At 66.9% G+C, this 57,671-nt stretch carries 55 protein-coding genes (2 of these 55 running past the window's edge); 36 read left to right on the forward strand and 19 right to left on the reverse strand.

The window, feature by feature from the left end; all coding sequences use genetic code 11:
* The 3 genes in view from AWC31_RS01445 to AWC31_RS01455 are tightly spaced (at most 3 nt apart) and all read right to left on the reverse strand, a layout consistent with a single transcriptional unit that may run on beyond the window.
* A protein-coding gene (locus tag AWC31_RS01445; RefSeq protein WP_085142085.1) for a dipeptide ABC transporter ATP-binding protein crosses the window boundary here: on the reverse strand, nt 1-422 show its start. The gene continues 1,180 nt to the left of window position 1, outside the view; only the first 422 of its 1,602 coding nucleotides appear in the window; the start codon lies at nt 420-422; the stop codon falls past the left edge of the window.
* 3 nt (nt 423-425) lie between these two features.
* On the reverse strand, nt 426-1,271 hold the full coding sequence (locus AWC31_RS01450) for an ABC transporter permease (RefSeq protein WP_085142086.1): 846 nt from the start codon (nt 1,269-1,271) through the stop codon (nt 426-428).
* The gene (locus AWC31_RS01455; RefSeq protein ID WP_234816677.1) at nt 1,268-2,263 is read right to left on the reverse strand and encodes an ABC transporter permease; all 996 of its coding nucleotides are present in this window, start codon (nt 2,261-2,263) and stop codon (nt 1,268-1,270) included. The genes AWC31_RS01450 and AWC31_RS01455 overlap by 4 nt, the downstream gene beginning before the upstream one ends.
* 121 nt (nt 2,264-2,384) lie before the next feature.
* On the opposite strand from AWC31_RS01455, the gene AWC31_RS01460 reads away from it, so the two are divergent.
* The 7 genes from AWC31_RS01460 to AWC31_RS01490 all read left to right on the forward strand — a co-directional run bounded on the left by AWC31_RS01460 (nt 2,385) and on the right by AWC31_RS01490 (nt 9,339).
* The gene (locus tag AWC31_RS01460; RefSeq protein WP_085142088.1) at nt 2,385-3,344 is read left to right on the forward strand and encodes an LLM class oxidoreductase; all 960 of its coding nucleotides are present in this window, start codon (nt 2,385-2,387) and stop codon (nt 3,342-3,344) included.
* A 35-nt stretch (nt 3,345-3,379) separates the two neighbouring features.
* The gene (locus tag AWC31_RS01465; protein WP_085142230.1) at nt 3,380-4,654 is read left to right on the forward strand and encodes an NtaA/DmoA family FMN-dependent monooxygenase; all 1,275 of its coding nucleotides are present in this window, start codon (nt 3,380-3,382) and stop codon (nt 4,652-4,654) included.
* Nucleotides 4,655-4,710: 56 nt separating this feature from the next.
* Nucleotides 4,711-5,508 carry an SDR family NAD(P)-dependent oxidoreductase gene (locus AWC31_RS01470; protein WP_085142090.1) on the forward strand — a complete coding sequence of 266 codons (798 nt, stop codon included), beginning with the start codon at nt 4,711-4,713 and terminating at the stop codon, nt 5,506-5,508.
* Nucleotides 5,509-5,514: 6 nt separating this feature from the next.
* The gene (locus AWC31_RS01475; protein WP_085142092.1) at nt 5,515-5,991 is read left to right on the forward strand and encodes a DUF309 domain-containing protein; all 477 of its coding nucleotides are present in this window, start codon (nt 5,515-5,517) and stop codon (nt 5,989-5,991) included.
* Nucleotides 5,992-6,168: 177 nt separating this feature from the next.
* A complete protein-coding gene (locus tag AWC31_RS01480; protein ID WP_165765878.1) occupies nt 6,169-6,927 on the forward strand; it encodes an alpha/beta hydrolase in 759 nt (252 codons plus the stop codon).
* Nucleotides 6,924-7,994, forward strand: coding sequence for a hypothetical protein (locus tag AWC31_RS01485; protein WP_085142096.1), 1,071 nt, complete (start codon nt 6,924-6,926; stop codon nt 7,992-7,994). Before AWC31_RS01480 ends, AWC31_RS01485 begins: the two co-directional genes overlap by 4 nt.
* Nucleotides 7,995-8,115: 121 nt before the next feature.
* On the forward strand, nt 8,116-9,339 hold the full coding sequence (locus tag AWC31_RS01490) for a serine/threonine-protein kinase (protein WP_085142098.1): 1,224 nt from the start codon (nt 8,116-8,118) through the stop codon (nt 9,337-9,339).
* Nucleotides 9,340-9,674: 335 nt separating this feature from the next.
* Here AWC31_RS01490 and AWC31_RS01495 read toward each other — a convergent pair whose 3' ends face one another.
* Complete coding sequence (locus AWC31_RS01495) at nt 9,675-12,161, reverse strand: glycogen/starch/alpha-glucan phosphorylase (protein ID WP_085142100.1); 2,487 nt, start codon at nt 12,159-12,161, stop codon at nt 9,675-9,677.
* Nucleotides 12,162-12,227: 66 nt separating this feature from the next.
* Entirely contained in the window at nt 12,228-12,737 is a 510-nt protein-coding gene (locus AWC31_RS01500) for a DUF1990 domain-containing protein (protein ID WP_085142231.1), read from the reverse strand.
* A gap of 54 nt (nt 12,738-12,791) precedes the next feature.
* Between AWC31_RS01500 and AWC31_RS01505 the strand changes: the two genes are divergently transcribed.
* From AWC31_RS01505 to AWC31_RS01565, 13 genes are all read left to right on the forward strand, one after another.
* Nucleotides 12,792-13,424 carry a PaaI family thioesterase gene (locus AWC31_RS01505; RefSeq protein ID WP_085142233.1) on the forward strand — a complete coding sequence of 211 codons (633 nt, stop codon included), beginning with the start codon at nt 12,792-12,794 and terminating at the stop codon, nt 13,422-13,424.
* A gap of 61 nt (nt 13,425-13,485) precedes the next feature.
* A complete protein-coding gene (locus AWC31_RS01510; RefSeq protein WP_067859938.1) occupies nt 13,486-13,905 on the forward strand; it encodes a TIGR02611 family protein in 420 nt (139 codons plus the stop codon).
* A gap of 96 nt (nt 13,906-14,001) precedes the next feature.
* The gene (gene thrS / locus AWC31_RS01515) at nt 14,002-16,056 is read left to right on the forward strand and encodes a threonine--tRNA ligase (protein ID WP_085142102.1); all 2,055 of its coding nucleotides are present in this window, start codon (nt 14,002-14,004) and stop codon (nt 16,054-16,056) included.
* Entirely contained in the window at nt 15,990-16,622 is a 633-nt protein-coding gene (locus AWC31_RS01520; protein ID WP_275083103.1) for an ATP adenylyltransferase, read from the forward strand. Before thrS ends, AWC31_RS01520 begins: the two co-directional genes overlap by 67 nt.
* Nucleotides 16,619-17,296 (forward strand): phosphatidylinositol phosphate synthase, encoded by a 678-nt coding sequence (gene pgsA / locus AWC31_RS01525; protein WP_085142235.1) that lies wholly within the window; start codon nt 16,619-16,621, stop codon nt 17,294-17,296. The genes AWC31_RS01520 and pgsA overlap by 4 nt, the downstream gene beginning before the upstream one ends.
* Nucleotides 17,297-17,310: 14 nt before the next feature.
* Nucleotides 17,311-18,207 carry a phosphatidylinositol mannoside acyltransferase gene (locus AWC31_RS01530; protein WP_067859941.1) on the forward strand — a complete coding sequence of 299 codons (897 nt, stop codon included), beginning with the start codon at nt 17,311-17,313 and terminating at the stop codon, nt 18,205-18,207.
* A gap of 3 nt (nt 18,208-18,210) precedes the next feature.
* A complete protein-coding gene (locus AWC31_RS01535) occupies nt 18,211-19,335 on the forward strand; it encodes a glycosyltransferase family 4 protein (RefSeq protein ID WP_085142106.1) in 1,125 nt (374 codons plus the stop codon).
* Nucleotides 19,336-20,379, forward strand: a complete 1,044-nt coding sequence (locus AWC31_RS01540) for an NUDIX hydrolase (RefSeq protein ID WP_085142108.1) — start codon at nt 19,336-19,338, stop codon at nt 20,377-20,379.
* Between the two features lie 65 nt (nt 20,380-20,444).
* Nucleotides 20,445-21,356 carry a pyridoxal 5'-phosphate synthase lyase subunit PdxS gene (gene pdxS / locus AWC31_RS01545; protein WP_085142110.1) on the forward strand — a complete coding sequence of 304 codons (912 nt, stop codon included), beginning with the start codon at nt 20,445-20,447 and terminating at the stop codon, nt 21,354-21,356.
* A gap of 9 nt (nt 21,357-21,365) precedes the next feature.
* Nucleotides 21,366-22,211, forward strand: coding sequence for an acyl-CoA thioesterase II (tesB, locus tag AWC31_RS01550; protein WP_067844959.1), 846 nt, complete (start codon nt 21,366-21,368; stop codon nt 22,209-22,211).
* Nucleotides 22,208-22,789, forward strand: coding sequence for a pyridoxal 5'-phosphate synthase glutaminase subunit PdxT (gene pdxT, locus AWC31_RS01555; RefSeq protein ID WP_085142112.1), 582 nt, complete (start codon nt 22,208-22,210; stop codon nt 22,787-22,789). The genes tesB and pdxT overlap by 4 nt, the downstream gene beginning before the upstream one ends.
* Before the next feature lie 32 nt (nt 22,790-22,821).
* The gene (locus AWC31_RS01560; RefSeq protein WP_133060061.1) at nt 22,822-23,319 is read left to right on the forward strand and encodes a hypothetical protein; all 498 of its coding nucleotides are present in this window, start codon (nt 22,822-22,824) and stop codon (nt 23,317-23,319) included.
* 141 nt (nt 23,320-23,460) lie between these two features.
* Entirely contained in the window at nt 23,461-24,216 is a 756-nt protein-coding gene (locus AWC31_RS01565; protein ID WP_067844965.1) for a YebC/PmpR family DNA-binding transcriptional regulator, read from the forward strand.
* A 4-nt stretch (nt 24,217-24,220) separates the two neighbouring features.
* Here the strand turns inward: AWC31_RS01565 and AWC31_RS01570 are convergent, their stop codons facing one another.
* Nucleotides 24,221-24,871 carry an SDR family oxidoreductase gene (locus AWC31_RS01570; protein WP_085142116.1) on the reverse strand — a complete coding sequence of 217 codons (651 nt, stop codon included), beginning with the start codon at nt 24,869-24,871 and terminating at the stop codon, nt 24,221-24,223.
* A 116-nt stretch (nt 24,872-24,987) separates the two neighbouring features.
* Here AWC31_RS01570 and AWC31_RS01575 point away from each other — a divergent pair, with 116 nt between their 5' ends.
* From AWC31_RS01575 to AWC31_RS01595, 5 genes are all read left to right on the forward strand, one after another.
* The gene (locus AWC31_RS01575; protein ID WP_085142236.1) at nt 24,988-25,305 is read left to right on the forward strand and encodes a hypothetical protein; all 318 of its coding nucleotides are present in this window, start codon (nt 24,988-24,990) and stop codon (nt 25,303-25,305) included.
* Nucleotides 25,306-25,377: 72 nt separating this feature from the next.
* Nucleotides 25,378-25,932, forward strand: coding sequence for a crossover junction endodeoxyribonuclease RuvC (gene ruvC / locus AWC31_RS01580; protein ID WP_085142118.1), 555 nt, complete (start codon nt 25,378-25,380; stop codon nt 25,930-25,932).
* Nucleotides 25,929-26,516: a Holliday junction branch migration protein RuvA gene (ruvA, locus tag AWC31_RS01585; protein ID WP_085142120.1), complete on the forward strand. Its 588-nt coding sequence runs from the start codon at nt 25,929-25,931 to the stop codon at nt 26,514-26,516. Before ruvC ends, ruvA begins: the two co-directional genes overlap by 4 nt.
* Before the next feature lie 3 nt (nt 26,517-26,519).
* On the forward strand, nt 26,520-27,578 hold the full coding sequence (gene ruvB, locus AWC31_RS01590; protein ID WP_067844971.1) for a Holliday junction branch migration DNA helicase RuvB: 1,059 nt from the start codon (nt 26,520-26,522) through the stop codon (nt 27,576-27,578).
* Between the two features lie 5 nt (nt 27,579-27,583).
* Entirely contained in the window at nt 27,584-27,970 is a 387-nt protein-coding gene (locus AWC31_RS01595) for a DUF1304 domain-containing protein (protein WP_085142238.1), read from the forward strand.
* Nucleotides 27,971-28,084: 114 nt separating this feature from the next.
* Here the strand turns inward: AWC31_RS01595 and car (AWC31_RS01600) are convergent, their stop codons facing one another.
* From car (AWC31_RS01600) to AWC31_RS01610, 3 genes are all read right to left on the reverse strand, one after another.
* Entirely contained in the window at nt 28,085-31,555 is a 3,471-nt protein-coding gene (car, locus tag AWC31_RS01600) for a carboxylic acid reductase (protein WP_085142122.1), read from the reverse strand.
* Nucleotides 31,556-31,763: 208 nt separating this feature from the next.
* Nucleotides 31,764-35,285 (reverse strand): carboxylic acid reductase, encoded by a 3,522-nt coding sequence (gene car / locus AWC31_RS01605; RefSeq protein WP_085142124.1) that lies wholly within the window; start codon nt 35,283-35,285, stop codon nt 31,764-31,766.
* 192 nt (nt 35,286-35,477) lie between these two features.
* Nucleotides 35,478-36,113, reverse strand: coding sequence for a maleylpyruvate isomerase N-terminal domain-containing protein (locus AWC31_RS01610; protein ID WP_085142126.1), 636 nt, complete (start codon nt 36,111-36,113; stop codon nt 35,478-35,480).
* Between the two features lie 68 nt (nt 36,114-36,181).
* Between AWC31_RS01610 and AWC31_RS01615 the strand changes: the two genes are divergently transcribed.
* Nucleotides 36,182-36,811, forward strand: a complete 630-nt coding sequence (locus AWC31_RS01615) for a hypothetical protein (RefSeq protein WP_085142239.1) — start codon at nt 36,182-36,184, stop codon at nt 36,809-36,811.
* Here the strand turns inward: AWC31_RS01615 and gabT are convergent.
* Nucleotides 36,808-38,148, reverse strand: coding sequence for a 4-aminobutyrate--2-oxoglutarate transaminase (gene gabT, locus AWC31_RS01620; RefSeq protein WP_085142240.1), 1,341 nt, complete (start codon nt 38,146-38,148; stop codon nt 36,808-36,810). The two genes, AWC31_RS01615 and gabT, sit on opposite strands and share 4 nt — an antisense overlap.
* Before the next feature lie 262 nt (nt 38,149-38,410).
* Between gabT and yajC the strand changes: the two genes are divergently transcribed.
* The 6 genes from yajC (at nt 38,411) to AWC31_RS01650 (ending at nt 46,589) form a co-directional block, all read left to right on the forward strand.
* The gene (gene yajC / locus AWC31_RS01625; RefSeq protein WP_067844979.1) at nt 38,411-38,767 is read left to right on the forward strand and encodes a preprotein translocase subunit YajC; all 357 of its coding nucleotides are present in this window, start codon (nt 38,411-38,413) and stop codon (nt 38,765-38,767) included.
* A 72-nt stretch (nt 38,768-38,839) separates the two neighbouring features.
* Nucleotides 38,840-40,705, forward strand: a complete 1,866-nt coding sequence (secD, locus tag AWC31_RS01630) for a protein translocase subunit SecD (protein WP_085142128.1) — start codon at nt 38,840-38,842, stop codon at nt 40,703-40,705.
* Nucleotides 40,706-40,709: 4 nt separating this feature from the next.
* A complete protein-coding gene (secF, locus tag AWC31_RS01635) occupies nt 40,710-41,990 on the forward strand; it encodes a protein translocase subunit SecF (protein WP_085142130.1) in 1,281 nt (426 codons plus the stop codon).
* A 5-nt stretch (nt 41,991-41,995) separates the two neighbouring features.
* Nucleotides 41,996-43,663, forward strand: a complete 1,668-nt coding sequence (locus AWC31_RS01640; protein ID WP_085142132.1) for an ABC transporter substrate-binding protein — start codon at nt 41,996-41,998, stop codon at nt 43,661-43,663.
* The gene (locus AWC31_RS01645) at nt 43,660-44,205 is read left to right on the forward strand and encodes an adenine phosphoribosyltransferase (RefSeq protein WP_085142242.1); all 546 of its coding nucleotides are present in this window, start codon (nt 43,660-43,662) and stop codon (nt 44,203-44,205) included. The genes AWC31_RS01640 and AWC31_RS01645 overlap by 4 nt, the downstream gene beginning before the upstream one ends.
* A gap of 44 nt (nt 44,206-44,249) precedes the next feature.
* A complete protein-coding gene (locus AWC31_RS01650; RefSeq protein WP_085142243.1) occupies nt 44,250-46,589 on the forward strand; it encodes a RelA/SpoT family protein in 2,340 nt (779 codons plus the stop codon).
* Nucleotides 46,590-46,604: 15 nt separating this feature from the next.
* Here the strand turns inward: AWC31_RS01650 and ehuA are convergent, their stop codons facing one another.
* The 7 genes from ehuA to AWC31_RS01685 form a co-directional block, all read right to left on the reverse strand.
* Complete coding sequence (gene ehuA / locus AWC31_RS01655; RefSeq protein ID WP_085142134.1) at nt 46,605-47,369, reverse strand: ectoine/hydroxyectoine ABC transporter ATP-binding protein EhuA; 765 nt, start codon at nt 47,367-47,369, stop codon at nt 46,605-46,607.
* 1 nt (nt 47,370) lies between these two features.
* A complete protein-coding gene (gene ehuD, locus AWC31_RS01660; RefSeq protein ID WP_067844989.1) occupies nt 47,371-48,030 on the reverse strand; it encodes an ectoine/hydroxyectoine ABC transporter permease subunit EhuD in 660 nt (219 codons plus the stop codon).
* Nucleotides 48,030-48,767 (reverse strand): ectoine/hydroxyectoine ABC transporter permease subunit EhuC, encoded by a 738-nt coding sequence (ehuC, locus tag AWC31_RS01665; protein ID WP_085142136.1) that lies wholly within the window; start codon nt 48,765-48,767, stop codon nt 48,030-48,032. The genes ehuD and ehuC overlap by 1 nt, the downstream gene beginning before the upstream one ends.
* Before the next feature lie 10 nt (nt 48,768-48,777).
* Entirely contained in the window at nt 48,778-49,671 is an 894-nt protein-coding gene (gene ehuB / locus AWC31_RS01670) for an ectoine/hydroxyectoine ABC transporter substrate-binding protein EhuB (RefSeq protein ID WP_085142138.1), read from the reverse strand.
* Between the two features lie 81 nt (nt 49,672-49,752).
* Nucleotides 49,753-50,844, reverse strand: coding sequence for a preprotein translocase subunit SecD (locus tag AWC31_RS01675; protein ID WP_133060062.1), 1,092 nt, complete (start codon nt 50,842-50,844; stop codon nt 49,753-49,755).
* A 31-nt stretch (nt 50,845-50,875) separates the two neighbouring features.
* On the reverse strand, nt 50,876-51,844 hold the full coding sequence (locus AWC31_RS01680) for a peptidylprolyl isomerase (RefSeq protein WP_234816678.1): 969 nt from the start codon (nt 51,842-51,844) through the stop codon (nt 50,876-50,878).
* Between the two features lie 9 nt (nt 51,845-51,853).
* The gene (locus AWC31_RS01685; RefSeq protein WP_085142142.1) at nt 51,854-52,726 is read right to left on the reverse strand and encodes a peptidylprolyl isomerase; all 873 of its coding nucleotides are present in this window, start codon (nt 52,724-52,726) and stop codon (nt 51,854-51,856) included.
* A 137-nt stretch (nt 52,727-52,863) separates the two neighbouring features.
* On the opposite strand from AWC31_RS01685, the gene AWC31_RS01690 reads away from it, so the two are divergent.
* The 3 genes from AWC31_RS01690 (at nt 52,864) to AWC31_RS01700 (ending at nt 55,959) form a co-directional block, all read left to right on the forward strand.
* A complete protein-coding gene (locus tag AWC31_RS01690) occupies nt 52,864-53,565 on the forward strand; it encodes an MBL fold metallo-hydrolase (RefSeq protein ID WP_085142246.1) in 702 nt (233 codons plus the stop codon).
* On the forward strand, nt 53,562-54,842 hold the full coding sequence (gene hisS, locus AWC31_RS01695; RefSeq protein ID WP_085142144.1) for a histidine--tRNA ligase: 1,281 nt from the start codon (nt 53,562-53,564) through the stop codon (nt 54,840-54,842). Before AWC31_RS01690 ends, hisS begins: the two co-directional genes overlap by 4 nt.
* Nucleotides 54,843-54,966: 124 nt before the next feature.
* Nucleotides 54,967-55,959, forward strand: a complete 993-nt coding sequence (locus AWC31_RS01700) for an amidohydrolase family protein (protein ID WP_085142146.1) — start codon at nt 54,967-54,969, stop codon at nt 55,957-55,959.
* On the opposite strand, the gene AWC31_RS01705 is transcribed toward AWC31_RS01700, so the two are convergent.
* Nucleotides 55,956-56,912: an MBL fold metallo-hydrolase gene (locus AWC31_RS01705; RefSeq protein ID WP_374214056.1), complete on the reverse strand. Its 957-nt coding sequence runs from the start codon at nt 56,910-56,912 to the stop codon at nt 55,956-55,958. The two genes, AWC31_RS01700 and AWC31_RS01705, sit on opposite strands and share 4 nt — an antisense overlap.
* Between AWC31_RS01705 and AWC31_RS38230 the strand changes: the two genes are divergently transcribed.
* Nucleotides 56,890-57,045, forward strand: a complete 156-nt coding sequence (locus AWC31_RS38230) for a hypothetical protein (RefSeq protein WP_374214057.1) — start codon at nt 56,890-56,892, stop codon at nt 57,043-57,045. The two genes, AWC31_RS01705 and AWC31_RS38230, sit on opposite strands and share 23 nt — an antisense overlap.
* Nucleotides 57,046-57,123: 78 nt before the next feature.
* On the opposite strand, the gene AWC31_RS37600 is transcribed toward AWC31_RS38230, so the two are convergent.
* Nucleotides 57,124-57,671: the 3' portion of a hypothetical protein gene (locus tag AWC31_RS37600; protein ID WP_207626274.1), read on the reverse strand. 1 nt of this gene lie beyond the right edge of the window; 548 of the gene's 549 nt are visible here — the last part of the coding sequence; its start codon straddles the right edge of the window (only 2 of its three bases are visible, at nt 57,670-57,671); its stop codon occupies nt 57,124-57,126.

Consider the following 57,671-nt stretch of genomic DNA (forward strand, 5'->3'; position numbering starts at 1 on the left):
GGGATACCGACGCGTTCAAGTAGTTCGACCGCGCGAGTCTGTGCGCGGCGGCGGTCGGCGATCCGGTGCACCGTGAGCACCTCCGCGATCTGGTCGCCGACCCGCTTCAAGGGGTCGAGTGAGCCGAGCGGATCCTGCGGCACGAACCCGATCGTGGTGCCGCGTAATTCCCGCCACTTCCGTTGGGAGAGTGCGGTCACGTCCTGATCGCCGATGCGGATCTCCCCAGCGGCCACCCGGCCGTTGTCGGGCAGGAGTCCCTGAACGGCGCGCGCGATGGTTGACTTGCCCGACCCCGATTGGCCGACCAGGGCGACAACCTGGCCGGCTCCGACGTCGAGCGAGACATCGTGCACCACACCCGATTTGGTGCCGTAGTCGATCGTCAGCCCGGAAACCGCCAACAACGCAGTGGAACTCATATTTCAGCCAATCTTCATTCGGACGATGTGGGCGAGCCTGGACAGGCTCATGACCGTCAGCACGATCGCGATGGAGGGAAAGAACACCAATCCCGGTGCCGAGTTGATGTAGTTGCGTCCCTCGGAGATCAGCAATCCCCATTCGGGCTCCGGGGGCTGAGCGCCGTAGCCCAGGAAGCTCAGTGACGCGATGGCGAGGATGGCGGTGCCGAACTGCAGCGCCGCCAGCGACAGCACTGCCGAGTAGGAGTTGGGCAGGACATGGCGGAACAACAACGCCAGGTGCCCGGCCCCGAGGTGTTCGCTCGCCTCGACGAACGGCAGGTTTCGGATCTCGAGCACCTCGGACCGGGCAAGCCGCGCGAACACCGCGATCGAGGAGACGCCGACGGCGATAGCGGCGTTCACCGTGCCGAACCCGAGCGCGACGATGATGGTGATCGACAGCAGCAGCGTGGGAATCGACAACAGGACGTCGACGATGCGGCTGATGACGCTGTCGGTGGCGCGGCCGAAGTACGCGGCCAGCAGGCCGAGGATCGTTCCGACCACCAAGCCGATCACGACGGCGATGAAGGAACCTGCAATGGTCGCCCCGGTACCCGCGACGACACGGCTCAGCAGGTCTCGGCCGATGTAGTCGGTGCCGAACGGGTGGGCCAGGCTCGGACCCGCGAGCGGCAGTTCCGGATTCTCCTGCAGTGGGTCGTATGGGGCGATAGCGCCCGGGGCGACGATCATCGCGGCGACAAGCACCAGGAAGAGCAGGGGCACGAGGTCGGCGATCCCGACGTCGATGCGCCTGATTCGGGGGATCCGAATTGCGGGGAGTGCCTCGGTGAGTGTCATGCGGCGGCCAACCCTGCCGCGCGCGGAATCGACCGCTCGATACGGGGATCGATCAGCGGATAGAGCAGATCCACAATGAGATTGACGACGACGAACGTCACCGACACCGTGATGACCACGGCTTGGATGATCGGTGTGTCCTGGTTTCGCACTGCGGTTTCGGTGAGGTATCCGATACCCGTGCGGTTGAAGATGGTTTCGGTGATGACCGAGCCGGCCAACAGTTCACCGACAGTGATAGCCACGATGGTCACGGTGGGAATAGATCCGTTCTTGAGAAGGTGTCCGAAGACGATGCGGTCGTTGCCAAGGCCTTTGGCCCGCAGTACCTCGACGTAGGGTTGGCCGGCTGCATTGCTGAGCCCCTGAATCAAGACCTGGGCGATGGGAGCGGCCACGGGTAACGCCAATGGGAGCGCCGCGAGCACCGTCGACGCGAGGCCCTCGTCGCGCACGGCCGAGACCCAACCGAGGCTGAACGAGAAGACCTGCAGGGCAACGAGTCCGGTGACGAACACCGGAATGGACAAAAACGCCGGCGGCAGCGCGCGGGCTGCTTCGCGAACCGGTGGCCAGGGTGCGAACACGGCGGCGAGGGCGATCGCGAAGCCGAGCAGCGCAGCGAGGACGAAAGCCACACCGGCAAGTGCCAACGTCGACGGCAGCGCATGGGCCATCAACCGCGACACGGACTGCCCGCTGTTGAGCGAGTAGCCGAGATCGCCGGTGAACAAGCGTTGCACCGACACCCCGAACTGCACGATCGCCGGGTCGCTGAGCCGATAGTAGTCACGCAAAACCTGTGCGTCCTGGTCGGAGATGGGGTTCTCCGGATTCGATATCTGCTGCTCGATAGGATCGCCCGGCAGCACGTTGAGGACGAAAAACACTGCCGTATACGCCAGTACGATCACGATGACGGACTGGGCGATGCGCCGCAGCGTGAAGGTCAACACCTCGGGAAAGCTATTGCCGCGATCGCCCGCCGGCAAGGATTCATACCTTTAGGAACTTTAAGCCGACGCTTCAGCTGAGCTTAACTGTCGTGCGGCAATTCAATTTTCGTTGATCGCAACGGTTGTTCAGGCCGGCTGGGTCAGTAGCGTATGCGCCATGGCTGTCTCACTGTCGGTCGGAGTCGAGGTCACCGGGGACGGGCTCGATGACCCAGGCAGCGACACCACGACACGCGGTATCGCCGCACTGGCCCGACGACTGGAATCCGCGGGGGTGTCCTACTGGGTGATCGGCGCGCAACGTGGTGAGGCGCCCGACGCCGCCTCGGTGAGCCTCGACCCGTCGCTTGTCGCCACGGTGGCAGCACGCCACAGCGCCACGCTCGGACTCGTCGTCGCGGCCGCGGGACATCGCGACCACCCGTACAACCTCGCCCGGCGGTTGGTCTCGGTCGACCACGCAGCGCAGGGCAGGGTCGGCTGGTTGGCGCTCGACTTCGACCACACCATCGCACTCAACGCGGCCACCGACACCTGGACGGACGCCCGACTCGATCGACACCACACCGCAGATGTGGTGTCGGCCGTGCGAACCCTCTGGCGCACATGGCCATTGGATTCGGTCGTGGGGGACCGGGCGAGCGGTGTCTTCACCGACGTGACGAGGATTCGGCGCGCAGATGTGCGACGCGGATATGACATCGCCGGGCCACTCAACGTCCCCGGTTCGGTACAGGGCGACCTGCCGGTGTGGCGGCAAGCGCACGCCGGTGAGGCCGCCGAGGGCGCGGATCTGCTCGTGGTGGAAGACGGTGAGCCCATCCCGCGCGACCGCGCCACAGTGGTCCGGCTGCGAACGGGCGATGGCATCGATGCGGCACTCGAGCGGCTCGCACGGTCGGCGGTAGCAGCCGGCGCGATACTGCGTCTGACACCCGACGAACTGCCCCACGTTCTCGATCGCGTGCTGCCCGATGCGCGGGCGCGGGGGATCGTCGGCCGGGCCGGTGCGGGCACGCTGCGCGAGCTGCTGAGATTGCCCTTGCCGGCGGCCCCGGATCTCAGCGGCCACCCCACCGTATTCGCCACCGTTCCCACTCCGGGAGGACGCCTGTGACTCGCATCGACCGTGAGCTGATCCTGAACGTCAACGTGCTCAACGTCGGTATCCACACCGGCTCGTGGCAGCGCAGCAGCGAAGCGGCGACCGCGTTCGCCGACCCGGGCTACTACGTGCGGATGGCACGTATCGCCGAACGGGGACGGCTCGATGCGCTATTCCTCGCCGACGGCCCAGCTCTGCGGGAACACCCGGCGCTGCGTCCGTCGCAAGCGTTGGAGCCCAGTGTGATTCTGGCTTCGGTAGCAGCCGAGACCGAACACCTGGGTCTCATCGGGACGCTGTCTTCGACGTTCAACGACCCGGTCGAGTTGGCCCACCGGCTGCTGGCGCTCGATGACCTGTCCGGCGGGCGTCTGGCGTGGAACATCGTCACCACGTATTCGTTGCCCGCCGGGGGAAACTTCGGGCTCGCCGACTATCCGGACCGGCCGACGCGGTACCGGCGGGCCGCGGAGTTCGTGGACGTGGTGCGCGCGCTGTGGCGAGATGCCGCCGATCCGAGTGGACGCGGTATCGATCACCACGGCGAGTTCTTCACCGTCGTCGGGTCGTTGCCGCAGGGGCCGTCACCACAGGGTTACCCGCTGCTGGTGCAGGCGGGCGGGTCACCGCAGGGCCGCGAACTGGCCGGCCGGGTAGCCGATGCGGTGTTCAGCGCTGAACTCGACCTGGGCGCAGGCATCGACCATTACCGGTACGTGAAGGACGTCGCCGTCGCGCACGGCCGCCGGCGCGGCGACGTCAAGATCCTGCCGGGACTCATCACCACGATCGGCAGTGACCGGGCCGAGGCCGAACGCCGCTACGACGAACAGAACGCGCTTCTACCGGTCGGCCATGATCTGGAGCGGCTTTCGCAGGTGCTCGGCGAAGACCTCTCGGCACATCCGCTCGACGAACCGGTTCCGGCCCGCCTGCTCGGTGAGGTCTCCGATCCGGCGAAATTCGGTGCCTCATTGGGATTCCGGGAATCGGTGGTACGGCTGATCGAGAGTCGCAACCTCACCCTGCGCGAAGCGGTCCGGGAGTTCAGCGGAGCCGGGCACCGGGTGATCGTCGGGTCACCAGTCGACGTCGCGGACACCATCGAACGATGGTTTCTGGCAGGTGCGGCCGACGGCTTCAACCTTATGCCCGATGTCTTTCCCGACGGTCTGGAGATATTCGTCGACGAAGTGGTCCCGCTACTGCAACAGCGCGGGGTGTTTCGCACCGAGTACACGGAATCGACTCTGCGGGAACGGTTCACTGGGCACGTCTCTCCGATCGGCGTGCCAACCTTGGTGACAACGCGCTTCGCGTAGTCGTCCGGCGCGGCCGGCGCTTTGGCTTGCGCAGCCCACGCCGTAAGTTGGTGCCCATGGACACGCCTGTCGCCGTCGTCACCGGAGCGAGCCGCGGGGCGGGTCGCGGGATCGCCGCGGCCCTTGTCGCCCGAGGCTGGCGGGTTTATGGCACGGGCCGCACGGTGACCGATGCCGGTGGGGTGGTGCCGATGCAGGTCGACCACGCCGACGACGAAGCGGTCGGTGCGATGTTCGATCGTGTCGCCGCCGAATCGGGCCGGCTGGACCTGTTGGTCAACAACGCCGCCGTGATCAGCGACGACCTTGTCGATCCGAAACCCTTCTGGCAGAAGCCGATCAAGCTTGCCGACGTGCTCAATGTCGGGCTGCGCTCGGCGTACGTCGCGTCGTGGTATGCCGCGCCGCTGCTGATCGCCAACGACAAAGGGCTGATCGTGTTCACGTCGTCGCCCGGTTCGGTGTGCTACATGCACGGGCCGGCGTACGGCGCCCAGAAGGCCGGTGTGGACAAGCTGGCGGCCGACATGGCCGTCGACTTCCGCGGCACCGGGGTGTCCACGGTGTCGATCTGGATGGGCATCCTGCTGACCGAGAAACTGCGGGCCGCGTTCGCCGGCCATCCCGACGCGCTCGCCAAGACCGCAGCGCACGCCGAAACCCCGGAATTCACTGGCCATCTGATCGATGCGCTCTACCGCGACGCTGAGGTGTCCGCCCTGTCCGGGCATACGGTCATCGGCGCCGAACTCGCGCAGCGCTACGGCCTCACGGACGAGGGTGGGCGCGTGCCGCCGTCGCATCGCGACATGCTCGGCGCCCCGCGCGAACCCAGCTCCGTCGTGGTGAGGTGAGCGCCCGTGGCCCAGCGTGATCGCGACGAATCGGGGCGTCCCCGCAGCGCGCGTCCGCGCGACGCCCTCGGCCGGCCGCTTCCACCCGGAAGCGAGGGTGTTCCCCGTATCCCGGACGATCTGGAATTGGAGCCGGCCGATACGCTCGCGTACGCGCAGGACCTGCTGAACCGGGGCTTGGCGTTCAACGCGCACGAGGTACTCGAGGCGGCCTGGAAGAACGGTCCCGACGACGAGCGAGCGCTGTGGCAGGGGTTGGCCCAACTCATGGTCGGCGTCACGCACGTTCAGCGCGGCAATGTCAACGGGGCGATCGCACTGCTGCAGCGCGCGGCTGATCGTCTTGCGCGCACGGGTCTCCCCGCGCCGCACTCTATCGACGCGACGGGTTTGATCGCCTACGCCCGCGCACTCGTCGACGATCTCCGGGCCGGCATCCCGATCGCGCCGACCCGCCTGCGGCCGCCGCTGACCGTCGACTAACTCCGCCGAAAACCGGTGCGGCTGCGGTATGCCATACGTTTCCGCCTCCGATGCCGCCGCCCTGCGATAGTTCGACAGGCTAGCCAATTTCGGTCCCGGTGTGGGCCGGTCTGGGGAATCCGGCGATTACGTGCGGAGTAATCGAACATCGGCGCCCGGCCCGGGCATACTGACGCCGTGGCCGACAGTGATGCCAAGCCCCCGATTCTGTTCCTTCACGGTGTTTTCGGCAGGCCCGCGCTGCTGGCGCCGTGGACCCGGTTCTTCGAAGCGGCCGGATACGAATGTCATACGCCGACGCTGCCGGGGCGTGATCCCAGTGACGACGCCGTGCTGACCCGCACCGGTATCCAGGACTGCTACGAGGTGGCGCTGGCAGCGTATGACGAGTTGTCCGAGCCGCCGGTGGTGATGGGCCACAGCATGGGCGGGCTCCTGACCCAGAAGATCGCCGCGGCGCGCACCCCGCGTGCCGCGGTACTGCTGGCATCCATCCCGCCCGGCACGTTGTGGCCGCAACTGCGCCCCCTGCCGCACCTGTTCCCTCTGATGCCGAAGATCCTGGCCGGAAAGCCGTTTCTCCCGTCACCGAGGACCATGCGCGAAGTGCCCTTGAGCACGCTGCCTGCCGCCGAACAGGACGAGTTGATCCCGCAGCTCGTACGTGACTCCGGGCGCGTGTTCCGCGAGATGTCGATGGGCGCGCCGGTGACCAAGGTCGACGCGAGCGCGGTCACCTGCCCGGTGCTGTGCGTCAGTGCGGGATCGGATCGCAATGTGGCCCAGTGGATTTCGCGTCGTATAGCCGCCCGTTACGGGGCTGAGCACCAGATCCATCCCGACAAGCCGCACTGGATCATCGCGCAGTCCGCGCTCGACGAGGTGGCGCCACCCGTGTTGGCGTGGCTGCAACGGACCCTGCGGGTGGCCGCATGAGTGTTCGCGGTGCCCGACGCGGTCTGGTCACGCGCAGTGCGGTGGGCCCGAGCGCGGCGGAGGCGTTCGTCCTGATCGCGATCGCCACCATCCTGATCACGCGGCTCTACCTGGAACTGACCGGCTATCCGCAGATCGGCGGCGGCAACCTGCACATCGCCCACGCGTTGTGGGGCGGTGCGTTGATGATGGTGGCCCTGCTGATCGGGTGGATGATGCTGGGATTCGGCGCCCGCATCGTATGTGTTGTATTGGGCGGCATCGGGTTTGGCCTGTTTCTCGACGAAGTGGGCAAGTTCGTCACCAAGGACAACGACTACTTCTACGGCCCGGCCGCGGAAATCATGTACATCCTCGTGATCCTGATTCTCGTCGGCGCGCGCGTGTTGCGCGGATTCCGGCCGCTCACCGCGCGGGAATGCCTGGCGTCGGCGGCCTCGATCGCCGCCGACGGGGTCGCGCGCGGACTGGCCGATCACCGTCGGGAGATCGGGTTGACGCTCGTCGAGCAAGCGCTGGCGCGCGGCGCCACCGCGGCCGAGGCCGAACACATCCGCGCGCTACTGATCGCGGCCGATCACGCACCCGACCGCCTGTACCGGTTGCAGCGCCGGCTGCCGCAGCTCGTGCCCGGCTTCTTCCGCAGCCCGCGCTGGGTGCCGGTGGTGGGCTGGCTGATGGTGGCCGGTGCCGTCGCGGGCGTGTTGTTCGGCGCGCTCGGCCTCGTCGTCGGCGACTACTTCTACGACGACCACGACATCACCTTCCGGCTCGCCGGTGCGAGCCCCGCGTCCATCATCCTGTTCGTCACCGCGGTGCTGACCGCGATCCTGGCCGTGCCCGCGATGATCGCGCTGCCCCGCACCGACGCCATTTGGCCTTTGCGCTGGCTGCGCAACGCAGCGCTCACGTTCACTTTTCTCAACGCGCTCGTCGACTTTGCGACGGAAGGCTTTGGCGCCCTGCTCAACATGTCGATCGGGCTGTTCACGCTGGCGATCCTGTCCTACCAGCTGGACCGCGCCGTCGTTGCTCGCGCGCCACGCGAGCCGGTCGCTGCGCCTTGACCGCCATTGTCACGTTGGAGTGGCGGTCGGCCTCGAATGCCACTCCAACGTGACAATGAGGCCCGGTTCAAGCGTGCGGGGCTGCGGTCGACGCCGCTGACAAGCGGGCTACGGTATGGATATGACCGGCCACGGACTCCTCGTGGGCCGCTACGAACTGCGCCGCGTCTTGGGCTACGGCGGAATGGCCGAAGTCTGGGACGGCTGGGACCATCGACTGGACCGCGCCGTCGCCGTCAAGATGATGCATCGAGCGGTTGCCGCGCAACCCGACACCCGGCGACGTTTCGAAAGTGAAGCTCGTGCGGCCGCGAGGTTGTCGCACCCGAACATCGTGGCAGTGCACGACTTCGGCGAACAGGACGGAACACCGTTCATCGTGATGGAGCGGTTGCCGGGCCAAACGCTCGCTGACGTCATCGCCCAGGGACCGCTTTCGCCGCAGCGCGCGGGGGCGGTACTGGCCGACGTGTTATCTGCACTCGCGGCCGCCCACGGCGCCGGGGTGCTGCACCGGGACATCAAGCCGGGAAACATCTTGATCGCTGCCAACGGAAGTATGAAGGTCGCCGACTTCGGCATCGCAAAGACGGCCGGGGACGTTCAGACGATGGCGGGCCAGGTGGTCGGAACGATGGCTTATATGAGTCCCGAGCGCATCACCGGCGCACCGGCGTCGGTGAGCGACGACCTGTACGCCGTCGGCGTGATGGGCTACGAGGCGCTGGTTGGATTCCGAGCGTTCCCGCAGGACACGCCCGGTGCCGTGGTGCGCGCGATCATGGACAACCCGCCGCCACCGTTGAGCGTCGTTCGCCCCGACGTCGACCCCGCCCTGGCCGGGACGATCGATCGAGCCATGGCCCGCGACCCCCGGCATCGGTTCGGCAGCGCCGAGGACATGCGCTCGGCACTTGCCGGCAATCCCGTGGCGGCGTTCGCCGGCCCGGCGATCGCCGGCGGCCCACCTCGCCCGGCCACCAAGGTCTTCACCCAAGCTCCGATGGCTCCGGCCGCCACCTACTTCGTGCCTGCGGCGCCGAAGCGCAGAATTCCGGCCCGGACACGCAAGATTCTCGCCGCCGCGGCGATCATCGCCGCCTTCACGGTGTCGGTGCTCGCCGTCGCGATGGACTCGTCGTCCACCCAGGCGCCTGACCCCGTCAGCACCAGCACCTCGGTGCCGACTCCGAGCAGCGCGCCACCTGCGCCTCCGCCTCCGGCACCTGTTGTCGATCACCCCCGAAATGAGGGCAACGGCAAGGGCGAGGGCAACAAAGACCACAGGAAGAATCCTGGCCATGGCGGCGGAAACGGCAAGGGCGACAAGGAGAAGCGCGAATAGCGTTTGTCCCGTCATTGTCACGCTGGAGTGGCGCTCGGGCTCGGTAGTCACTCTGGTGTGACAATCGTTAGCGCGCATGGGTTTCCCGCTCGTCATTGTCACGCTGGAGTGGCGTGCGGGGTTGGCGGTCACTCTGGTGTGACAGTCGCGGGCGCGCACGGGTTTCTGCCCACCATTGTCACGCTGGAGTGGCGTGCGGGGTTGGCGGTCACTCTGGTGTGACAGTCGCGGGCGCGCACGGATTCCCGCCCACCATTGTCACGCTAGAGTGACGCCCGGCTTCGGCAATCACTCTGGCGTGACAATCATTGGGGCACGCGGAAGCCACAGCCCACTCAGTCGCGCACGCTGACCCGGCCGACTCCCCAGATGTCGTCGCAGTACTCGGTGATGGCCCGGTCCGACGAGAATTTGCCGCTGCGCGCCGAGTTCAGGATCGACATTCGCGTCCAGGCGTCGGTATCGCGCCACACCGCCGAAACCCGGTCCTGGCAGGCGACGTACTCGGCGTAGTCGGCCAACACGAGGAACGGGTCGGAGTTGCGCAGTGAGTCCACGATCGGGCGCAACACCTCGGTGTCCCCGCCGGAGAACTGGCCGAGTTCGATGAGCCCCAGGACGGCCGCCAACTCGTCGTTGGTGGTGATGTAGTCGGCGGGACGGTAGCCCTGTGCCTTGACTCGTGTGACGTCGGCTTCGGTCAGGCCGAACAGGAAGAAGTTCTCGGCACCGACCTCGTCGCGCATCTCGACGTTGGCGCCGTCAAGCGTGCCGATCGTCAACGCGCCGTTGAGCATGAACTTCATGTTCCCGGTGCCCGACGCCTCCTTGCCCGCGGTCGAGATCTGCTCGGACAGATCGGCGGCGGGGTAGATCAGCTGGGCGTTCTGCACGTTGAAATTGGGCACGAACGCGACCTTGATGAACTGGTTGACGGCCGGGTCGGTGTTGACCGTGTCGGCAACGGCGTTGATCAGCTTGATGATTCGTTTGGCCAGGAAGTAGCCGGGGGCCGCCTTGCCGCCGAAGATGAAGGCGCGCGGGCTGATGGCCAGGCCGGGGTTCTGCTTGAGCCGGTGATACAGCGTGATGATGTGCAGGACGTTGAGGTGTTGGCGCTTGTATTCGTGGATGCGCTTGACCTGAATGTCGAACAGCCAGTCGGGGTTCAGTTCCACGCCGGTGGTGGCGTGCACGTAGTCGGCCAGCCGAGCCTTGTTGGCGCGCTTCACCGCACGCCAGCGCGCCCGGAACGTCGCGTCGTCGGCGTACGCCTCCAGTCCCCGCAGCTTGGTCAGATCGGTCAGCCAACCCTGGCCCACGGTCTCGTCGAGCAGGTCGCGCAGCCCCGGATTGGACAGCGCCAGGAACCGGCGCGGTGTCACGCCGTTGGTCTTGTTCGAGAACCGCTCCGGCCACAGCTCGTAGAAGTCTTTCAGCACACTGGCTTTCAACAATTCGGAGTGCAGTGCCGCGACGCCGTTGATGGCGTGGCTGCCGACGGTGGCGAGGTGGGCCATCCGCACGCTCTTGCCGTTGTCCTCACCGATCAGCGACATGCGTCGCACTCGGTCCTCGTCGCCGGGGAACGCGGCCCGCACCTCGTCGAGGAAGCGCCGGTTGATCTCGTAGATGATCTCGAGGTGGCGGGGCAGGGACTCGCCGAACATCGCCAGCGGCCAGGTTTCCAGGGCTTCCGGTAGCAGCGTGTGGTTGGTGTAGCCGAAGGATGCGACGGTGATGGCCCACGCCTCGTCCCAGCCGAGGCCGCGCTCGTCGACGAGCAGCCGCATCAGCTCGGCCACGCCGATCGACGGATGAGTGTCGTTGAGCTGCAAGGCGAACCGATCGGGCAGCTCGTGCACGGAGACGTCGGCCAAATCATCGAGGATGTGCAGGACATGTTGCAGCGAGCAGGACACGAAGAAGTACTGCTGGAGGAGACGCAGCCGCTTGCCTGCCTCGGGCTCGTCGTTGGGGTAGAGCACCTTGGTGACGGTCTCGGAGTTGACCTCGTCTTCGACGGCCCGGTAGTAATCGCCGGTGTTGAAGGCGTCGAGGGCGAACGACTTGACGGCCCGAGCGCTCCACAGCGTCAGCACGTTGCACGTCTTGACGCCGTAGCCCTGGATCGGGGTGTCGTAGGCGACGCCTTTGAGCACCCGTCCCGGCACCCACCGGACGCGGTCGTGACCGGCGTCGTCGACGTAATGCTCGGCGTAGCCGCCCCAGTAGACGAGGTAGCTGACGTCGGGTTTGGCGATCTCCCAAGGGTTTCCGGCGTCGAGCCAGTTGTCGGTCTTCTCGACCTGCCAGCCGTCGTGGATCTCCTGGTCGAAGATGCCGAACTCGTAGCGGATGCCGTAGCCGATCGCCGGGCGCTCAAGCGTGGCAAGGGAATCGAGGTAGCAGGCGGCCAGTCGCCCCAGACCGCCGTTGCCCAGTCCCGGTTCCTCTTCGCACGCGAGCACCTCGTCGAGGTCCTGGCCGAGTTCGGCCAGGGCGGCGCGCGCGGCCGATTCGATCTGCAGGTTGAGCAGGTTGGCGCCGAGCTGCGGACCCATCAGGAACTCGGCGGACAGGTAGCAGGTCACCTTGCGGCCGAGATCGAGTGACGTCTGGGTGGATACGACGCGGTTGTCCTGCATGCGGTCGCGTACGGCGAGCGCGAGTGCCCGGTAGTAGTGCTCGGGCCGCAACGCGGCGGCCGGGCGGCCGATCGAGTAGCGCAGATGGTCGACGATGCCGCGGCGTAACGCGTCAGCCGACAGGCCGGTGCGGCTGTGTTCGTGAACGGGTGCGGAAGGAACGACATCGGTCATGACGCGCAGCTTGGCAGTGCCGAGTGCACGCCAGGCGGGAGATGGGCGTCAGACAGGTGAACGCCGTTAGACCGCCGTCAGATATCTGCCGGTGACGACGCGTTGCGCGAGCCGGGTGACCGGCCCACCAAGCTTGCTCCACCACGTCGCAGGCCGTGAGAACGCCGCGATCTCGGCATAAACCGTGTCGGTCGCGGGGTCGTAACGCACCGAGAACAGTTCTTCACCGGATTCCGGATGGCCTGGCAACGTGCCGTACGCGAAGCCGCGGCGGTCGGGCTCAGGACCTGATTCGGAGAGTACGTAGACCACCCGGCACGGCGCCGGGATCGGCCCGAGCCGCACCAGCAGTTCGGTGCCCACCTCCGCCACGTCGCTGGTGGTCTGCACGCCGAGTCCGGCTCCGCGCTGCATACCCCAGCGCAGCACCGAGTCGCCGGCGCGCTCGAACCGCTCCCGGCCGGATCCGATCACCGCCGAGGCACGAGCGTGGTGGTAACCGTCGGGCATCACACCGGCGGTGGCCCCCACTTCGGGATAGGTCAACGCCAGCCCGGCGAGGTCGCTCAGTTTCACACCCACCACCATGGCACTTCGCGCGTGGTCGGCGACAGGCAATACGGTGGCGGTGTGGCCTCCGACTCCGACCTCGCCGGCAACCATCCTGGCGGCGGCTTCAACCCGCCCGAGCCGACCGATCGTGGCGGACCCGATTACGGCCGGTTCGTGGAGGCCGTGCGGACCCTGCAAGACCATGCCAGGGCAGCCGATGCGCCCGACGATGTGATCACCGAGGCCGCCAACCTGATCGAGAAGGTCTCGGCGTTTCTGGCCCCGTACGATGCCGACGAGTGGAACTCGCCGTCGGGCCGACGCATGGACCTGCCCAACCGCGGCAACGTCAGCTCCGTGCCGGTGCACCTGGACGTGACGGCCGACAACCAAGTCACCGCAACCGCGTTGTTCCGGCGGTTCCACCTCGGCCGCAACGGTGCGGTACACGGCGGCTGGCTGGCCCTGCTGTTCGACTCGCTGCTGGGTTACACCGCTGCCAAACTGACTCGCAGCCCGTATCAACGCACGGGTTATCTGCACGTCAACTACCGCAAGATCGCGCCGATCGAGAAGGAACTGCAGGTGGAGGCTGGTATCGACCGGATCGAGGGTCGCAAGATCTTCGTGACGGGCCGGTTGTGCGACGGCGCTGACGTGCTCACCGAGGCCGAGGCCCTGTTCGTGCGGCTCAAGCCGGGGCAGCCATGAGCGACGCTTGCGAGCGAATCATCAGGAGAGCATGCGGCTGGCGAGCCTGCGAGGCAGTCGCATGAACATCTCGGAGGCCAAGCGCGCGTGGGCGAGCTGGCGTGACCGGCTTCGTGAGCGGCGGATGGTGAACTTCGCCTATCGCATCGTCGTCGGCGTGGTGGGCACGGTCGTGCTGTGTGCCGGCATCATCGCCATTCCGTACCCGGGGCCGGGCTGGGCCATCGTGTTCCTCGGGCTTGCGATTCTGGCCACCGAGTTCCGCTTCGCCCAAGTCGCGCTGCATCACGTCCGGCTCCGCTACGACGCGGTGATGGAGTGGTTCGGCCGGCAGCACATCGCTGTCAAGGCGCTGAGCGCGGCTTTCACCGCACTGGTCGTGGTCGTCAGTTTGTGGGGATTGGGCGCCCTCTATTTCATGGGCGACCTCGTCGGGTTCGAACCGCCGTGGCTCAAGAGCCCGCTGGGCATCGGGTCGTAGCGGTAGTACCTGGCAGAAGTACGTCGATAACCCCCGATAGCATTAGTCGCGATCACCCGATCTTTCGAAGTCCGCGCACCGTACAGGAGAGTTCCGATGACCGCCGTCGCCAGTTCCGCCCCAGCAGCCCCTATCCGGGTGCCTGCCGGGACGACCGCGGGCGCGGCGGTTCGCGAAGCCGGGCTGCCCGGCCGTGGCGCCGCCGACGCCATCGTGGTCGTCCGCGACGCCGAGGGACGGTTGCGCGACCTATCGTGGGCGCCTGACAGCGACGTCGAGGTGACGCCGGTGGCCGCCGACACCGAGGACGGCCGCAGCGTCATCCGGCACTCCGCGGCCCACGTGCTGGCGCAGGCCGTGCAGGAACTGTTCCCGCAGGCCAAACTCGGCATCGGCCCGCCCATCACCGACGGCTTCTATTACGACTTCGACGTCGCCGAGCCGTTCACGCCCGAGGACCTCGACAAGCTCGAGAAGCGCATGCGCCAGATCGTCAAGGACGGTCAGCTGTTCTCGCGGCGCGTCTACGAGTCCAAAGACCAAGCGCGCGAAGAGCTTGCCAACGAGCCGTACAAGCTCGAACTCGTCGACGACAAATCCGGCGACCCCGACGTCATGGAGGTCGGCGGTGACGAGCTGACCGCCTACGACAACCTCAACGCCCGCACCAAGGAACGGGTCTGGGGAGATCTGTGCCGTGGGCCGCACATTCCGACCACCAAGTACATCCCGGCGTTCAAGCTGACCCGCAGTTCGGCGGCGTACTGGCGCGGCAACCAGAACAACGCGAGCCTGCAACGCATCTACGGCACCGCATGGGAGTCGCAGGAGGCCCTCGACCGCCATCTCGAGCTCATCGAGGAGGCGCAGCGTCGCGATCACCGCAAGCTCGGCGTCGAACTCGACCTGTTCAGCTTTCCCGACGAATTGGGTTCGGGCCTACCGGTTTTCCATCCCAAAGGTGGCGTGGTGCGCCGCGAGCTCGAGGACTACTCGCGGCGCAAACACCTTGAGGCGGGCTACGAGTTCGTCAACACCCCGCACATCACCAAGGAGAACCTGTACATCACGTCGGGCCATCTGGAGTGGTACGCCGATGGCATGTTCCCGCCCATGCACATCGACGCCGAGTACGACGCGAACGGCGAGGTGCGCAAGCCGGGCCAGGATTACTACCTCAAGCCGATGAACTGCCCGATGCATCACCTGATCTTCCGCTCGCGGGGGCGGTCGTACCGCGAACTGCCGTTGCGGCTCTTCGAGTTCGGTTCGGTGTACCGCTACGAGAAGTCGGGCGTGATCCACGGCCTGACCCGCGTGCGGGGCATGACGCAGGACGACGCGCACATCTACACCACGCGCGAGCAGATGCGCGACGAGCTGAGCTCGCTGCTGCGCTTCGTGCTGGACCTGCTGAGCGATTACGGCCTCGACGACTACTACCTGGAGCTGTCGACCAAGGACCCGGAGAAGTACGTCGGCTCCGACCAGATCTGGGAGGAGGCCACCGAGACGCTGCGTGAGGTCGCCGAAGCCTCCGGCCTCGATCTGGTGCCGGACCCGGGTGGCGCGGCGTTCTACGGACCGAAGATCTCGGTGCAGGTCAAGGATGCGCTCGGGCGCAGTTGGCAGATGTCGACCATCCAGCTCGACTTCAACATGCCCGACCGGTTCGAGCTGGAGTACACCGCCGCCGATGGCAGCCGGCAGCGCCCGGTGCTGATCCACCGCGCACTGTTCGGGTCGATCGAACGGTTCTTCGGCGTGCTCACCGAGCACTACGCGGGCGCGTTCCCGGCGTGGCTGGCACCGGTCCAGGTCGTCGGGATCCCGGTCGCCGACGCGCACGTGCCCTACCTGGAAGAGGTTGCGGCGCAGTTGAAGTCGCGTGGCGTCCGGGTCGAGGTCGACTCCAGCGACGACCGGATGGCGAAGAAGATCGTCAACCACACCAACCAGAAGATCCCGTTCATGTTGCTCGCCGGCGACAAAGACGTCGAGGCCGGCGCGGTGAGCTTCCGGTTCGGTGACCGCACCCAGATCAACGGCGTGCCGCGCGACGAGGCCGTCGAGGCCATCGTGAACTGGATCGCCGGCCGGGAGAACGCGACGCCCACCGCCGACCTGGTGAAGGTAGGCGCTCCCGAGTGACCGAGGACGAGCGCACGATCGTCGACCGCGGCGTCGGCGACCCCGACCACTTGCAGCGCCTGTGGACCCCGCACCGCATGAGCTACATCGCCGAGGCCCCGATGAAAAAGCGCGGCGAGGGCGGTGGTTCGGCCAGTTCGTCTCAGCCGTTCACCGACATCCCCGAGATGTCCGACGAGGACGGCCTCATGGTGGCGCGCGGTGGGCAGGTGTATGCCGTGCTCAACCTGTATCCGTACAACCCGGGCCATCTGATGGTCGTGCCGTATCGGCGGGTGTCGGAGCTGGAGGATCTGACGGACGCCGAGAGCGCCGAGCTGATGGCGTTCACGCAGAAGGCGATTCGCGTGATCAAGGCGGTGTCGCGCCCGCACGGTTTCAACGTGGGCCTGAACCTGGGGACGTCGGCGGGCGGGTCATTGGCCGAGCATCTGCACATGCACGTGGTGCCGCGATGGGGTGGTGACGCCAACTTCATCACCATCATCGGCGGCTCCAAGGTGATCCCGCAGCTGCTGCGCGAGACCCGTGAGCTGCTCGCGACGGAGTGGGCTCGTCAGCCGTGAGCAATTTCTACCTCATGACCCGCGCGGCCTACGTCAAACTGTCCCGGCCGGTGGCCAAGGCCGCGCTGCGTGCCGGGTTGACGCCCGACATCGTGACGTTGGCGGGCACCGCGGGGACGGTGATCTCGGCGCTCACCCTGTTCCCGATCGGGCAGTTGTGGTGGGGCGCGTTCGCGGTCTGGATCTTCGTGCTCGCCGACATGCTCGACGGTGCGATGGCCCGCGAACGCGGCGGCGGCACCCGCTTCGGGGCGGTGCTCGACGCGACGTGTGACCGCATCGCCGACGGTGCGGTGTTCGCCGGGTTGCTGTGGTGGGCCGCGTTCGGGCTCGACAGTGCGACGCTCGTGGTGGCGACGCTGATCTGCCTCATCACGTCACAGGTGATCTCCTACATCAAGGCACGCGCCGAGGCCAGCGGACTGCGCGGCGACGGCGGCCTCATCGAACGCCCGGAGCGGTTGGTCATCGTCCTCGTAGGCGCCGGGCTCTCCGGGGTTCCGTTCCTACACGTGCCATGGCTTCTGCACGTGGCGATGTGGCTGCTCGCCGTGGCCAGCGTCGTCACCCTGCTGCAGCGGCTGCACACCGTGCGGATCTCACCGGGCGCGATGGATCCGCTGCAACCGGCGTCACCCAACAACGGCGAGAAGCCGGAGACGAGCGAGCCGTGAACACCCCCGGCCGCATGCCGCTCGGCGAGCACGTGACGGACTTGGGCTACGCGGCTGGTTGGCGGCTGGTGCGGGCGCTCCCGGAGCGCATGGCGCGCAACATGTTCGGGGCGGGCGCCCGGTACGCCGCACGCAACGGCGGACCGGCACAGCTCCGGAAGAACCTCGCGCGGGTGACCGGTGTTTCGCCTGCCGAGGTGCCCGACGCGCTGATGCGGGCTTCGTTGGCCTCCTACGCCCGCTACTGGCGGGAGGCGTTCCGGCTGCCGACCATGGATCACCAAGTTCTGGGCAAGCAACTCGATGTGCTCGACATCGAGCTGGTGTGGGCGGCGATCGAAGCCGGCCGCGGTGCAGTGCTTGCCCTGCCGCACAGCGGCAACTGGGACATGGCCGGCGTGTGGCTCGTGCAGAACTACGGCACCTTCACGACCGTCGCCGAACGACTCAAACCCGAATCCCTGTACCACCGGTTCGTCGCTTATCGGGAAAGCCTCGGATTCGAGGTGCTGCCCCTGACCGGTGGCGCGCGGCCGCCGTTCGAGGTGCTCGCCGAGCGGCTGACCGACAACCGCGTGATCTGCCTGATGGCTGAACGCGACCTGACCCGCAACGGCGTGCCGGTCGATTTCTTCGGCGAAGCCACCCGCATGCCCGCCGGCCCGGCCAAACTGGCCATCGAAACCGGTGCCGCGCTGCTGCCGGTGCACTGCTGGTACGAGGGCGACGGGTGGGGGATGCGCGTCTATCCAGAACTCGATACGTCGTCGGGGGACGTCATGGTGGTGACGCAGGCGCTGGCGGACCGCTTCGCCGACAACATCGCCGCCTATCCGGCCGACTGGCACATGATGCAGCCGCAGTGGCTGGCCGATCTGTCCGATGAACGACGCGCCCGGTTAGGCACCTGAGCGATGCGTATCGGGATGGTCTGCCCATATTCGTTCGACGTCCCAGGCGGCGTGCAGTCCCACGTCTTGCAGCTGGCCGAGGTCATGCGCGAGGGCGGGCACTACGTAAGCGTGCTCGCGCCCTCATCGCCCCACGTCAAACTGCCCGACTACGTCGTGTCCGGCGGCAAGGCCGTCCCCATTCCGTACAACGGCTCGGTGGCGCGGCTGCGGTTCGGCCCGGCCACGCATCGCAAGGTCAAGAAGTGGATTGCCGATGGTGCGTTCGATGTGCTGCACCTGCATGAGCCCAATGCCCCGAGCCTGTCGATGCTCGCGCTGCAGGCCGCGGAGGGCCCGATCGTCGCGACCTTTCACACCTCGACCACAAAATCGTTGACGCTCAGCGTATTTCAGGGGATCCTGCGCCCGTACCACGAGAAGATCGTCGGCCGCATCGCGGTGTCCGACCTTGCCCGCAGGTGGCAGATGGAGGCGCTCGGGTCCGACGCGGTGGAAATCCCCAACGGTGTCGACGTCCGATTCTTCGCGGAAGCCCCGCTGCTCGACGGTTATCCCCGGCCCGGTCGCACCGTGCTGTTCCTGGGCCGGTTCGACGAACCCCGCAAGGGGATGGCGGTGCTGCTGGGGGCGCTCCCGAAACTGGTCGAACGGTTCAGCGACGTCGAGATCTTGATCGTGGGCCGCGGCGACGAGGACGAACTGCGCGAGCAGGCCGGTGAGCTCGCCGGGCATCTGCGGTTCCTCGGCCAGGTCGACGATGCCACCAAGGCCGCAGCCATGCGCAGCGCCGACGTCTACTGCGCGCCCAACCTCGGCGGGGAAAGCTTCGGCATCGTGCTCGTCGAGGCGATGGCGGCGAGAACTGCCGTCGTGGCAAGCGAATTGGATGCGTTCCGGCGGGTTCTCGACGACGGTGAGGCCGGCAGGCTCGTGCCGATCGACGATGCCGACAGCCTGGCAGGCGCGCTGATCGAGATCCTCGACGACGACGCGGTGCGCGAGCGCTACATCGCACGGGCGGCCGATTGCGTGCACCGCTACGACTGGTCGGTGGTGGCCGGGCAGATCATGCGGGTCTACGAGACCGTGGCCGGCTCCGGAGTCAAGGTGCAGGTGAGCGACTAGATGTCGGCGTGGATCGTGATCACCGTCCTGGTGGTGCTGCTGATCGTGCTCCTGCTGATCGCCGGCTGGGCCTACCAAACCGCCAACCGCCTGGATCGCTTGCACGTCCGCTACGACCTGTCCTGGCAGGCACTCGACGGCGCCCTCGCCCGCCGCGCGGTCGTGGCACGGGCCGTCGCCACCGATGCCTATGCCGGAGGTCCGGAAGGCAAGCGGCTGGCCGCACTGGCCGATGCCGCCGAACGTGCGCCCCGGCCGGCGCGCGAGGCCGCCGAGAACGAACTGTCCGCGGCGCTGGCCGGAGTCGATCTCGCGGCGTTGCCGGTGGCGCTCGTCGCCGAATTGGCTGACGCCGAGGCGCGGGTACTGCTCGCGCGTCGCTTCCACAACGACGCCGTGCGCGACACCCTGGCACTACGGGAGCGCACCGCGGTACGCATGCTGCGCCTCGGCGGAAGGGCAGCGCTACCAACCTATTTCGAGATCGCCGAGCGTCCAGAGGCGCAGGCGGGCCCGAACCCGGTCAGCCGCCGCACATCCGCGCGCGTGGTGCTGCTCGACGAAACCGGCGCAGTGCTCCTGCTACGCGGCAGCGACCCGGCCCACAACGATCCGCACAACCCGGCGCCGCGGTGGTGGTTCACCGTGGGTGGCGCCGTGCAACAGGGCGAGGACCTGCCGGCCGCAGCGGCCCGCGAACTGTTCGAGGAAACCGGGCTCAAGGTGCAACCGGCTGACCTGATCGGGCCGGTGTGGCGGCGCGACGCGGTCATCGACTTCAACGCATCGGTGATCCGCAGCGAAGAGCTGTTCTTCATCTACCGCACGCACCGGTTCGAGCCGTCCGCGTCGGGCCGCACCGCGCTCGAGCGGCACTACATTCACGGTCACCGCTGGTGCGATGCGACAATGATCGCCGAGTTGGTTGCCGGCGGGGAGACCGTGTATCCGCTTCAACTGGGTGAGCTGCTGGCTTCGGCCAATGAACTGGCCGAGCAGTCGCTGGTGAACGCGCGTGGATCCGCGCTGCAAGCCATCCGGTGATTGCGGATTTAATGGATTTGGCGGCTCCACTACACTGAATCAGTAGAAATCTGGAGGAGATAGCAGTGGAAACCGCGGCGCAGAACGGTTCAAACAACCAGACCGGAACCGCGCGTGTGAAGCGTGGTATGGCTGAGATGCTCAAGGGTGGCGTGATCATGGACGTGGTCACGCCCGAGCAGGCTCGCATTGCTGAGGGTGCGGGTGCGGTGGCGGTGATGGCGTTGGAGCGGGTGCCTGCCGACATCCGCGCCCAGGGCGGGGTGTCGCGGATGAGCGATCCCGACATGATCGAGGGCATCATCGATGCGGTCACCATCCCGGTGATGGCCAAGGCCCGCATCGGCCATTTCGTGGAGGCCCAGATTCTGCAGAGCTTGGGTGTGGACTATGTCGACGAGTCGGAGGTGTTGACCCCGGCCGACTACACCAACCACATCGACAAGTGGCGCTTCACCGTGCCGTTCGTGTGTGGGGCGACCAATCTGGGTGAGGCGTTGCGCCGGATCACCGAGGGCGCGGCGATGATCCGCTCCAAGGGTGAGGCCGGCACCGGCGATGTCTCCAACGCGACGACGCACATGCGCAAGATCGGCGGCGAGATCCGCCGGCTGACCTCGATGAGCGAGGACGAGTTGTATGTGGCGGCCAAGGAACTGCAGGCCCCCTATGACCTCGTGGTCGAGGTGGCGCGGGCCGGCAAGCTGCCGGTCACGTTGTTCACCGCCGGTGGCATCGCGACCCCGGCCGATGCGGCGATGATGATGCAGCTCGGCGCCGAGGGGGTGTTCGTCGGGTCGGGCATCTTCAAATCCGGCAACCCCGCGCAGCGGGCCGCCGCGATCGTCAAGGCCACCACGTTCTACGACGATCCCGATGTGTTGGCCAAGGTGTCACGCGGTCTGGGCGAGGCCATGGTCGGCATCAACGTCGAAGACATCGCCCAGCCTCACCGCCTCGCCGAACGCGGCTGGTAAACAACTCACGTGGCGATCGAAGAGATCCTCGACCTGGAACAGCTCGAGGTCAACATCTATCGCGGTGGAGTGTTCAGCCCGGAATCCGGCTTTCTGCAGCGGACGTTCGGCGGCCATGTCGCCGGACAGTCGCTGGTGTCGGCCGTGCGGACGGTCGACCCGACGTTCCAGGTGCATTCCCTGCACGGCTATTTTCTGCGGCCAGGGGATGCCAGGGCGCCGTCGGTGTACACCGTCGAACGCATCCGCGATGGCGGCTCCTTCTGCACCCGCCGGGTGAGCGCGATCCAGCACGGCGAGACGATCTTCACGATGTCGGCGTCGTTCCAGACCGACCAGACCGGGATCGAACACCAGGACGCCATGCCCGAGGCTCCGGCACCCGATGATCTCCCGGGCTTCCGGTCCGGGGGAGCGTTCGACGACGCCGGGTTCGCGCAGTTCGCCGAATGGGACGTCCGGATCGTGCCGCGCGACCGCGTGCAGCGGCTGCCGGGCAAGGCGTCGCAACAGCAGGTGTGGTTCCGGCACCGCGACCCGCTGCCCGACGATCATGTCCTGCACATCTGCGCCTTGGCCTACATGAGCGACCTCACGCTGCTCGGCTCGGCGCAGGTGAACCATCTCGACGTGCGCAAGCACCTGATGGTCGCCTCGCTCGACCACGCCATGTGGTTCATGAGGCCGTTCCGCGCCGACGAGTGGTTGCTCTACGACCAGTCGTCGCCGTCGGCCTGCGGAGGCCGTTCACTGACGCAGGGCAAGATTTTCAACCAGTACGGCGAGATGGTTGCGGCGGTCATGCAGGAGGGGCTGACCCGCTTCAAACGCGACTTCACGCCCGAGGCCAAATGACCGCCCACGTGGGGGTGCTCGCGCTGCAGGGCGACACCCGCGAACATCTGGCAGCGCTGCGCGAGGCCGGCGCGGAAGCGTCGACCGTGCGTCGGCTCTCCGAGCTCGAGGCCATCGACGCGCTGGTGATCCCTGGCGGGGAGTCCACCGCCATGAGTCACCTGCTGCGGGAGTTCGACCTGCTCGAACCGCTTCGGGCCCGCATCGCCGAGGGCCTGCCGTGCTACGGGTCGTGCGCCGGGATGATCCTGCTGGCGACCGAGATCGCCGATGCCGGCGTCGAGGGCCGGGCCGCACTGCCGCTCAAGGGCATCGACATGACCGTGCGCCGCAACGCTTTTGGCCGGCAGGTCGACTCGTTCGAAGGTGACATCGACTTCATCGGGCTCGATACCCCGGTGCACGCGGTGTTCATCCGGGCGCCGTGGGTCGAGCGCGTCGGGCCCGACGTGCAGGTTCTCGCGCGCGCGGCCGACCACATCGTCGCGGTGCGTCACGGCTCGATGCTGGCCACGGCATTCCACCCGGAGATGACCGGCGACCGCCGGATTCACAAGTTGTTCGTCGACTCGCTCTGAGTTTCCCGGCCAGGGCGGACCGAGGAGTGACCATGAGGCGCTACGCCAGCAGCGGCAGGTATTACTGGAAGACGCCGGGGGAGGGCGCCTGGCTCCCCAGAGAGTGGGCCTACACGCCAGACGAGTTCGATTCGGTGTCCGTTCTGACCACCACGGAGCGGATGAGCCGGTGGTTCATGAGAACGCTCCTCCGCGCGGATGCTTTTGCCGAGCGCGTTGCCAGAGAGCGGCTCGCGATGACGGCAGTGCGCCGCCACGAGCAGGCACATGCCCTGAGCCGCGCGGGCAGTCGGACCCGTACCGCCACTGTGGTCGCCGTTCACGACTCCGGGATCGCCGTGGATGCAAGCTCGTCGCCCACGGCACAGGTGATCGCGGACGCCGCCGTCGTCACGGTGGGGATCGAGATCGATGGCGACCGGCGGGACGCGGTCACGCTTCTTCCGCGGACGGTTGCGATCGCACCTGCGCAGGAGTTCCTCGTGGTCGATCACCCCGATGACCCCATCCCGCTCTGGGTCGGCCGATAGCGCCGAGGCCGACGCAGTGGTCGATCCGCGGCTCGTGAGCCGACCCTTGTGTCGGTTTCGACGAGTCAGGGCCGGGCGCCGCGTGACCAGCCACGTAGACTGGTCAACCGGAGTTTCAGCAGAAAGAGGAGCACTACCTGCATGAGCGGCCATTCCAAGTGGGCCACCACCAAGCACAAGAAGGCCGTCATCGATGCCAAGCGCGGCAAGATGTTCGCCAAGCTGATCAAGAACATCGAGGTCGCGGCCCGCGTCGGTGGCAGCGACCCGGCCGGCAACCCCACGCTGTACGACGCCATCCAGAAGGCCAAGAAGTCTTCGGTGCCCAACGACAACATCGAGCGCGCCCGCAAGCGCGGCGGTGGTGAAGAGGCCGGCGGCGCCGACTGGCAGAACATCACCTACGAGGGCTACGGCCCCAACGGCGTCGCGGTGCTCATCGAGTGCCTGACCGACAACCGCAACCGCGCGGCCGGCGAGGTGCGCGTCGCGATGACCCGCAACGGCGGCAACATGGCCGATCCCGGTTCGGTGGCCTACCTGTTCTCCCGCAAGGGTGTCGTGACGCTGGAGAAGAACGGTCTCACCGAGGACGACGTCCTGATGGCGGTGCTGGAGGCCGGTGCCGAGGAGGTCAACGACCTCGGCGACTCGTTCGAGATCATCTCCGAACCCACCGACCTGGTGGCCGTGCGAACGGCTCTGCAGGACGCGGGCATCGACTATGAGTCGGCGGAGGCGAGCTTCCAGCCGTCGGTCACCGTCCCCGTCGACCTTGAGGGCGCACGCAAGGTGCTCAAGCTCGTCGATGCGCTGGAGGACAGCGACGACGTGCAGGACGTGTACACCAACATCGACATCCCGGACGACGTCGCGGCCCAGCTCGACGAGGAGTAACCGCTCAGCCGATGGCCTCGGCGATCGGCGTCGTCCCGGCGATGAGCTCGAATGTCCGTCCGGCGGTGTCCGGCGCGTCGAGGACCGCGAGCAACACCCGCGCGACGTCTTCGCGGGCGATGCTGCCGCGTCCTGTCGACTCCGCGATCGTCACGTTCCCGGTGCCGGGCTCATCGGTGAGCGAACCCGGACGCACGATCGTGGTGCGTAAACCGCTGCGCGCGCGGACATTTGCGTCGGCATCCGACTTCGCCCGCATGTACGCCCGGAACACCTCGTCGTAACTGTCGTCGAGCGATCGGTCGTCGGCCGAGATCGCCGAAACCATCACATACCGCTGCACCCCGGCGGCCTCGGCGGCATCGGCCAGCAGGATCGCGGCGTCCCGGTCGACGGTCTCCTTGCGGGCCGCCCCGCTGCCCGGCCCGGCGCCCGCCGCGAACACCACGGCATCGGCGCCGCCCACCGCCTCGGCCACCTCGTCGACCGAGGCCTGCTCCAAGTCCAGCACGACGGCCTGCGCGCCCGCTGCTTCCAGGTCGGCGACCTGGGCCGGGTTACGGATGAGCCCGGTCACCGAATCACCCCGCTCGGCCAGCAGCCGCTCGAGGATCATGGCGATCTTTCCGTGTCCACCAGCAATTACGACGCGCAATGTCAGTTACCTCCAATGGGGTTCGCCGAACACGTTTCTCACTCGAACTTACCGACCGGTCATGGCTGACCACCTATACCCGAGACTGGAACGTGACGAACCAGCAAGATGTCTGCGTGGCAGTGGTGACGGATCCGAACGGTACGGAGTGGTCGGTGCATCGGCGCTGGTGGCCGTTCCCCGATGTGTTCGATCTCGTCGATGTGGCTTTCTTCGGCTGGATCGGACTGCTCTTCGCGTTGCCGTTCCTGCTGTTGTGGCCGATCTGGTTGGCGACGAAGTTCCTCGGCGCGCGCTGGACGATCGAGGTCGAACGCAACGGAAGCCGGGTCGATACTGAGCTCGTACGCGGTTGGGCGCGGTCGGACGCGCGCATCGCCGAGCTATCTGGCCAGCTCGCCCAGGGCTGGCGGTCCGGCAACTACGCGATCTGAGCGTGTCCCTGCCGTCGGGCGTAGCGGGGCCACGCTAGGCTCTCGAACAGATGTTCTGACGAAGGGGTACGCGTGCGGGTGATGGGTGTCGATCCCGGGTTGACGCGCTGTGGTCTCTCGGTGATCGAGAGCGGCAAGGGCAGGCACGTCATCGCGCTCGACGTGGACGTGGTGCGCACCCCTGCGGACGAGCCGCTGCAGAAACGCCTGCTGGCGATCAGTGACGCCGCCGAATATTGGATGGACACCCACCGCCCCGACGTGATTGCCATCGAGCGAGTGTTCTCGAACCAGAACGCCAACACGGCGATGGGTACCGGGCAGGCCGGCGGGGTCATCGCGCTCGCCGCCGCAAAACGCGACATCGACGTGCACTTCCACACGCCGTCCGAGGTCAAGGCCGCCGTGACCGGCAACGGGCGAGCCGACAAAGCTCAGGTGACCACAATGGTCACGAAAATCCTTGAGCTGCAGCAGAAACCGACCCCTGCCGACGCCGCCGACGCCCTCGCTCTTGCGATCTGCCATTGCTGGCGGGCGCCCATGATCGCCCGGATGGCCGCCGCCGAGGCCATGGCCGCCGAACAACGGCGCAAGTACCAGGCCAAACTGAAGGCGGCCCGATGATTGCCTCGGTGCGCGGCGAAGTCATCGACATCGCACTCGACCATGCCGTGATCGAAGCCGCGGGCGTGGGCTACAAGGTGATGGCCACCCCGTCGACCTTGGCGACGCTGCGGCGGGGCACCGAATCCCGGCTGATCACCGCGATGATCGTGCGTGAGGATTCGATGACGCTCTACGGCTTCGCCGACGGCGACGCCAGAGACCTGTTCCTCACGCTGCTGGGGGTCTCGGGGGTGGGGCCCAAGATCGCGCTCGCGACGCTGGCCGTCCACGATCCGCAGGCGCTGCGACAGGCGTTGGCCGACGGCGACGTGACCGCGCTGACCCGGGTTCCCGGCATCGGCAAGCGTGGCGCCGAACGAATGGTGCTCGAACTGCGGGACAAGATCGGCCCGGTCACCCCGGGCCCCGGTCTCGCGGCCGGTGGCCATGCCGTCCGCGGCCCGGTCATCGAAGCGCTTGTGGGGCTTGGCTTTGCGGCCAAGCAGGCCGAGGAGGCCACCGACAAGGTACTGGCCAACGATCCCGAGGCCACCACGTCTGCTGCGCTGCGCGCCGCGCTGTCCATGCTGGGTAAGAAATAGCTCATGGGTCGCTTCGAGGATGATGACGCCGCCGCCGAGGACCGCGAGGTCTCCCCGGCGCTGACCGTCGGCGAAGGCGATATCGACGCGAGCCTGCGGCCGCGGTCGCTGGGGGAGTTCATCGGCCAGCCGCGCGTGCGCGAACAGCTGCAGCTCGTTCTCGAAGGGGCCAAGAACCGCGGCGGCACACCCGATCACATCCTGCTGTCGGGCCCGCCCGGCTTGGGCAAGACGTCGCTGGCCATGATCATCGCGGCCGAACTGGGCACGTCGCTTCGGGTCACGTCCGGGCCCGCGCTGGAACGGGCGGGCGACCTGGCCGCGATGCTGTCCAACCTGGTCGAGCACGACGTGCTGTTCATCGACGAGATCCACCGCATCGCCCGGCCCGCCGAGGAGATGCTGTACCTCGCGATGGAGGATTTCCGCGTCGACGTCGTCGTCGGAAAGGGTCCCGGCGCCACGTCGATCCCGCTCGAGGTCGCCCCGTTCACATTGGTGGGCGCCACCACCCGCTCCGGGGCGTTGACCGGCCCGTTGCGCGACCGCTTCGGGTTCACCGCGCACATGGATTTCTACGAGCCCGCCGAGTTGGAGCGCGTGCTGGCCCGGTCGGCAGGCATCCTCGGGATCGAGCTCGGGGCCGAGGCCGGCGCGGAGATCGCCCGGCGCTCGCGCGGAACGCCGCGCATCGCCAACCGGCTGCTCCGCCGGGTCCGCGACTATGCCGAGGTACGCGCCGACGGTGTCATCACCCGCGACATCGCCAAGGCCGCGCTGGAGGTCTATGACGTCGACGAGCTCGGCCTCGATCGGCTCGACCGGGCCGTATTGTCGGCGCTGACAAAGAGTTTCGGTGGCGGGCCGGTGGGCGTCTCGACGCTGGCCGTTGCGGTCGGGGAGGAGGCGACCACAGTGGAGGAAGTGTGTGAGCCGTTCCTGGTGCGTGCGGGGATGGTCGCCCGCACGCCGCGCGGCCGCGTCGCCACCCCGTTGGCCTGGACGCACCTGGGCATGCGGCCACCGGTTACCGGGCTGGGCCAGGCCGGCCTGTTTGAATGACGAGCATGGTCATCGCCGGATTGGTGTTCGCGGCCCTCGCCGCGCTTCTGCATGTCTACATCTTCGTGATGGAGTCGCTGACCTGGACCTCGCCGCGGACACGGGCGACGTTCGGCACAAGCCAGGAAGAGGCCGAGGCCACCAAGGAGCTCGCCTTCAATCAAGGCTTCTACAACCTCTTCCTGGCGATCGTGACGGCTATCGGCATCGTCGCAGCCGTGTTGGGACACAGCGCCATTGGTGCGGCACTGGTGTTCGCCGGCGCCGGTTCGATGGCGGCCGCGGCGCTCGTGCTATTGACGACTTCGCCCGACAAGACCCGGGCTGCGATCACGCAAGGCGCACTTCCGTTGATCGCGGTCATCCTCGTCGCCGTCGGACTGGCCGTCTAGAACAGCCTAATTTCCGCGTCGAAGCTGTTGTGGCCACATCGAATACATACTGATTGGCCGCGGTCCTGGTGGGACCGCGGCCGCTCAGGGGAACTTCCCTTGTGGGGAAGGCTGTTACAGCAGGCCGAGCTGCTGCAGGTTGGTGATGTACTGCACGATGATCGGCGCCGAGATGTGCGGGATGTCCTTGTCGGGCCCGATCTTGGCTTCCTGCACGGCAGCCCGGAACACGTCGGTCGGCGCGCCGGCGCCGAGCATCGGATGTGACGGCTGCTGGTAGTTGTGCAGCAGCGGCAGCAACGATGCCTGACGTTGCTTGTCCGGCAAGGCGCGCAGTGCCGTCTCGAAACGCTGCAACCACGTGGCGTAGTCGTCGATCCGATGCACCGGGTAGCCCGCGTCGATCAGCCAGTCGACGAACTCGTCGAGGCCGATGCCGTCGTCGTAGGGGTTCATGACGTGGTAGGTCTCAAATCCGTCGACCACGTGCACGCCGAGCGTCGAGATCGCTTCGGCGATGAACTCGACGGGCAGTCCGTCGTAGTGCGCGCGTTGCCGGTTGCCGTTGGCGTCGAGTTCGTAGAACGAGCCGGGTGCGATGCCGGTGGCGACGAGGCTCAACATCATCCTGGTGAACATGTCGGGCAGGTTCAACTGACCGGAATACGTTGTGTCCGCGAGGATCATGTCGCAGCGGAACACCGAGACGGGCAGCCCGCAGAGGTCGTGTGCCTCGCGCAGCAGCACCTCGCCGGCCCACTTGCTGTTGCCGTAACCGTTGGCGTACGAATCGTCGACCTGACGGGCCGGGCTGATCACGCGGATGTCGGCGTCCTCGACGAACTCACCGGGCTTGATACCCCAGCCCACACCGATCGTCGAGACGTAGACGAACGGCTTGATCTTGGTGGTGAGCGCGATCCGGATCAGCTCGGCGGTGCCGAGGGCGTTGGGGCCGAACAGCTGGCTGTAGGGCAGCACGTGGTTGACGAGCGCGGCCGGGTCGACGATCAGGTCGACGGTGTCGGCCAGCTGCTGCCACGTGTCGTCGTCCAGCCCGAGGTTGGCCTCGCCCTTGTCGCCTGCGATGACCTCCAGGTGGTCGGCGGCCAATTCGCGGTAATGTGCAAGCAGTTTGGGATCGCCGCTGTCGAACGTGGCGTCGAGGCGGGCGCGTGCGTCCTCATCGCTGCGGGCGCGGACCAGGCAGATGAGCTTTCCGTCGACGAGGTCCATGCGCTCGAGCCATTCGAGGGCCAGATAACGGCCGAGGAATCCGGTGGCGCCGGTCAGCAGGACCGTACGCACCTCGGTGCCGGCCTTCGGCAGGTTGGCGGCCTCGGCCAGCGTGGCCGCGTCGATGAACTTGTCAAGGGTCAGATCGGCGGCGTGAACCTCGGTCGCGTCGCGGCCGTGCACCGACGCGTAGGTCGGACGCTTCGAGCCGTGGCGTTCACCGTCGATGTAGGCGGCGATCCCGGCCAGATCGGTGGCCGGGCTGACGATCACGCCGACCGGCACGTCCACGTCGAAGATCTCGTGCAGCAGATTCGAGAAGGTCAACGCCGACAACGAATCTCCGCCCAGATCGGTAAAGTGCGCATCGGGCTGCAGGTCGTTCGCAGCAGCACCCAGCAGGGCGCCGGCGGCGCGGCTCACGGTGTCGATCACCGGTCCGGTGGCGCCGTTGCGGCGCAGTTCGCGCAGTTCGTTGGCCTGCCCTTCGGCGAGATCGGTGTAGAGTTGTTCGAGCCGATCGCCGTAGTGTGCCTTGAGTTTCGGCCGGGCGAGCTTCCGGATGCCGGTCAGCAGGCCGTTCTCCAGCGTGAAAGGCGTTGACTCCACGATGAAGTCACGCGGGATCTCATACGACTGCAGACCGGCGGCACGCGCCGCATCCTGCAGTGAGTCGCTGATCGCGGCCTTCGGTGTGGCCGGGTCGGTCGGGACCACGACGGCCAGCAGGTACGGCCGTGCACTGTTGCCGTAGATGTAGATCTGGCGGACGAGCGGGCTGTCGCCGAACACCGCCTCTAGCTTGGAGACCGTGACGAACTCGCCCTGCGACAGCTTGAGCACGTTGTTGCGCCGGTCCAGGTACTCGACCTGGTCCGGGCCGAGCTCGGCAACGATGTCACCGGTGCGGTAGTAGCCGTCCTCATCGAACATCTCGGCCGTGATGTCCGGACGCTTGTAGTACCCGGGGAACATTTGCTCGGACTTGACGAGCAACTCGCCGCGCGGGTGCGGCCGGTCGGTGCGGAAGTAACCCAGATCGGGCACGTCGACGAGCTTGTAGTCGATCACCGGCGGACGTTGGATATGGCCGTCGACGAACACCGATCCGGCCTCGGTTGAGCCGTAGCCCTCCAGCGGATGCATGTCGAGCAGGGTTTCCACCCAGGTCTTCATCTCGGCGGAGATGGGTGCGGAACCGGTGAGTGCGGATACGAACCGGCCGCCGAGCAGGTTATCGCGCACCTCGGCCAGAACCTCGGCCTCCGAGCCTGCGCCCCGCTGGTCGACCCGGCTCTGATATTCACCGAACAACATGTCCCAGATGCGCGGCACGAAGCTGAGCTGGGTGGGACGGACCAGGGCGAGATCTTCGAGGAAGGTCGAGAGGTCGCTGCGCGCGGCGAAGTATGCGGTGCCGCCGGTGCTGATCGTGCCGTACAGGATGCCGCGGCCCATGACGTGGCTCATCGGCAGGAAATTCAGGGTGATCGCGGGCAGGACGCTCTGCTTCTCGTCCCAGCTGGCCTTGGAGGCCATCCGCCACATGTTGGCGACCTTGCTTTCCGGGTACATGGCGCCCTTCGGCGTGCCGGTGCTGCCCGACGTGTAGATCAGCAAGGTCAACGGATCGGCCTGACCCGACACGTACAACGGAGCATCGGCGAGCGAGCGCCCGCGGTCCAGCACATCGGCCATCGATTCGACGACGATGTTGGTTCCGGCCAGCTTGGCCTTGGCCGCCTCGAATGCCTCCCGCTGGTCGTCGACCTCGGGCCGGTAATCGAAGACCACCAGGCGCGCTGGAGCAGGCCCGGCTTGGATGAGTTCGACTGCGTCGTCGAGGAAATCGACACTCGACGCCATCAGTTTGGGCTCGGTTTCGGCGACGATCGGGCGCAGCTGGGCAACCGGCGCGCTGGTCTGCAGCGGCACCGACACCGCGCCGAGCTCGATGAGCGCGACGTCGATGGTGGTGTAGTCCACGCTGGTGAAGCCGAGAATCGCGACGCGATCGCCGGGCTTGACCGGATGGTTGTGCCACGCGTTGGTCACGGCCTGAATCCGCCCACCGAGCTGGCGGTAGGTGATGGTCTCGAAGCGGGGCAGCAGTTCGGCCCGGGTGCGGCCGTTGGGTTCGGTGACGAGTTCGACGGCGCGCTGACCCAGCGCGGGGCGGTCGGCGTAGCCGGCCATGATCTCTTTGACGACGGCGGGCAGCCGGAGGTTCGGATTGTCGGCCGCCGCGGTCACAGCCTCGCTGGGCCTGGCCCCGGCGAACTGTTGATCGGTGCGGTAAAGGTCGGCGAGCCGGCGTTCATAACGCTCTTCGCATGTTTCGATCGACATAATTGGTCCCCTGAGCAAATCAACTTCTATGTGTCGGCGCTTCGCGGCGCCTATGAATTACTACGTTAGTAAAACTAAACATATTTCGAGATGCCAGTTCCGATGCTGCGAGATGCGTCACGCCCGACGGTGGCTGCTCGACTCTGCGATGAGGGCGGGAGAATCCGAGGGGACCGCGCCCTCACCGCAGAGTCGAAGCAGATCGTGGTCACAGCAGGCCGAGCTGCTTCAGGTTGGTGGCGTACTGCACGATGACCGGGGCGGTGACGTGGGGGATGTCTTTGTCCGGCCCGATCTTGGCTTCCTGGACCGCGGCCCGGAACCGATCGGTCGGGGCCAGTGCGCCGAGGACCGGTTGCTCCGGCTTTTGGTAGTTGTGCAGCAACGGGAGCAGCGAGGCCTGGCGCTGCTTGTCCGGCAGTGCCCGCAGGGTGCTTTCTAAACGCTGCAACCACTCGTGGTAGTCCGCGATGCGCTCGATGTGGTAACCCGCGTCGATCAGCCAGTCGACGAACTCGTCGAGGCCGATGCCGTCGTCGTAGGGGTTCATGACGTGGTAGGTCACGAATCCCGTCGTGACGTGGGAACCGAGCGTGGAGATGGCCTCGGCGATGAACTCGACGGGCAGTCCGTCGTAGTGCGCGCGTTGCCGGTTGCCAACCAATCCACCTGGGCCGTCGAGTTCGTAAAAGGACTTCGGTGCGATGCCGGTGGCGACGAGGCTCAGCATCATCCTGGTGAACATGTCGGGCAGGTTCAACTGACCGGAATACGTTGTGTCCGCGAGGATCATGTCGCAGCGGAACACCGAGACGGGCAGCCCGCAGAGGTCGTGTGCCTCGCGCAGCAGCACCTCGCCGGCCCACTTGCTGTTGCCGTAACCGTTGGCGTAGCTGTCGTCGATCTTGCGAACCGGGCTCATCACGCGGACATCGGCATCTTCGACGAACCTGCCCGGTTCGATCTGATCGCCCACGCCGATTGTCGACACGTAGGTGTATGGCTTGATCTTCGTCGTCAACGCGATGCGAATCAGCTCCGCGGTGCCCAGGGCGTTGGGGCCGAACAGCTCGCTGTAGGGCAGCACATGGTTGACGAGCGCGGCCGGGTCGACGATCAGATCGACGGTGTCGGCCAGCCGCTGCCACGTCTGCTTATCGAGGCCGAGGTCTGCCTCGCCCTTGTCGCCGGCGATGACCTCCAGGTGGTCTGCGGCCAGATCCCGGTAGTGCGCAAGCAGTTTCGCGTCGCCGACATCGAACGTCGCATCCAGGCGCGCTCGCGCGTCCGCGTCGGACTTCGCCCGCACCAGGCAGATCACCTTGCCGTCGACGAGGTCCATGCGCTCCAGCCATTCCAGGGCCAGATAGCGGCCGAGGAATCCGGTCGCGCCGGTCAGCAGGACCGTACGCACCTCGCTGCCCGCCTTCGGCAAATGGGTTGCGGCTGCGAGGGTCTGGTCGTCGATGAACTTGTCGAGCGTGAGGTCGGCCGCAGCCACCTCGGCCGAATGCCTGCCGTGCACGGAGGCGAAACTCGGACGCTTGGTGCCTTGACGCGCCGACTCGATGAAGGTCGCGATGGCGGCCAAGTCGTTGGCCGGGCTGACGATCACGCCCACCGGCACGTCGACGTCGAAGATCTCCCGCAGCAGATTCCCGAAAGTCAACGCCGACAGCGAATCACCGCCCAGATCGGTGAAGTGCGCATCGGGCTGCAGATCACTCGCCGCCGCACCGAGCAGGGCGCCGGCCGCGCGGCTCACCGTTTCCAGCACCGGGGCGTCGGCACCATTCGCGCGCAACGCGCGCAGTTCACTGGCCTGGCCATCGGCGAGATCTGCGTAGAGCTGCTCCAACCGATCGGCGTAGTGTGCCTTCAGTTTCGGCCAGGCGAGTTTGCGGATACCGGTCAGCAGGCCGTTCTCGAGTGTGAAAGGCGTTGTCTCCACGATGAAGTCGCGCGGGATCTCATACGACTGCAGGTCCGCTTCACGTGCCACCTGCTGCAGTGACTCGGCGATCTGGCTCTTGAGCTCTGCCGGCTCGTAGCGGTTCACGGCGGTTTCGGTCGGCACGACGACCGCGAGCAGATAGGGCCGCGCGCTGTTGCCGTAGATGTAGATCTGGCGCACGAGCGGGCTGTTGCCGAACACCGCCTCCAGCTTGGCCAGTGTGACGAACTCGCCCTGCGCGAGCTTGAGCACGTTGTTCCGCCGGTCGACGTACTTCAGCTGATCGGGCCCGATTTCGGCCACGATGTCGCCCGTCCGGTAGAAGCCGTCCTCGTCGAAGACGCCTGCGGTGATCTCCGGGCGTTTGTAGTAGCCGGGGAACATGTTGTCGGTCTTGACCAGCAACTCGCCCCGCGGGTAGGGCTGATCGGTACCGAAGTACCCCAGATCCGGCACATCGACGAGTTTGTAGTCGATCACGGGCGGGCGCTGCACCTGGTCGTCGAAGAAGACCATGCCCGCCTCGGTGGAGCCGTAGCCCTCCAGCACATGGATGTCGAGGAACGTCTCCAGCCAGGCCTTGAGTTCGGGTGAGATGGGCGCCGAGCCGGTCATGGCCGAGATGAATCGGCCACCGAGCAGATTGCGCCGCAGGTCGTCCATGACCTCGGTCTCGATCGCGGCACGGTCGCCGTCGTCATGGAGGCGGGAATCCACCCGGCTCTGGAACTCGCCGTGGATCATCTCCCAGACCCGCGGGACGAAGTTCAGTTCGGTGGGCCGGACCAACGCCAGGTCTTCGAGGAACGTCGAGAGGTCGCTGCGCGCGGCGAAGTAGCAGGTGCCGCCGGCCGCAAGGGATGCGTAGAGGATTCCGCGGCCCATCACATGGCTCATCGGCATGAAGCTGAGGTTGATCGAGGCCGTCGTGGGGCCGAACCAGGCCTTGCTGTTGCGGCGCCAGAACTTCGCGACGGCGCTCTGCAGGTACATCGCCCCCTTGGGCGCGCCGGTGCTGCCGGAGGTGTAGATCAGCAGTGCCAGCGGATCGGCCTCGTCGGAATGCGGGGCAGGCGCCTCGGGCAGGGCGCGGCCCCGCTTTTCGAGGTCGGGCAGGAGGTCGATGGCGACCGGGCTGCCCGCCGCGGCGAGCCGGGCTTTGGCGGCGGTGATTACGTCGCGATGGTCGTCGACCTCGGGATGATGGTCGAACACGATGAGTTGGGCCGGTGCATGGGCGGTCAGGGCCAGTTCGACGGCGTCGGCCACATAGTCGACGCTCGCCGCGATCACGCTCGGTTCGGTTTCGACGACGATGGGCGCCAGTGCGGCGGCCGACGAACTCGTCTGAAGCGGCACCGAAACCGCGCCGACCTGTCCGAGCGCGGTGTCGATCGCGGTGTAGTCGGCGCTGGTGAAGCCCAGGATGGCGACCCGGTCCCCGGGTGTGACACCTGACGCGTGCAGCGCCGCGGCAAGCGCGCTGACCCGGCTCCACAGTTCGCCGTAGGTGATCGTGTCGAACCGGGGGAGTAGCCGCGCGGTCGTTCGCCCGCTGACCGGGTCGACGACGAACTCGACGGCCCGCTCACCGAGGGCGGGCCGGTCGGAATACCCCTTCAGGACGGTCCGGACGATCTGTGGCAATCGCAGCCCCGGTTCGTCGACTGCGGCAGTCACCGACTCGCTCGGGATGGCGGCAGCGAACTGCGGGTCGGTGGCGGTCAATTCTGCAATGCGGCGTTCCAGCCGCTCTTCACGCGTATCAGTCGACATCACAAAGTCCTCTTGGAGACAGCTAATTTTGAACGGCGCGACGCTGCGCCCAACGTCTACTACGTTAGTAAAACTAAACTTATTTCCAGATCTGCTGCCACGCGGCTGTCAATGTGCTGTGAATTCGGGCCGATCTCGAGCGGGATCGCAAATGTCCTGTTAGGCAGCCGAATTCGGTCGAAGCCGATGGCGTCAGTGGATTGCCGGTACCGCCCCCGCCGGGCTCCGGCGGCCGGCGAGCACCTCGACCGCCGCAACCGGATCGGGCACCGCGATCAGCAGATCGCGCGTTGCGGCTAACGCTGCCGGCGACGGCTCGACACCGCCCACCGCATCGGCAAAGTCCAGCAGGTGTACGGTCGCCTCCATCAGTGCGACCTCGGCCACCACCGCAAGCGTGGTGCTGCCGACGATCGGATATCTGATGACGGTCTGCGCGGGGCGAGACATCTCGGGCATCTGCCGCAGCCTGCCCGCGCACTCGGCGAACCGGGCGGCGGCGACCCGCGGTGTCAACGCCGACGCCTCGGACACCGCTCGGTCCGCGATCTGATCGGCCGTGGTGTTGGCAACGCCGTCCGGTTCGTTGAAGATCCGCAGCATCGCGGCAGCGTCGGTGATCGCCGCAGGCCCCGCCACGGTGGCGGCCGCGAGCGATTCGAACGTGGTCGGCCCGGGGCAGACGTGTGCCACGAGCGCCTCGACCTGCCACGGGACACACCGCGTGGCGGTGCGCCACTGCACGTCGGTGAGTTCGGCGCACCGACGGCCCCAGCGTTCCCAGGCGTTGGCGAGCACATCGCGCAGTGTCACATCAGCGAGGCGCATTTCTCCAGCCTAAGAGCGTTACGCCTCGGTTCGGTGTGGGTACCCAGTCGTACGACAAAGGAGGCATCATGACCGAATTCGATACCCGTCGTGGCGGCAGGATGCGGATGCCGCGCAGCCGTGGCGCCGCGAGCGGGTTCCTGCTGTTGGTGCTCGGAATCTGGGGAGCGTTGATCCCCTTCATCGGACCGTACTTCGACTTCGCCTTCACCCCGGACCAGCCGTGGACCTGGACGATGGGGCGCGGTTGGCTCGAAGTGCTTCCTGGTGCCGCGGCTGCCGTCGGCGGACTGTTGCTGCTGGCCTCAGGTAACCGGGCGACCGCCATGCTCGGCGGCTGGCTCGCCGTAGCTGCCGGCGCCTGGTTCGTGATCGGCCGGGCATTGGCCGGACCGCTCGGCCTCGGCGACGCGGGCATGCCCGTCGCGGTCACCGAAGCCAAGCAGGTGTCACTCGAGTTGGCCTACTTCTCCGGCCTGGGTGCGCTGATCGTTTTCCTCGGTGCCATGGCGCTGGGTCGGTTGTCGATCCGCAGCATCCGTGACATCGAGTACGCGCAGCGGCCCGTCGTGACGGAGCCGGTGCCGGCAGCGGCCGTTCCGGCCGGCGATGCGGCGCCCGCGACCGCGGTGCCCGCAGCGCCGAAGCGTCGCGGGCTGGGCGGCCTGTTCGGTCGGCGCCACACCCACGCGCACTAGAGGTCGCGCAGGATCAGCTCGAGCACATCGAGTCCTTCGATGAGCAGCTCGTCGCTGATCGTGAGCGGCGGCAGGAACCGCAGCACATTGCCGTAAGTGCCGCAGGACAACACGATCACTCCGGCGGTGTGGGCGCCCGCGCACAACGCCTTCGTCAGCTCGGCATCGGGTTCGGTGGTGCCGGGCTTGACGAGTTCCACGGCGATCATCGCGCCGCGTCCACGTACGTCGCCGATCCGGTCGTCATCGGCCTGCAGACGCCCGAGCCGGTCTTTCATCAGCTGCTCGATCTGCCGGGCCCGGGCGACCAGCCCGTCGGATTCGATGGTCTCGATCGTGGCGAGTGCGGCCGCACACGCGAGCGGGTTGCCGCCATACGTGCCGCCGAGGCCCGACACGTGTGGCGAGTCCATGATCTCGGCGCGTCCGGTGACCGCCGACAGCGGCAGTCCGTCGGCGATGCCCTTCGCCGTGACGATGAGGTCGGGGTCGATGTCTTCGTGTTCGCACGCGAACATCGCGCCGGTGCGGGCGAACCCGGTCTGCACCTCGTCGGCGATGAACACGACGTCGTTGCGGCGACACCAGTCGAGGAGCGCGGGCAGGAACCCGTCGGCGGGGACGATGAAACCGCCCTCGCCTTGGATCGGCTCGATGATGACCGCGGCCAGGTTGTCGGCGCCGATCTGCTTGTCGATCACGCTGATCGCGCGCCGCGCCGCGAGCTCACCGTCCGTGGCGAGTTCCTTGCCGAACTCGGCATCGCGGAACGGATAGGACAGGGGAGCGCGGTACACCTCGGGTGCGAACGGTCCGAAACCGTGCTTGTAGGGCATCACCTTGGCGGTGAGCGCCATCGTGAGGTTCGTGCGGCCGTGGTAGGCGTGATCGAACGCGACGACGGCGGGTTTGTGGGTGTGTGAGCGGGCGATCTTGACGGCGTTCTCGACCGCTTCCGAGCCCGAGTTGAACAAGGCCGAGCGTTTCTCGCCGCGCACCGGGGTGAGCCGGTTGAGGTGCTCGCAGACCGCCACATACTCCTCGTACGGCGTCACCATGAAGCACGTATGGGTGAAGTCGCCGGCCTGTGCGCGCACCGCCTCGACGACTCGTGGCGAGGCGTTGCCGATCGTCGTGACGGCGATGCCGGAGCCGAGGTCGATCAGCCGGTTGCCGTCGACGTCCTCGACGATGCCGCCACCGGCCCGCGCGGCGTAGACCGGCATGGTGGTGCCGACCCCGCGGGCGACGGCCGTGGTCTTACGGTCGATGAGGGCCTGGGAGTTCGGGCCGGGGATGGCGGTGGCCAGGTGACGGCTCTGTTCTAGATGGCTCAACACTGACTCCTGCGAACGGACGGCGGCGCGGTGAGATGGAGCGCGTTTCGAGCCTAGTCGCCACGGTTCGGCATCAATCGGTTTTGCCTTCGATCATGATTAGGCACCGGCCAGGCATGGCGATTAGTGTCGCTAACAGCTGCTCAAGGAGATGGGGCCCTCGGCGCTGCGCTGGGGCAATGGCAGACTGGACAACTACGAGGTGTTGGGCCCGCGCGTCCGGACACCGTATATACGACTCGAAACGAAAGACAGTGCTGCCATGGATCTGGTCATCTTCCTGCCCCTGCTGATCATCATGGGCGCATTCATGTTCTTTGCGTCGCGACGGCAGAAGAAGGCGATGCAGGCCACCATCGACCTGCACAACTCGCTGCAGATCGGCGACCGGATCCACACCACGTCCGGTCTGCAGGGCACCATCACCGGCATCACCGACGACAACATCGATCTGGAGATCGCTCCCGGGGTCGTCACCACCTGGATGAAGCTCGCGGTCCGCGACCGCATCGAGTCCGACACCGACGATTCCTATGACGACGATGACGCGACTCCCGCGGCCACCGAGCTGACCGAAAGCACCGGTGTGACCGACACGGACGGTCTGAAGAAAGACTGACAGCAGACCACACAGGACAAGCACGTACCCTTTGCGGTGCTGACGAACTGATCTCAAGGAGACCTAAGCAACGTGGCATCGTCTTCGGCGCCGGTGCACCCTGCCCGCTACCTGACGCTTTTTCTGGTGCTGCTTGTCGGCGTCTACCTACTGGTGTTCCTGACCGGTGACAAGCAGGCCAAACCCAAACTCGGCATCGACCTGCAGGGCGGTACCCGGGTCACGCTGACCGCGCGCACCCCGGACGGCTCGGCGCCCACCAGGGAAGCCCTGAACCAGGCCCAGCAGATCATCAGTGCCCGCGTCGACGGCCTTGGTGTGTCCGGCTCAGAGGTCGTCATCGACGGCGACAACCTGGTCATCACCGTGCCGGGCAACGACGGCAACGAGGCGCGCAACCTCGGACAGACCGCCCGCCTGTACGTGCGGCCCGTGATCCACGCGATGGCGGCCAAACCGCCCGCCGCGGACAACGGCCAACCGCCGGCCGGAGCACCCGCGGCGCCAGGCGCACCCGGTGCGCCCGGCGGACTTCCCGGCCTGCCGGGCGGCCTGCCAGGAATGCCCGGCCTGCCCGGGATGCCACCGATCCAGCCGCCGCCCGGAGCCCCGCAGGAAGCGCCGCCCGCGGGATCGCTGCCCGCCGAGGCACCGCCCGCCGGCGAGCCCGCACCGCAACCTCGGCCCTACCCGCTGGAGCCGGCACCCGGTGAGCCGACCCCGGCACCCGCACCCGGTGAGCCGGCCCCGGCGCCGGGTGAAGCGCCTGCCCCCGCGCCCGGCTCGCCGGCGCCCGATGGGCCGAAGCCGAATGAACCGAAAGCCGATCTGGCGCAACGGATTGCCGATGAGAAGCAGCTGCGGCAGAGCACCGACCCGTCGATCCAGATCCTGGCCCTGCAGTTCCAGGCCACGCGTTGTGGTGAGGACGATGTGCTGGCCGGCAACGACGACCCCAACCTGCCGCTGATCACGTGCTCGACGGACGGGCAGACGGTCTACCTGCTCAACAAGTCGATCATGAGCGGCGAGGAGATCCAGAACGCCACGTCCGGCCTGGACCAGCAGCAGGGACAGTACGTCGTCGACGTCGAGTTCAAGAGCGGCGGCGCCAAGACGTGGGCGGACTTCACCGCCGCCAACGTCGGCACACAGACGGCGTTCACACTGGACTCGAAGGTCGTCAGCGCGCCCGAGATCCGCGAAGCCATACCGGGCGGAAACACTCAGATCACCGGCAACTTCACCGCCGATTCGGCGCGCGAACTGGCCAACGTGCTCAAGTACGGCTCGCTGCCGCTGTCCTTCGAATCCTCGGAGGCCGAAACGGTTTCGGCGACGCTGGGCCTGTCCTCACTGCGGGCCGGCCTGATCGCCGGTGCGATCGGGCTCGCGGCCGTGCTGCTGTACTCGCTGCTGTATTACCGCGTTCTGGGCCTGCTCGTCGCGCTGTCCCTCGTCGCTTCCGGCGCAGTGGTCTACGCGATTCTCGTGCTGCTCGGCAGATACATCGGCTACACGCTCGACCTGGCCGGTATCGCCGGTCTGATCATCGGTATCGGTACGACGGCGGACTCGTTCGTGGTGTTCTTCGAACGCATCAAAGACGAGATACGCGAAGGGCGTTCGTTCCGGTCGGCGGTGCCGCGAGGCTGGGCGCGTGCCCGCAAGACCATCGTGTCGGGTAACGCGGTCACCTTCCTGGCCGCCGCGGTGTTGTACTTCCTGGCGATCGGCCAGGTGAAGGGCTTCGCGTTCACGCTGGGCTTGACCACGATCCTCGACCTTGTCGTGGTGTTCCTGGTGACCTGGCCGTTGGTGTACCTGGCGTCCAAGTCGCCGACGATGGCCAAACCGGGACTGAACGGACTCGGCGCGGTGCAGCAGATCGCGCGGGAACGCCGGGAGGCTTCGCATGCGACCGCGGGACGGGGATAGACAGATGGCCGCCAAGAACACAAAAGCAACCGAAACCGACACCACCGACACCGCAGTGGAAGCGCCAGGCATCGAGTCGACGGCGCTGCCCAAGCACGGATTCTTCGTCCGGCTCTACACCGGTACCGGCGCGTTCGAGGTCATCGGCCGCCGCAAGCTCTGGTACACGGTCAGCGGGATCATCGTCGCGATCTCGATCGCGGCCATGGTGTTGCGTGGCTTCACCTTCGGCATCGACTTCGAGGGCGGCACCAAGGTGTCGATGCCGACGGCCGGTGCTCAGGGCACCATCACTGTCCAGCAGGTCGAAGACGTCTTCAACAAGACGCTCGGTCGCGCACCGGAATCCGTTGTGACGGTGGGTAGCGGCGGCTCGGCCACAGTGCAGATCCGCTCGGAGACACTGTCCAACGAGGAAGCCGAGAAGCTGCGCACCGCGCTGTTCGACGCGTTCCAGCCGAAGGGCAGCGACGGGCAGCCGAGCAAGCAGGTGATCAGCGACTCCGCGGTGTCGGAAACGTGGGGCGGGCAGATCACCCAGAAGGCGTTGATCGCGCTCGTGGTGTTCCTGGTCCTCGCGGCCATCTACATCACCTGGCGCTATGAGCGCTACATGGCCATCGCCGCGCTGGCGACATTGGTGTTCGACCTCGTCGTCACCGCCGGTGTCTACGCACTGGTGGGATTCGAGGTCACGCCGGCCACCGTGATCGGCCTGCTGACGATTCTCGGTTTCTCGCTGTACGACACCGTGATCGTGTTCGACAAGGTCGAGGAGAACACCAACGGCTTCGAGCACACGACCCGGCGAACGTTCGCCGAGCAGGCCAACCTCGCGGTCAACCAGACGTTCATGCGATCGATCAACACGAGCCTCATCTCGGTGCTGCCCATCGTGGCGTTGATCGTCGTGGCGGTCTGGCTGCTCGGTGTCGGCACCTTGATGGACCTGGCGCTGGTTCAGCTCGTCGGCGTCATCGTGGGCACCTACTCGTCGATCTACTTCGCGACCCCGCTGCTGGTGTCGCTGCGCGAACGCACCGAGCTGGTGCGCAAGCACACCCGGAAGGTGCTCAATCGCAGGCAGCCGGGCAAGGCCGGTGCGACGAAGCCGGCCCAGCCGGCCACCGCCGAGTCGGACGACGTCGAGGACTCCGACAGCGAGCCGGTCAGCGCCGGAGCCGGTCAGCCCGCCGCGGCCAAGCCCGCACCGGGAGCACGTCCGTCGCGGCCGTCGACGTCGAAGACAGGTCGTCCGTCCGGTAAACGAACCACCCGGCGGTAAACCGGATGGCTCATCACGGGGCCATCGCCCGAGTGCGGACAGCCGCGACGGTGATGACGCTGTCGCTGCTGGCCGGCATCGGTCTCGCGGCGTGTGCGGGGGGATCGGCCGATGAGATCGACTACGCCGTCGACGGCACACTGACCACCTACAACACCAACACCGTGGCGGGTGCGGCCTCGGGCGGGCCGCAGGCGTTCGCGCGGGCACTGACCGGTTTCACCTATCACGGGCCCGACGGCCAGGTCGTTGCCGATCACGACTTCGGCTCGGTGTCGGTGGTCGGACGGGCCCCGCTCGTGCTCGACTACGTGATCAGCGACAAGGCGGTCTACTCGGACGGCAAGCCGATCACGTGTGACGACCTCGTGCTGGCGTGGGCCGCGCAGTCGGGCCGGTTCCCCGGATTCGATGCGGCCAGTCGGGCCGGCTATCGCGACATCGGTTCGGTGGACTGTGCGCCGGGCCAGAAGCGTGCCAGGGTGTCGTTCGCCCAGGACCGCGGGTTCCTCGACTACGGCCATCTGTTCTCGGCGACGTCGCTCATGCCGTCGCACGTCATCGCCGATGAACTCGGCGTCGGGGACGGTGGTGTGACGACCGCGCTGCAGACCTCTGATCTGGTCGCGATCGAGCGCATCGCGCAGGCCTGGAACACCACCTGGGATCTGAAGCCCGATCTCGACCTGAAGCGGTTCCCGTCGTCCGGTCCGTACCGGCTGGACTCGGTTTCCGAGGACGGCTCGGTCGTTCTGGTGGCCAACGACAAGTGGTGGGGCACCCCGCCCGTCACCAACAAGATCACCGTGTGGCCGCGCGGCGCCGACATCCAGGAACGCGTGAACGAAGGGGCGTTCGACGTCGTCGACATCGCGACCGGCTCGTCCGGTCTGCTCAACCTGCCCGACGACTACGTGAGCACCGACACCCCGTCGGCCGGCATCGAACAACTCATCTTCGCGCCCGGCGGTCCGCTCGGTGCGACGCCCGCGCGGCGTGCCGTCGCGTTGTGCACCCCGCGCGACGTGATCGCCCGCAACGCCGAGATGCCGATCGCCAACGCTCGCCTGAGCCCGGCCGTCGAGGACGCGTTCAGCGCGGCCGAGGGAGTCGCAGAAGCCGGCCAGTTCAGCGTCGCGAACCCCCAGGCGGCCCGCGAGGCGATCGACAACCGGCCGCTGACGGTTCGCATCGGGTATCAGACACCCAACGCGCGACTGGCCGCCACCGTCGGGGCGATCGCGAAATCCTGTGCCGCGGCGGGTATCACCGTGCAGGACGCCGGGTCCGAGACGGCGGGCCCGGTGGCATTGCGCAACAACGAGATCGATGCGCTGCTGGCCAGCACGGGCGGCGCCGCGGGCAGTGGATCCTCGGGTTCGTCGGCGATCGACGCCTACACACTGCACTTCGGCAACGGCAACAACCTGCCCGCGTACAACAATGAGCGCATCGACGGCATCATCGACGCGCAGGCTGTGACGTCGGATCCGAAGGAGCTTGCGCGGTTGGTCGGGGAGGGCGCACCGATCCTGTGGGCCGACGTGCCGACCCTGCCGCTGTACCGCCAGCAGCGCACCGTGCTGACATCGACGAAGATGTACGCCGTGAGCAGCAATCCGACCCGATGGGGCGCCGGCTGGAACATGGACCGCTGGAAGTTGTCGCGATGAGCCTGGACGAGGGAAGACTCGCGGAAGTCTCGAAGCTGATCGCGTCGATGACTCGGGAGGTCGCCGACTTCCCCGAACCCGGTGTTCAGTTCAAGGACCTGACCCCGCTGCTCGCCAGCGCGGACGGATTGCGGGCGGTCACCGATGCGCTCGCGGCCACCGCCAACGGAGCTGACCTGGTGGCCGGGCTGGATGCGCGCGGCTTCCTGTTGGGGGCTGCGGTCGCCACCCGGCTCGGCACCGGTGTGCTCGCGGTCCGCAAAGGCGGCAAGCTTCCGCCGCCGGTGCACAGTGCGACATACCAGCTCGAGTACGGCAAGGCCACGCTGGAGATCCCCGCCGAAGGAATTGACATCACCGGCCGCAACGTTGTGATTATCGACGATGTGCTGGCCACCGGCGGCACCTTGGCGGCGGCGGCGCGCCTGCTCACCGATGGCGGCGCGAACGTGACGAATGCGGCGGTGGTACTCGAGCTGACCGCGCTGGGCGGTCGCGAAGCAGTGGCACCCCTCGCAGTTAGCAGCTTGCATACGGTGTGAGGGATATCCTCGAAATCTCAGGTGAACAGTAGGAGGTGACGACGATGGCCGAGGACCCCGGTACCGGCCAGGCCGTGCAGTCTCCTCCCGCGCTGCCCGAGATCATGCCGCCCGACACGGCCAAGACCAGCGCCTCGCGCCGGGTGCGGGCCCGGCTGGCCCGCCGGATGACAGCTCAGCGCAGCGCCGTCAACCCGGTGCTCGAACCGCTCGTCGCGGTGCACCGCGAGATTTACCCCAAGGCCGACCTGCAGCTGTTGCAGCGCGCGTACGACGTCGCCGAGCAACGGCACGCCGACCAGCTCCGCAAGTCGGGCGACCCCTACATCACCCATCCGCTGGCGGTGGCCAACATCCTGGCCGAGCTCGGGATGGACACGACCACGCTGGTGGCCGCGCTGCTGCACGACACCGTCGAGGACACCGGTTACACGCTCGAAGCGCTGACCGCCGAGTTCGGCGCCGAGGTGGGACATCTGGTCGACGGGGTCACCAAGCTCGACAAGGTCGTGCTCGGCTCGGCCGCCGAAGGCGAGACCATCCGCAAGATGATCATCGCGATGGCCCGCGACCCACGGGTGCTGGTGATCAAGGTCGCCGACCGCCTGCACAACATGCGCACCATGCGGTTCCTGCCGCCCGAGAAGCAGGCGCGCAAGGCCCGCGAGACGCTGGAAGTCATTGCGCCCCTTGCTCATCGGCTGGGCATGGCCACCGTCAAGTGGGAGCTGGAGGATCTGTCCTTCGCGATCCTGCATCCCAAGAAGTACGAGGAAATCGTGCGGTTGGTCGCCGACCGGGCGCCTTCGCGCGATACCTACCTGGCCAAGGTGCGTGCCGAGATCGGCGTCGCGCTGTCGGCCATGAAGATCAACGCCGTGGTGGAGGGCCGTCCCAAGCACTACTGGTCGATCTATCAGAAGATGATCGTCAAGGGCCGGGATTTCGACGACATCCACGATCTGGTGGGCGTGCGCATCCTGTGTGACGAGATCCGCGACTGTTATGCCGCGGTGGGCGTCGTGCACTCGCTGTGGCAGCCGATGGCCGGTCGGTTCAAGGACTACATCGCCCAGCCGCGCTACGGCGTGTACCAGTCGTTGCACACCACCGTCGTCGGCCCCGAGGGCAAGCCGCTCGAAGTGCAGATCCGCACGCGCGACATGCACCGCACGGCCGAGTACGGCATCGCCGCCCACTGGCGCTACAAGGAAGCCAAGGGCCGCAACGGCGTTCCGCACAGCCACGCCGCTGCCGAGATCGACGACATGGCCTGGATGCGCCAGCTTCTCGACTGGCAGCGGGAGGCCGCCGACCCGGGCGAGTTCCTGGAGTCGCTGCGCTACGACCTCGCGGTGCAGGAGATCTTCGTGTTCACCCCGAAGGGTGACGTCATCACCCTGCCGACCGGCTCCACCCCGGTCGATTTCGCCTACGCCGTGCACACCGAGGTCGGCCACCGCTGCATCGGAGCACGCGTCAACGGCCGGCTCGTCGCGTTGGAACGCAAACTCGAAAACGGCGAAGTGGTCGAGGTTTTCACATCCAAGGCGCCCAACGCCGGGCCGTCGCGCGACTGGCAGACCTTCGTCGTGTCGCCGCGGGCGAAAGCCAAGATCCGGCAGTGGTTCGCGAAGGAACGTCGCGAGGAAGCCCTGGAGTCCGGCAAGGACGCCATTGCCCGCGAGGTCCGTCGTGGCGGGCTTCCGTTGCAGCGCTTGATGAATGCCGAGACGATGGGCGCCCTGGCCCGTGAACTGCGCTACACCGACGTGTCGGCGCTCTACACCGCGGTCGGTGAAGGCCACGTCTCGGCACGGCATGTCGTGCAGCGGCTGCTCGCTCAGTTCGGCGGGGACGAGGCCGCCGAGGACGAGCTTGCCGAGCGGTCCACGCCGGCCACCATGCCGGTGCGCCAGCGCAGCACCGACGACACCGGCGTGGCGGTGCCCGGTGCACCCGGCACCCTGACCAAACTGGCCAAGTGCTGCACGCCCGTCCCGGGCGACACCATCATGGGCTTCGTCACGCGCGGCGGCGGAGTCAGCGTGCACCGCACCGACTGCACGAACGCCGAATCGCTGCAACAGCAGTCCGAACGCATCATCGAGGTCGAGTGGGCGCCGTCGCCGTCGTCGGTGTTCCTGGTCGCGATCCAGGTGGAGGCGCTCGACCGGCACCGGCTCCTGTCGGACGTGACGCGGGTGCTGGCCGACGAGAAGGTCAACATCCTGTCGGCGTCGGTCACCACGTCCAATGACCGGGTGGCCATCAGCCGGTTCACGTTCGAGATGGGCGACCCCAAACACCTCGGGCATCTGCTGAGCGTCGTCCGCAACGTCGAAGGTGTCTACGACGTGTACCGCGTCACGAGCGCGGCCTGAGCTTCCTCCGCGCGGTTAGCCGCGCTCCAGGACAGCCCGCAGGAACGTCCGCGTCCGCTCGTGCTCGGGTGAGGTGAACAACTTGTCCGGCGGGGCGTCCTCCACGATGCGGCCGCCGTCGAACATCAATACGCGGTCGGACACCTCGCGGGCGAAGTCCATTTCGTGTGTGACACACAGGAACGTGATGTCGGTGCTCTCGGCGATGTCCTTGAGCAACGAGAGGACGCCCGCGACCAGTTCCGGATCGAGCGCCGAGGTCACCTCGTCGAGCAGCAGCACATCGGGTTTCATCGCCAGCGCCCGCGCGATCGCGACGCGTTGTTGCTGCCCGCCGGAGAGCTCTGAGGGGTGCGCGTCGGCCTTCTCCGGCATGCCGACGAGCTCGAGCAGGCGCTGTGCCCGGTCCTCGGCCTCGTCGCGGGGAAGGTTGAGGGTGTGGATCGGTGCCTCGGTGATGTTGTGCAGCACCGACATGTTGGGGAACAGATTGAATTGCTGGAAGACCATGCCGATCCGCTTGCGCAACTGCCGTTGATGATTGTCGTCGGCAGGCACCTCGCGGCCGCGTCGGATCATGTGGCTCAGGCATTCGCCATCGACGTAGATCCGGCCCTCGGTCACCTGCTCCAAGGTCATCAGCAGCCGCAGGATCGTGGTTTTGCCCGAACCACTCGGCCCGATCAGGGTGACGAATTCGCCTGGCCGCACCGAGAAGTCGAGGCCGTCCAGCACCACGTGGTCGCCGAATCGCTTGACGACGCCTGCGAATCGGACCATCTCAGCTGCTGTATCGGACACGCCTCTCCAACCATCGAACGAGTAGGGATGCTGAGTAGCTCAGCACCAGGAACAAGACACCGGCGATCGTCATCGGTTCGACGTACCGAAACGCTTGTGAGCCGGCCTGATTGGCCACTCCGACGACGTCGAGCACACCGATCGTCAGGAGCAGCGGGGTCTCCTTGAGCATGGAGATCGTGTAATTGCCGAGCGCGGGCAACACCCGGGGAATCGCCTGCGGCAGGATCACCGCCGTCCACGTCCGCCGTGTCGGCAGGCTGAGCGCGGTCGCGGCTTCCCACTGTCCGACGGGGACGGCCTCGATGCCGGCCCGGTACACCTCGGCGGTGTAGGTCGAGTAATGCAGGCCGATCGCGATGATCCCGGTGGTCAGCGGGTCGAACTTGAGGCCGAAACTGGGCAGGACGAAAAAGAAGAAGAAGATCTGCACCAGCAGCGGTGTGCTCCGGACGAATTCGATGAACGCCCAAACCGTCGTACTGACCACCCGATTGCCTACCCGGCGCAACAATGCCAGCACGAGGCCCAGCGCATACGCCAGCACCGAACCGAACACCGTGGCGATCAAGGTGATTCGCAGGCCGTCGACGACGATGGTCGGCAGCACCTCCCAGGCATAGTCCCAATCCCAGACCATCAGCCCACCCGCCCCGCACCGGCGGGCACACTTCCGCGACCGAACCGGGTCAGCACACCGCGCCGCGGCGGCGGTTGCCTGCCGACCATTTTGGCGGCCTTGCTTTCGAGCACGCGCATGACGAAGGTGATCGCCACCGCGAGCGCCAGATAGAACAACAGCACGATCGTCCAGATGACGGCCGAGTCGGAGATGTAGTTGTTGACCAGCACTTCGCGGGCCTGGTAGGTCATCTCGTGCACGGTGATCATCGTCAAGAGCGAACTGCTTTTGAGCAATTGGATGAACAGGTTGTTGAAGGGCGGAACCATCTCGACGAGGGCCTGCGGCAGGATCACTCGCCGCATCCGTTGTGCGGGTGTGAAATTCAGTGCGACACACCCTTCGTACTGAGCGCGGGGCACAGCCTGGATCGCGCCGCGGACGATTTCGGCTCCGTAGGCCCCGTGGTTGAGCCCGAGCACGACGATGCCGGCGGCCATCGGAACGATCTGATAGCCCACGAGGACCGGGAGCACGAAGTAGATCCACAGCAGCTGGACGACTTCGGATGTGCCCCGCCAGATCTCGACGTAGATGCGGGCGAGCGTGCGCACGATGCGCGATTTCGACAGCATGGCCAGGCCGGCGAGGAACGACAGCACGGCGGCGATGACGATGCCGCCGAGCGTTGCCACCACCGTCAGCAGCAGGCCCTGGGCGATGGTGTCGACGAAGAAACCGACGTTGTCGAACATCAGGCCGGCCTCAGGCGGCCGCGCAGAGCTTCTCGGTGGTCACATCCTCAGGCACTTGGTTGTCGGCGGTGAAGCCGAACGGGGCGACGATGTCCAGCCAGGCGCCGCTGTCCTGAAGCTTCTTCAGTTCGGTGTTGAACTGCTCGACCAGTTCGTCGTCGCCTTTACGGAACACGAACCCACCGGCCTGGATCTGCTCCTCGCCGTCGACAACCGGGACAAAACCCTTGGTGACCTCCAGCGGGGCGCCGGGATTGTCGGCGAGCATCCGGCGCAGCGAGATATCGGTCAGCGCACCGCAGTAGGCCCGCTGGTCACGCAACGCCTGGAACATCTCGGGTTGACCCCGATAGGACTGGATGTTGCCCGGCGGGATACCAAGATCCTTGGCGACGGCCTCCTCGACGGTGCCCGACAGCACTGCCAGCGCCACGCCCTGGGCCTTGACGTCGTCGAAATTGTTGATTCGCTGCGGGTTTCCGCGTGGCACGAGCAGTGCCGTCGGCGTCACGTAATCGACCGCCGAGAACTGGGCGTTCTGGCAGCGGTCGGGCAGGATCGCCATCCCGGCGGCCACCATGTCATATTGGCTGGCGTTCAGTGCGGGGATGAGTTGGCCGAACTCGACCTGGGTGGCATCGACCCGATCGATTCCCATCGCCTTGAAGACCGCCTTGGCGACCTCGGGCGCCTCGCCGGTCACCGTGCCGTTCTGGGTGTACCCATAAGGAACCTCACCGGCGATGCCGATCTTGATGGCCCCGGCATCCTTGATCCGCTGTAATGTGCCGCCATCACCCGCCTGTGGCACCTTCGAACAACTTGCCAGCAGCGCGGGCGCCCCCAGTGCGAACGCGCCGGCCGCGCCGCCCGCGCGCAAGAAATCTCGTCGTGTCCAGCTCATGCTCAGTCCTTGTCGTATCCACACGTTCACACTCGTATCGACCACAGTTCGATCTGAACGTATGCAAATCGTGCGGGCAGGTCAAAACCCCGCGCGGTTCTGGACGCGCACAGGTGGGCCGGGCCGGCGCCGGAGCAAATACACCGCCGCGCCGAGCACCAGGATCGCCAAGGCGATGCCCGCCGCGATCACCGCCGCCCGTACGCTCGTCAAAAACATTGTGGGAGGCAGGGTTTCGGGTGCCGAGGATTCGTAGGTGAGCGTTACCGGCAATGAGCCCGACGTCAACAGACTGGCCACTTCGCGTGCCGAATCGGCGTCGAAGTTGCCGGTGATCTGTGTACGTCCGCCCGGTATCGCTTCCATGATCTCGGGTGCGCTGACGACTCGCGTGTCGAGGGTGAACGCGGTCTGGGTGCCGACGTTGGCGGCGGTGAACTCGGCCCAGTCGCGGGCGGCCGACTCGTCGAACTCCACGTCGACGACGTATTCGCCGCTCGCCGAATCGCGGTCGGATTCGGCATGACGGATCTGGTCACCGCCCAGAACCGATTTGTCGAGCAGGTACACCGTCCTGCCGTCCGCCGAGCACGTGACCAGCGGCAGGTTCGGGTCGTCGTGGCCGGCCAGCACATCGTGCTCGGCGCAGCGGGTGGACTGAAACTGCAGGGAGAGGATCTGGATGCTCTCGTCGGTACTCTGCCGGAGTTGCTTCTCGTCGGCGATCTTCTGTGCGTTGCCGGGCGCGGGTGGTGTGGTTGCCGGCGCGGGCGTTTTCGGATCTTCGACCGCCATCGCGTGGATGACGGGCCGCACAAAGAGCTGCCCGGTCGCGAAGACGTCCCGGATGTCGTCGGTGTTCAGGTCCCGACCCGGCACCGTGACCTCGACGCTCTCGCCGGACGCTGCGGTCCGGGCGCCCGACATGCCGAGCGTGTTGAGCCGTTCCTCGACGATCTGCGGCACGCGCGCGATGGCGTCGGGGGAGGGCGGCCCACCGTCTTGCGTCTGCATCGCGAAGGTCAGCCGGGTCCCTTCGCGTGCCTCCCAGACACCCTTCGTCAAAAACACCACCAGCAGGTACCCGAGCACGAGCACCATGAGCACGAGCACCACGACGACCCGTGCCGGGCCGCGGCTGGGCGGGGGAGCGCTGGGCGCTGTGCGACGCACAGCCCAACCCTATGCCGACGTCGAGGCCGGGTCAGTCCAACAGGGCTGAGGTGATGGTCACCGGCGTCGCGGGCTTGCCGTCGTCGCCTCCGCCCTCGATGCCGCCCGCCGCGATCCGGTCCACCGTGGCCAGGCCGGTCTCGTCGACCGTGCCGAACACCGTGTACGTCGGCGGCAGCATCGAGTCCTCGTACACCACGAAGAACTGGCTGCCGTTGGTGCCGGTGCCCGCGTTCGCCGACGCCACCGTGCCACGCGGATAGACCACGGGTGTGCGCAACCCGGGATCGGAGAGCCGGTACTGGTTCGTCGGGTATTCGTTGGGGAACTGGTAGCCCGGCCCACCCATACCGGTGCCCGACGGATCACCGCACTGCAGCACCGACAGCTCACCGGCCGTGAGCCGGTGACAGGGGGTGTCGTCGAAGAAGCCCTGCTGCGCGAGGCTCGCGAAATTGTTGACCGTGCACGGCGCCTGACCGTTGGCCAGATCGATGCCGATGTTGCCGCGGTCGGTGGTGATGCTGGCGGTGACGATGGCCGGCTCGGTTGGCACGGTGCCGGTACGCGGCGGCGTGGCGGGCTTCACCGCAGGTTCGGTGGTCGCCGGGTATTGGCAGTTGGCGCCGAGGTTGGGTGGCGGATCGAACGCCGGGAGTGCGTTACCCGGCGACGCGCTGCGCGTGCCCTCCCGGGGCAGGTTGTCGGCGGTCTGCACCAGCGCCACGGCGAAAATCACCATGAGCACCACCAACAGGATGGACAGCGCCGTCAGCGCATAGCCGATGACGAGCCCCGCGATCGCCATGCCGCGGCCCTGCTCGCCGTTGCGCTTGATCTGCGACAGCGAGATGTGCCCGAAGACAATGCCCAATGGCGCGAACAGGAATGCGCACACCAGCGACGCGATGGCCATGCTGTTGGTGCGCGGCGGCGGATACCCGACCGGATAACCGGGATGGCCCGGTGGGTATCCGCCGTACGGTGGCGGCGCTGACAAGGTGATCGATCAGTCCAGCGCGACGGACTTCAGCTGAACATCGAGCGCAGGCTTGCCGTCCGGTCCGCCGCCTTCGACCCCCGCCGCGGCGATCTTGTCGAGCGTGGCCAGGCCGGTGTCGTCGATCTTGCCGAACGCGGTGTAGCCGGGCGGCAGCTGCGAATCCTTGTATACGAGGAAGAACTGGCTGCCGTTGGTACCCGGCCCCGCATTGGCCATGGCCACGGTGCCGCGCGGGTACACGACCGGCTGCTGCAGCGCGGGGTTGTCCGGCTGGTACTGGTTCGTCGGGTACTCGTTGGCGAACTGGTATCCCGGTCCGCCGGTGCCGGTGCCCGTCGGATCGCCGCACTGCAGCACCGAGAGCCCGCCGGTGGTCAGGCGGTGGCACGGGGTGTCGTTGAAATAGTTCTGCCCGGCCAGGCTCGCGAAGCTGTTCACCGTGCACGGCGCCTTGGCGTTGTCGAGCTGCAGGCCGATGTTGCCCTGCGTGGTGACCACGCTGACGCTCACGTTCGCCGGGTCGGTGGGGACCTTGCCGGTCCGCGGGGGATTGACCTGCTTGCTGGCTTCCCCGGCGGCCGGGTACTGGCAGTTGGCACCGAGGTCGGCCGGGGCCACGAACGCGGGCAGCTGGCCGTCGGCGGCCGGCTGTGCCGGAGCGTCGGCGGGTGTCGTGGTGGCAGCGGACGCGGTGGTGCTGTTGGAATCCTTGCTGGTGATCACGAACGTGGCCACGACGGCGCCGATGACCACGACGGCGGCCACGGCAGAGCCGACGATCGTGTAGATGCGTCGTTTGCGTTCCTGGGCTGCGCGACGCTCCAGCTGGCGTTCCAGCTTGCGCTTGGCCGTCGCACGCCGTTGTTCGTTGGTCGGCACTGCGGCAGTCCTCTCCCTCGTATGTGCATGTCATGGGTAATTCGAGTCGGCAACGAGTGTGCCAGGCGATGCTGAGCAAAGCCCTAACGACCCGCATGAACATCCGGCGCGAAGTTTGGCCATGGGAAACTGGCACTGTGTTGATCACCGGATTTCCGGCCGGGATGCTGGCGTGCAACTGCTACGTCCTGGCCGAGCGTCCCGGAGCCGACGCGATCATCGTCGACCCCGGTCAGCGGGCCATGGGCCCGTTGCGCCGCATCCTCGACGAGAACCGCCTCACGCCGGCCGCGGTCCTGCTCACCCATGGGCACGTCGATCACATCTGGTCCGCGCAGAAGGTGGCCGACACCTACGGCTGCCCGGCGTACATCCACCCCGAGGACCGGTTCATGCTGACCGATCCCATCAAGGGGTTCGGGCCGCGGCTGGCCCAGCTCGCGTTCGGGGTCCTGTTCTCCGAACCCAAGCAGCTGGTCGAGCTGGACCGGGACGGCGCCTCGGTCGAACTCGGGGGCATCACCGTCGCCGTCGACCACACGCCGGGGCACACCCGCGGGTCGGTCATCTTTCGCGTCGCCGGCGGGCAGGAGCGCAGCGACCGGGGCTTCGGCACCGCAGGCCCGTCGGACGTCGTGTTCACGGGCGATACGCTGTTCCGGTCCTCGGTGGGACGCACCGATCTGCCCGGCGGCAGCGGACGTGACCTGCTCGGGTCGATCGTGACAAAACTGTTGGTGCTCGACGACGACACCGTGGTACTACCGGGACACGGTCCGCGCTCGACGATTGGGCACGAACGCCGCACCAACCCATTTCTCGAAGGTTTGACTCTGTGACTGAAGGTTCTTCGTCGGTGCCGTTCCAGGCGCCCAAGGGTGTTCCCGACTACCTGCCGCCGGAGTCGGCGCAGTTCGTCGCGGTCCGAGACGGTCTGCTGGCCTCGGCCCGCCGCGCGGGGTACGGCGACATCGAGCTGCCGATCTTCGAGGACACCGCGCTGTTCGCCCGCGGCGTCGGCGAGTCGACCGATGTGGTCTCCAAAGAGATGTACACCTTCGCCGACCGCGGCGACCGGTCGGTGACGCTGCGGCCCGAGGGAACCGCGGGCGTCATCCGCGCCGTCATCCAGCACCGCCTCGACCGCGGGGCGCTTCCGGTCAAGCTCTGCTACTCCGGGCCGTTCTTCCGGTACGAGCGGCCTCAGGCCGGTCGCTACCGTCAGTTGCAGCAGGTCGGTGTCGAGGCGATCGGCGTCGACGATCCCGCACTCGACGCCGAGGTGATCGCCGTCGCCGACGCCGGATTCCGCTCGCTCGGCCTCGACGGCTTCCGCCTGGAGCTCACGTCACTGGGCGATGACACGTGCCGGCCGGCGTATCGGGAACTGCTGCAGGAGTTCCTGTTCAAACTCGACCTCGACGAGGAGACCCGGCGGCGCGCCGAGATCAACCCACTGCGCGTGCTCGATGACAAACGGCCACACATCCGCGAGATGACCGCCGACGCGCCGCTCATGCTCGACCACCTGTCGGATTCGGCCAAACAGCACTTCGCGACCGTGCAGGCCCATCTCGACGCGCTCGGCGTGCCGTATGTGATCAATCCGCGGATGGTGCGCGGGCTCGACTACTACACCAAGACGACGTTCGAGTTCGTCCATGACGGTTTGGGTGCGCAGTCGGGCATCGGCGGCGGCGGCCGCTACGACGGGCTCATGCGTCAACTCGGCGGCCAGGACGTGTCGGGCATCGGCTTCGGCCTCGGCGTCGACCGCACGCTCCTCGCACTGCAGGCCGAGGGCAAGACTGTCGCAGGCGTCGGAGGGGTGGAGGTGTTCGGGGTCCCCCTCGGCGACGCCGCCAAGCTCGAACTGGCCAAGCTCGCTGCCGCCCTGCGAGCCGGCGGGGTGCGGGTCGATCTCGCCTACGGCGACCGCGGCCTCAAGGGCGCGATGAAAGCCGCCGACCGGTCGGGCGCCAAGTATGCGCTCGTCGCCGGCGACCGCGACATCGAGGCAGGCACCGTCGGCCTCAAAGACCTGTCGACCGGCGACCAGGTCGACGTCGCCGCCGATTCCGTTGTCGCCGAGGTCCTTTCCCGCCTGTCCCGCTAGCCCGGGATCACCCCGCTCCGCGAGCGACCGTGTCTGTACGCCGACACGCCGTGATCGGCGTACATCCACGGTCGCTCGCGCGGGTCGTGCGCCTAGAGTGAAGCGACTCGACTGCGGAGGTGCCATGTCATTGATCGCGCTCGAAGAACACTTCGCCTGGGACCCGGCCAGCGCGGGCAACGTCGTCGGGACCTGGCTGCGCTCCAACAACCCGGTGGCTTACGAGCGGCTGTACGACCGGTCGACATTGCGTCTCGAGCAGATGGACGCCGCCGGGATCGACTTCCAGATCTTGTCGCTGTTCGACCCGGGAGTGCAAGACGAGACCGACGTCGCACGCGCAATTGACCTGGCCCGCCGCGCCAATGACGACCTCGCCGAGACCGTGCGCGAAAACCCGGACCGATTCGGCGGTTTCGCGACACTCGCGACCCAGGATCCGGCGGCCGCTGCGGCCGAACTGGAGCGCGCCGTCACCGACCTGGGCCTTGTGGGTGCATTGATCAACGGCCACTGCCGGGGACGCTATCTCGATGATCCCGAGTATGAAGCACTGTTCGCGCGTGCGCAGGAACTGGGTGTGCCGATCTATCTGCATCCCACGACGCCGCATCCCGCCGTGATGGATGCGTGGTTCGCCCCGTACGTCGACGACGGCCTGCACCTGGCCTCGTGGGGCTTCGCCGCGGAGACAGGCACGCACGTGTTGCGGCTCATCTACTCCGGGCTGTTCGACAAGTTCCCCGGCCTGCAGATGATCATCGGCCACCTCGGCGAGATGCTGCCGTTCGCGGCCTACCGCATCGACCGGTACTACGGGCTCGGCGGGAACGGCGGATCGAGCCAGCGGCTGCGACGGCTGCCGTCGGAGTATCTGCGCACCAATTTCCACGTCACCACGAGCGGCAATTTCTGCCCGACGGCCTTCCGGTGCACGCTCGATGTCATGGGCACCGACCGGGTGATGTTCTCGGTGGACTATCCGATGGATGACAACGTGGACGGCGCCCGCTTCCTGGCGGACTACCCGATGGATGACGCTTCACGCCGAAAAGTCAGTAGTGAGAACGCGATACGTCTCTTCGGCGGCCGGTTGCCCGCACATCTGGGCGCCTAGAGCTCGAACACCTGGCCGTCGCGGGCGACGGTGACCTTGCCGGAGTAGTTCTTGGCGATGGCATCGAGCCATTGGGAGTCGGGCAAGTCGGTGGGCGAGTAGTGGCTCAGCACAACATGTTTGGCATTGGCCGCCGCGGCGACCTCGCCGACCTGCTCGGCCGAGGTGTGCGAGCTCTTCAAATAGTTCGGCGGAAACCTGTTGTGGTAGTAGGCGTCATCGAGACTGTATTGCGCCTCGTGCACCAGGATGTCGGTGTCCTTGGCCAGGGTGATCAGATTCTCCGACTTCGTGGTGTCACCCGAGAACGTGATGGATGTACCGGATTTCAGGTCGAACCGGAACCCGAAGGCAGGGTAGACGTCATAGTGGGACACCAAAGTCGCTGTCACGGTGACGTTGTCGTCCGACATCACCGGGAACGGCGCGGTTTTCGGGGACCTGTTGCGGTAGTCCGAACCCGGCGGCACCGTGATCTCGACGACCTCGATCAGGTCTTGGATGTCATCGATTCCCATGTCGCGGATGAAGATGTTGCTCGTGTAGGCGTATGCCTGCAGCAGTGCCTTGCTGGTGGCGGCCAGCCCGGGTGCGGGGTTGCCAGGTTCGATCGTCGCCGGGTCGTGGTCGCCGACCTGGCTCGGCGGCAAGCCACCGGCCGGGCCGGGACCGTAGACGGTGACCGGCGCCTTTCCGGGTGCCGCCGTGTAACCGCCGGAGAGAAAGAAGCTGTAGTAGTCGACGATGTGGTCGGTGTGCAGGTGGGTGATGAACATGCTCTTCAGATCGTTGAACGTGAAGCCCGCATCGGCGAACGCGTTCATCGAGCCCAACCCGCAATCGATTTGATAGACGTCACCGCCGATTTTGACCGCTGACGAAATCCCGGTTCTGTTGGGGACCGGCGGCGGACCGGCCTGGACGCCAAGCGTGACCAAGGCATTCTCGGGCATCGTGGCGGCCGACTTCGGCGGTTCTGCCGAACTGCACGCCGATGTGCTGAGAATCGCGCCGCCGACCACCGCCGACATCGAGGCCGTCAATATGGAGCGTCGGGACAGTGAACCGGGACCTCGTGCGTCGTGACCACCGCAGGCGCATTCCACGCCCGTCAGGCTAACGGGTCTGGGCTTTGCTGGAGCGACTTCGCACGGGTTCGATCCTCTACCGGCCGTGCACGACCGCGGTCAACACTTCGTCAAGGTTTCCGACGCCGCCACCGAACGGATTGCCGCGCTTGAGCACTCGCACACCTACCGGCGTCACCGCGACGAGCTTGGGCGAGCTGGATGTCAATTGCATGTGCCGCTCGAAACGCACCTGATCCAGCGGCGCGATGATCTGGCCGGCGCCGTCGCGGTAGACGCGTTGGGCTCGGTCGAACACCGCGACCGGGGTGAAGGTGTGCAGTGGAGCGAGCCGGCGGCGACGCAGCGCCCGGGCGGTGGCCGCCAGTCCCACCCCTGCCAGCAGCCCGACGCCGAGCAGGACGGCGCCGACGACAACCGATGACACTGCCAGCGATCCAGCCGCGGCCATGATCATCGACACCACGCCGAACCCGCCGCATACGAGCGTAAAAATCAACAGGACGAACGCGAAGATCTCCGATGGGCCGTTGCCGCGGTCGACGACAACGACGTTGGGCCCGTCCTCGGCGACGACCAGGCCGCCGGTTTCGGCGACGATTCGAGGCTCGCCCATGGTGTTCA

Source organism: Mycolicibacterium wolinskyi (assembly GCF_002101965.1).
GTDB classification, from domain to species: domain Bacteria; phylum Actinomycetota; class Actinomycetes; order Mycobacteriales; family Mycobacteriaceae; genus Mycobacterium; species Mycobacterium wolinskyi.

Coding starts and splice junctions, on each gene's coding strand:
- AWC31_RS01615 (WP_085142239.1), top strand. CDS start 36,182: ATGACCGAATTCGATACCCGTCGTGGCGGCAGGATGCGGATGCCGCGC.
- AWC31_RS01705 (WP_374214056.1), bottom strand. CDS start 56,912: ATGCCCGAGAATGCCTTGGTCACGCTTGGCGTCCAGGCCGGTCCGCCG.
- pdxT (WP_085142112.1), top strand. CDS start 22,208: ATGACCGCCCACGTGGGGGTGCTCGCGCTGCAGGGCGACACCCGCGAA.
- secF (WP_085142130.1), top strand. CDS start 40,710: ATGGCCGCCAAGAACACAAAAGCAACCGAAACCGACACCACCGACACC.
- AWC31_RS01565 (WP_067844965.1), top strand. CDS start 23,461: ATGAGCGGCCATTCCAAGTGGGCCACCACCAAGCACAAGAAGGCCGTC.
- AWC31_RS01645 (WP_085142242.1), top strand. CDS start 43,660: ATGAGCCTGGACGAGGGAAGACTCGCGGAAGTCTCGAAGCTGATCGCG.
- AWC31_RS01535 (WP_085142106.1), top strand. CDS start 18,211: ATGCGTATCGGGATGGTCTGCCCATATTCGTTCGACGTCCCAGGCGGC.
- ehuA (WP_085142134.1), bottom strand. CDS start 47,369: ATGGTCCGATTCGCAGGCGTCGTCAAGCGATTCGGCGACCACGTGGTG.
- AWC31_RS01560 (WP_133060061.1), top strand. CDS start 22,822: ATGAGGCGCTACGCCAGCAGCGGCAGGTATTACTGGAAGACGCCGGGG.
- ehuB (WP_085142138.1), bottom strand. CDS start 49,671: ATGAGCTGGACACGACGAGATTTCTTGCGCGCGGGCGGCGCGGCCGGC.
- AWC31_RS01450 (WP_085142086.1), bottom strand. CDS start 1,271: ATGACACTCACCGAGGCACTCCCCGCAATTCGGATCCCCCGAATCAGG.
- ehuC (WP_085142136.1), bottom strand. CDS start 48,767: ATGTTCGACAACGTCGGTTTCTTCGTCGACACCATCGCCCAGGGCCTG.
- ruvA (WP_085142120.1), top strand. CDS start 25,929: ATGATTGCCTCGGTGCGCGGCGAAGTCATCGACATCGCACTCGACCAT.
- AWC31_RS01700 (WP_085142146.1), top strand. CDS start 54,967: ATGTCATTGATCGCGCTCGAAGAACACTTCGCCTGGGACCCGGCCAGC.
- thrS (WP_085142102.1), top strand. CDS start 14,002: ATGACCGCCGTCGCCAGTTCCGCCCCAGCAGCCCCTATCCGGGTGCCT.
- AWC31_RS01485 (WP_085142096.1), top strand. CDS start 6,924: ATGAGTGTTCGCGGTGCCCGACGCGGTCTGGTCACGCGCAGTGCGGTG.
- AWC31_RS01460 (WP_085142088.1), top strand. CDS start 2,385: ATGGCTGTCTCACTGTCGGTCGGAGTCGAGGTCACCGGGGACGGGCTC.
- AWC31_RS01540 (WP_085142108.1), top strand. CDS start 19,336: ATGTCGGCGTGGATCGTGATCACCGTCCTGGTGGTGCTGCTGATCGTG.
- AWC31_RS01495 (WP_085142100.1), bottom strand. CDS start 12,161: ATGACCGATGTCGTTCCTTCCGCACCCGTTCACGAACACAGCCGCACC.
- AWC31_RS01470 (WP_085142090.1), top strand. CDS start 4,711: ATGGACACGCCTGTCGCCGTCGTCACCGGAGCGAGCCGCGGGGCGGGT.
- AWC31_RS01510 (WP_067859938.1), top strand. CDS start 13,486: ATGAACATCTCGGAGGCCAAGCGCGCGTGGGCGAGCTGGCGTGACCGG.
- car (WP_085142124.1), bottom strand. CDS start 35,285: ATGTCGACTGATACGCGTGAAGAGCGGCTGGAACGCCGCATTGCAGAA.
- AWC31_RS01490 (WP_085142098.1), top strand. CDS start 8,116: ATGACCGGCCACGGACTCCTCGTGGGCCGCTACGAACTGCGCCGCGTC.
- AWC31_RS01595 (WP_085142238.1), top strand. CDS start 27,584: ATGGTCATCGCCGGATTGGTGTTCGCGGCCCTCGCCGCGCTTCTGCAT.
- ehuD (WP_067844989.1), bottom strand. CDS start 48,030: ATGGTCTGGGATTGGGACTATGCCTGGGAGGTGCTGCCGACCATCGTC.
- AWC31_RS01530 (WP_067859941.1), top strand. CDS start 17,311: ATGCCGCTCGGCGAGCACGTGACGGACTTGGGCTACGCGGCTGGTTGG.
- ruvB (WP_067844971.1), top strand. CDS start 26,520: ATGGGTCGCTTCGAGGATGATGACGCCGCCGCCGAGGACCGCGAGGTC.
- AWC31_RS01640 (WP_085142132.1), top strand. CDS start 41,996: ATGGCTCATCACGGGGCCATCGCCCGAGTGCGGACAGCCGCGACGGTG.
- AWC31_RS01610 (WP_085142126.1), bottom strand. CDS start 36,113: ATGCGCCTCGCTGATGTGACACTGCGCGATGTGCTCGCCAACGCCTGG.
- car (WP_085142122.1), bottom strand. CDS start 31,555: ATGTCGATCGAAACATGCGAAGAGCGTTATGAACGCCGGCTCGCCGAC.
- AWC31_RS01650 (WP_085142243.1), top strand. CDS start 44,250: ATGGCCGAGGACCCCGGTACCGGCCAGGCCGTGCAGTCTCCTCCCGCG.
- yajC (WP_067844979.1), top strand. CDS start 38,411: ATGGATCTGGTCATCTTCCTGCCCCTGCTGATCATCATGGGCGCATTC.